The organism is Pseudomonas sp. MT92, from assembly GCF_058792515.1.
The window spans coordinates 408,243-461,316 of record NZ_JBXAFA010000005.1 but is presented as its reverse complement, the minus strand read 5'-3'; the positions used below and the strand labels follow the sequence as shown (position 1 = coordinate 461,316).

Annotated in this window: 54 protein-coding genes, 1 tRNA gene and 1 pseudogene (1 of these 56 running past the window's edge); 18 read left to right on the top strand and 38 right to left on the bottom strand. The window is 59.1% G+C overall.

Going from position 1 to position 53,074, the window contains the following annotated elements; genetic code table 11:
* Positions 1–172: 172 nt before the first annotated feature.
* From AC1Q6D_RS12590 to cysK, 6 genes are all read right to left on the bottom strand, one after another.
* Positions 173–1,006 (bottom strand): DUF4123 domain-containing protein, encoded by an 834-nt coding sequence (locus AC1Q6D_RS12590; RefSeq protein ID WP_103405216.1) that lies wholly within the window; start codon positions 1,004–1,006, stop codon positions 173–175.
* Complete coding sequence (locus tag AC1Q6D_RS12585) at positions 1,003–3,021, bottom strand: type VI secretion system Vgr family protein (RefSeq protein ID WP_103405215.1); 2,019 nt, start codon at positions 3,019–3,021, stop codon at positions 1,003–1,005. The genes AC1Q6D_RS12590 and AC1Q6D_RS12585 overlap by 4 nt, the downstream gene beginning before the upstream one ends.
* Positions 3,022–3,253: 232 nt before the next feature.
* Positions 3,254–4,117, bottom strand: coding sequence for a DMT family transporter (locus AC1Q6D_RS12580; RefSeq protein ID WP_103405214.1), 864 nt, complete (start codon positions 4,115–4,117; stop codon positions 3,254–3,256).
* Between the two features lie 100 nt (positions 4,118–4,217).
* The gene (locus AC1Q6D_RS12575) at positions 4,218–4,382 is read right to left on the bottom strand and encodes a hypothetical protein (protein WP_177329315.1); all 165 of its coding nucleotides are present in this window, start codon (positions 4,380–4,382) and stop codon (positions 4,218–4,220) included.
* Between the two features lie 206 nt (positions 4,383–4,588).
* On the bottom strand, positions 4,589–5,527 hold the full coding sequence (locus AC1Q6D_RS12570; protein WP_103405213.1) for an aspartyl/asparaginyl beta-hydroxylase domain-containing protein: 939 nt from the start codon (positions 5,525–5,527) through the stop codon (positions 4,589–4,591).
* Positions 5,528–5,760: 233 nt separating this feature from the next.
* The gene (cysK, locus tag AC1Q6D_RS12565; RefSeq protein ID WP_047526884.1) at positions 5,761–6,735 is read right to left on the bottom strand and encodes a cysteine synthase A; all 975 of its coding nucleotides are present in this window, start codon (positions 6,733–6,735) and stop codon (positions 5,761–5,763) included.
* 127 nt (positions 6,736–6,862) lie between these two features.
* Between cysK and AC1Q6D_RS12560 the strand changes: the two genes are divergently transcribed.
* The 3 genes from AC1Q6D_RS12560 (at position 6,863) to AC1Q6D_RS12550 (ending at position 10,165) form a co-directional block, all read left to right on the top strand.
* Positions 6,863–7,939: a DUF748 domain-containing protein gene (locus AC1Q6D_RS12560; protein WP_103405212.1), complete on the top strand. Its 1,077-nt coding sequence runs from the start codon at positions 6,863–6,865 to the stop codon at positions 7,937–7,939.
* 183 nt (positions 7,940–8,122) lie between these two features.
* Entirely contained in the window at positions 8,123–8,968 is an 846-nt protein-coding gene (locus AC1Q6D_RS12555; protein ID WP_047526880.1) for an AAA family ATPase, read from the top strand.
* An 18-nt stretch (positions 8,969–8,986) separates the two neighbouring features.
* On the top strand, positions 8,987–10,165 hold the full coding sequence (locus AC1Q6D_RS12550; RefSeq protein WP_047526877.1) for a vWA domain-containing protein: 1,179 nt from the start codon (positions 8,987–8,989) through the stop codon (positions 10,163–10,165).
* A gap of 43 nt (positions 10,166–10,208) precedes the next feature.
* On the opposite strand, the gene AC1Q6D_RS12545 is transcribed toward AC1Q6D_RS12550, so the two are convergent.
* The 4 genes from AC1Q6D_RS12545 to AC1Q6D_RS12530 form a co-directional block, all read right to left on the bottom strand.
* On the bottom strand, positions 10,209–11,129 hold the full coding sequence (locus AC1Q6D_RS12545) for a 5-oxoprolinase subunit C family protein (RefSeq protein ID WP_103405211.1): 921 nt from the start codon (positions 11,127–11,129) through the stop codon (positions 10,209–10,211).
* On the bottom strand, positions 11,126–11,830 hold the full coding sequence (gene pxpB, locus AC1Q6D_RS12540) for a 5-oxoprolinase subunit PxpB (protein ID WP_103405210.1): 705 nt from the start codon (positions 11,828–11,830) through the stop codon (positions 11,126–11,128). Before pxpB ends, AC1Q6D_RS12545 begins: the two co-directional genes overlap by 4 nt.
* A complete protein-coding gene (locus tag AC1Q6D_RS12535; RefSeq protein ID WP_103405209.1) occupies positions 11,827–12,579 on the bottom strand; it encodes a 5-oxoprolinase subunit PxpA in 753 nt (250 codons plus the stop codon). Before AC1Q6D_RS12535 ends, pxpB begins: the two co-directional genes overlap by 4 nt.
* A gap of 73 nt (positions 12,580–12,652) precedes the next feature.
* The gene (locus tag AC1Q6D_RS12530; protein ID WP_103405208.1) at positions 12,653–13,939 is read right to left on the bottom strand and encodes an MFS transporter; all 1,287 of its coding nucleotides are present in this window, start codon (positions 13,937–13,939) and stop codon (positions 12,653–12,655) included.
* Between the two features lie 161 nt (positions 13,940–14,100).
* Here AC1Q6D_RS12530 and AC1Q6D_RS12525 point away from each other — a divergent pair, with 161 nt between their 5' ends.
* Positions 14,101–15,015, top strand: a complete 915-nt coding sequence (locus AC1Q6D_RS12525; RefSeq protein WP_103405207.1) for a LysR family transcriptional regulator — start codon at positions 14,101–14,103, stop codon at positions 15,013–15,015.
* A gap of 47 nt (positions 15,016–15,062) precedes the next feature.
* Here the strand turns inward: AC1Q6D_RS12525 and AC1Q6D_RS12520 are convergent, their stop codons facing one another.
* From AC1Q6D_RS12520 to AC1Q6D_RS12510, 3 genes are read right to left on the bottom strand one after another with little or no spacing between them, the layout of a single operon-like run.
* Positions 15,063–15,605, bottom strand: a complete 543-nt coding sequence (locus tag AC1Q6D_RS12520; protein WP_103405206.1) for a DUF2937 family protein — start codon at positions 15,603–15,605, stop codon at positions 15,063–15,065.
* Positions 15,606–15,617: 12 nt separating this feature from the next.
* Complete coding sequence (locus AC1Q6D_RS12515; RefSeq protein ID WP_047526868.1) at positions 15,618–16,394, bottom strand: class II glutamine amidotransferase; 777 nt, start codon at positions 16,392–16,394, stop codon at positions 15,618–15,620.
* A 32-nt stretch (positions 16,395–16,426) separates the two neighbouring features.
* Positions 16,427–16,924, bottom strand: coding sequence for a hypothetical protein (locus AC1Q6D_RS12510; protein ID WP_047526866.1), 498 nt, complete (start codon positions 16,922–16,924; stop codon positions 16,427–16,429).
* Positions 16,925–17,151: 227 nt separating this feature from the next.
* Here AC1Q6D_RS12510 and AC1Q6D_RS12505 point away from each other — a divergent pair, with 227 nt between their 5' ends.
* Positions 17,152–19,206, top strand: coding sequence for a S9 family peptidase (locus tag AC1Q6D_RS12505; RefSeq protein ID WP_103405205.1), 2,055 nt, complete (start codon positions 17,152–17,154; stop codon positions 19,204–19,206).
* A 133-nt stretch (positions 19,207–19,339) separates the two neighbouring features.
* On the top strand, positions 19,340–19,813 hold the full coding sequence (locus tag AC1Q6D_RS12500) for a cyclic nucleotide-binding domain-containing protein (RefSeq protein WP_103405204.1): 474 nt from the start codon (positions 19,340–19,342) through the stop codon (positions 19,811–19,813).
* Here AC1Q6D_RS12500 and AC1Q6D_RS12495 read toward each other — a convergent pair.
* Entirely contained in the window at positions 19,810–20,100 is a 291-nt protein-coding gene (locus AC1Q6D_RS12495) for a hypothetical protein (protein ID WP_103405203.1), read from the bottom strand. The two genes, AC1Q6D_RS12500 and AC1Q6D_RS12495, sit on opposite strands and share 4 nt — an antisense overlap.
* Positions 20,101–20,194: 94 nt before the next feature.
* Here AC1Q6D_RS12495 and AC1Q6D_RS12490 point away from each other — a divergent pair, with 94 nt between their 5' ends.
* The 5 genes from AC1Q6D_RS12490 (at position 20,195) to AC1Q6D_RS12470 (ending at position 23,447) form a co-directional block, all read left to right on the top strand.
* Positions 20,195–20,881, top strand: coding sequence for a spermidine synthase (locus AC1Q6D_RS12490; protein ID WP_103405202.1), 687 nt, complete (start codon positions 20,195–20,197; stop codon positions 20,879–20,881).
* Positions 20,882–20,929: 48 nt separating this feature from the next.
* Positions 20,930–21,301, top strand: coding sequence for a YajD family HNH nuclease (locus AC1Q6D_RS12485; protein ID WP_007944009.1), 372 nt, complete (start codon positions 20,930–20,932; stop codon positions 21,299–21,301).
* Positions 21,302–21,584: 283 nt separating this feature from the next.
* Positions 21,585–22,448 carry a hypothetical protein gene (locus tag AC1Q6D_RS12480; protein WP_103405201.1) on the top strand — a complete coding sequence of 288 codons (864 nt, stop codon included), beginning with the start codon at positions 21,585–21,587 and terminating at the stop codon, positions 22,446–22,448.
* A gap of 73 nt (positions 22,449–22,521) precedes the next feature.
* Positions 22,522–22,992, top strand: coding sequence for an RNA methyltransferase (locus tag AC1Q6D_RS12475; protein ID WP_007911337.1), 471 nt, complete (start codon positions 22,522–22,524; stop codon positions 22,990–22,992).
* Positions 22,993–23,075: 83 nt separating this feature from the next.
* Entirely contained in the window at positions 23,076–23,447 is a 372-nt protein-coding gene (locus tag AC1Q6D_RS12470) for a YgaP family membrane protein (protein ID WP_103405200.1), read from the top strand.
* A 130-nt stretch (positions 23,448–23,577) separates the two neighbouring features.
* Here the strand turns inward: AC1Q6D_RS12470 and AC1Q6D_RS12465 are convergent, their stop codons facing one another.
* A complete protein-coding gene (locus AC1Q6D_RS12465) occupies positions 23,578–24,810 on the bottom strand; it encodes a hypothetical protein (RefSeq protein WP_103405199.1) in 1,233 nt (410 codons plus the stop codon).
* A gap of 125 nt (positions 24,811–24,935) precedes the next feature.
* Positions 24,936–25,385, bottom strand: a complete 450-nt coding sequence (locus AC1Q6D_RS12460) for a YcgN family cysteine cluster protein (RefSeq protein WP_047526821.1) — start codon at positions 25,383–25,385, stop codon at positions 24,936–24,938.
* A 165-nt stretch (positions 25,386–25,550) separates the two neighbouring features.
* Between AC1Q6D_RS12460 and AC1Q6D_RS12455 the strand changes: the two genes are divergently transcribed.
* Complete coding sequence (locus AC1Q6D_RS12455; protein WP_047526820.1) at positions 25,551–26,144, top strand: nitroreductase family protein; 594 nt, start codon at positions 25,551–25,553, stop codon at positions 26,142–26,144.
* Between the two features lie 73 nt (positions 26,145–26,217).
* Here AC1Q6D_RS12455 and AC1Q6D_RS12450 read toward each other — a convergent pair whose 3' ends face one another.
* The 5 genes from AC1Q6D_RS12450 to AC1Q6D_RS12430 all read right to left on the bottom strand — a co-directional run bounded on the left by AC1Q6D_RS12450 (position 26,218) and on the right by AC1Q6D_RS12430 (position 31,187).
* On the bottom strand, positions 26,218–27,150 hold the full coding sequence (locus tag AC1Q6D_RS12450; protein WP_103405198.1) for a D-2-hydroxyacid dehydrogenase: 933 nt from the start codon (positions 27,148–27,150) through the stop codon (positions 26,218–26,220).
* Between the two features lie 121 nt (positions 27,151–27,271).
* Positions 27,272–27,565 carry a YcgL domain-containing protein gene (locus AC1Q6D_RS12445; protein ID WP_103405197.1) on the bottom strand — a complete coding sequence of 98 codons (294 nt, stop codon included), beginning with the start codon at positions 27,563–27,565 and terminating at the stop codon, positions 27,272–27,274.
* Positions 27,562–28,695 (bottom strand): ribonuclease D, encoded by a 1,134-nt coding sequence (gene rnd, locus AC1Q6D_RS12440; protein ID WP_103405196.1) that lies wholly within the window; start codon positions 28,693–28,695, stop codon positions 27,562–27,564. The genes AC1Q6D_RS12445 and rnd overlap by 4 nt, the downstream gene beginning before the upstream one ends.
* A 123-nt stretch (positions 28,696–28,818) precedes the next feature.
* The gene (locus AC1Q6D_RS12435; protein WP_103405195.1) at positions 28,819–29,481 is read right to left on the bottom strand and encodes a class I SAM-dependent methyltransferase; all 663 of its coding nucleotides are present in this window, start codon (positions 29,479–29,481) and stop codon (positions 28,819–28,821) included.
* Positions 29,482–29,537: 56 nt separating this feature from the next.
* A complete protein-coding gene (locus tag AC1Q6D_RS12430; protein ID WP_103405194.1) occupies positions 29,538–31,187 on the bottom strand; it encodes a phosphoethanolamine transferase in 1,650 nt (549 codons plus the stop codon).
* A 390-nt stretch (positions 31,188–31,577) separates the two neighbouring features.
* Here AC1Q6D_RS12430 and AC1Q6D_RS12425 point away from each other — a divergent pair, with 390 nt between their 5' ends.
* The 3 genes from AC1Q6D_RS12425 to AC1Q6D_RS12415 all read left to right on the top strand — a co-directional run bounded on the left by AC1Q6D_RS12425 (position 31,578) and on the right by AC1Q6D_RS12415 (position 34,726).
* Entirely contained in the window at positions 31,578–32,762 is a 1,185-nt protein-coding gene (locus tag AC1Q6D_RS12425) for a cyanate transporter (RefSeq protein ID WP_103405193.1), read from the top strand.
* A 13-nt stretch (positions 32,763–32,775) separates the two neighbouring features.
* Positions 32,776–33,693 (top strand): DMT family transporter, encoded by a 918-nt coding sequence (locus AC1Q6D_RS12420; protein WP_103405192.1) that lies wholly within the window; start codon positions 32,776–32,778, stop codon positions 33,691–33,693.
* Between the two features lie 97 nt (positions 33,694–33,790).
* Positions 33,791–34,726: a LysR family transcriptional regulator gene (locus AC1Q6D_RS12415; protein ID WP_103405191.1), complete on the top strand. Its 936-nt coding sequence runs from the start codon at positions 33,791–33,793 to the stop codon at positions 34,724–34,726.
* Positions 34,727–34,729: 3 nt separating this feature from the next.
* Here AC1Q6D_RS12415 and AC1Q6D_RS12410 read toward each other — a convergent pair whose 3' ends face one another.
* From AC1Q6D_RS12410 to dapA, 14 genes and pseudogenes are all read right to left on the bottom strand, one after another.
* On the bottom strand, positions 34,730–35,095 hold the full coding sequence (locus AC1Q6D_RS12410; RefSeq protein ID WP_103405190.1) for a 5-carboxymethyl-2-hydroxymuconate Delta-isomerase: 366 nt from the start codon (positions 35,093–35,095) through the stop codon (positions 34,730–34,732).
* Between the two features lie 57 nt (positions 35,096–35,152).
* A complete protein-coding gene (locus AC1Q6D_RS12405; RefSeq protein WP_090467689.1) occupies positions 35,153–36,079 on the bottom strand; it encodes a LysR family transcriptional regulator in 927 nt (308 codons plus the stop codon).
* Positions 36,080–36,269: 190 nt separating this feature from the next.
* Entirely contained in the window at positions 36,270–36,461 is a 192-nt protein-coding gene (locus AC1Q6D_RS12400; RefSeq protein WP_103405189.1) for a YegP family protein, read from the bottom strand.
* Positions 36,462–36,704: 243 nt separating this feature from the next.
* On the bottom strand, positions 36,705–38,429 hold the full coding sequence (locus tag AC1Q6D_RS12395) for a diguanylate cyclase domain-containing protein (RefSeq protein WP_047526800.1): 1,725 nt from the start codon (positions 38,427–38,429) through the stop codon (positions 36,705–36,707).
* On the bottom strand, positions 38,426–39,463 hold the full coding sequence (locus AC1Q6D_RS12390; protein ID WP_103405188.1) for an ABC transporter substrate-binding protein: 1,038 nt from the start codon (positions 39,461–39,463) through the stop codon (positions 38,426–38,428). Before AC1Q6D_RS12390 ends, AC1Q6D_RS12395 begins: the two co-directional genes overlap by 4 nt.
* A 181-nt stretch (positions 39,464–39,644) precedes the next feature.
* On the bottom strand, positions 39,645–40,772 hold the full coding sequence (locus AC1Q6D_RS12385) for a methyl-accepting chemotaxis protein (RefSeq protein ID WP_371919925.1): 1,128 nt from the start codon (positions 40,770–40,772) through the stop codon (positions 39,645–39,647).
* 120 nt (positions 40,773–40,892) lie between these two features.
* A pseudogene (locus AC1Q6D_RS12380) lies at positions 40,893–41,222 on the bottom strand (PAS domain-containing protein); the annotation flags it as partial.
* Between the two features lie 45 nt (positions 41,223–41,267).
* Positions 41,268–43,487: an EAL domain-containing protein gene (locus AC1Q6D_RS12375; protein ID WP_103405186.1), complete on the bottom strand. Its 2,220-nt coding sequence runs from the start codon at positions 43,485–43,487 to the stop codon at positions 41,268–41,270.
* Between the two features lie 169 nt (positions 43,488–43,656).
* A complete protein-coding gene (locus tag AC1Q6D_RS12370) occupies positions 43,657–43,968 on the bottom strand; it encodes a hypothetical protein (RefSeq protein WP_103405217.1) in 312 nt (103 codons plus the stop codon).
* Positions 43,969–44,307: 339 nt separating this feature from the next.
* Positions 44,308–44,397, bottom strand: a tRNA-Ser gene (locus tag AC1Q6D_RS12365).
* 83 nt (positions 44,398–44,480) lie between these two features.
* Complete coding sequence (gene purC, locus AC1Q6D_RS12360; protein ID WP_047526793.1) at positions 44,481–45,194, bottom strand: phosphoribosylaminoimidazolesuccinocarboxamide synthase; 714 nt, start codon at positions 45,192–45,194, stop codon at positions 44,481–44,483.
* A gap of 28 nt (positions 45,195–45,222) precedes the next feature.
* On the bottom strand, positions 45,223–45,981 hold the full coding sequence (locus AC1Q6D_RS12355) for an MBL fold metallo-hydrolase (RefSeq protein ID WP_047526792.1): 759 nt from the start codon (positions 45,979–45,981) through the stop codon (positions 45,223–45,225).
* Between the two features lie 4 nt (positions 45,982–45,985).
* Positions 45,986–47,101 (bottom strand): NlpB/DapX family lipoprotein, encoded by a 1,116-nt coding sequence (gene bamC / locus AC1Q6D_RS12350; RefSeq protein WP_103405185.1) that lies wholly within the window; start codon positions 47,099–47,101, stop codon positions 45,986–45,988.
* A 17-nt stretch (positions 47,102–47,118) separates the two neighbouring features.
* Positions 47,119–47,997 (bottom strand): 4-hydroxy-tetrahydrodipicolinate synthase, encoded by an 879-nt coding sequence (dapA, locus tag AC1Q6D_RS12345; RefSeq protein WP_103405184.1) that lies wholly within the window; start codon positions 47,995–47,997, stop codon positions 47,119–47,121.
* A 327-nt stretch (positions 47,998–48,324) separates the two neighbouring features.
* On the opposite strand from dapA, the gene AC1Q6D_RS12340 reads away from it, so the two are divergent.
* Together AC1Q6D_RS12340 and AC1Q6D_RS12335 are read left to right on the top strand one after the other, a co-directional pair.
* A complete protein-coding gene (locus tag AC1Q6D_RS12340) occupies positions 48,325–48,885 on the top strand; it encodes a glycine cleavage system transcriptional repressor (protein ID WP_047526789.1) in 561 nt (186 codons plus the stop codon).
* A gap of 10 nt (positions 48,886–48,895) precedes the next feature.
* Positions 48,896–49,369, top strand: a complete 474-nt coding sequence (locus tag AC1Q6D_RS12335; protein ID WP_103405183.1) for a peroxiredoxin — start codon at positions 48,896–48,898, stop codon at positions 49,367–49,369.
* A gap of 75 nt (positions 49,370–49,444) precedes the next feature.
* Here the strand turns inward: AC1Q6D_RS12335 and AC1Q6D_RS12330 are convergent, their stop codons facing one another.
* Complete coding sequence (locus AC1Q6D_RS12330; protein WP_103405182.1) at positions 49,445–50,515, bottom strand: AI-2E family transporter; 1,071 nt, start codon at positions 50,513–50,515, stop codon at positions 49,445–49,447.
* Between the two features lie 31 nt (positions 50,516–50,546).
* Positions 50,547–50,786, bottom strand: coding sequence for a sulfurtransferase TusA family protein (locus AC1Q6D_RS12325; RefSeq protein ID WP_047526784.1), 240 nt, complete (start codon positions 50,784–50,786; stop codon positions 50,547–50,549).
* A gap of 98 nt (positions 50,787–50,884) precedes the next feature.
* On the opposite strand from AC1Q6D_RS12325, the gene AC1Q6D_RS12320 reads away from it, so the two are divergent.
* Positions 50,885–52,318 carry a M48 family metalloprotease gene (locus AC1Q6D_RS12320; protein WP_047526783.1) on the top strand — a complete coding sequence of 478 codons (1,434 nt, stop codon included), beginning with the start codon at positions 50,885–50,887 and terminating at the stop codon, positions 52,316–52,318.
* A 71-nt stretch (positions 52,319–52,389) separates the two neighbouring features.
* Here the strand turns inward: AC1Q6D_RS12320 and AC1Q6D_RS12315 are convergent, their stop codons facing one another.
* Positions 52,390–53,074, bottom strand: the 3' end of a protein-coding gene (locus AC1Q6D_RS12315; protein ID WP_047526781.1) for a DegQ family serine endoprotease. The gene runs 746 nt beyond the window's last position; the window shows 685 of its 1,431 coding nt (coding positions 747–1,431); its start codon lies beyond the right edge, outside the window; its stop codon occupies positions 52,390–52,392.

The following is a 53,074-nucleotide window of genomic DNA, read 5'->3' as shown; positions in this document are numbered from 1 at the left end:
CAAGGGTCAGTGGCCTTTTCCTCGGCCAGGGCATAACGCACGGGCACGACGAAAAGCTCCGCCTGGCTGGCGGGGCACGGCATCAGCGTACAGTTGATATCGATGTGAGGCTGCGCCTTGGCGGCGCGCTCGGCCTGGGCGGCTCGATCAATCCAGGCCAGTTGCTCTGCGCTCATAGGGAGAACTCCTTGTCGGTGACCTGCCGCCGCGTCAGTTCGGCGTTCAGGTTATCCAGCCGTTGCCTGGGCGACAGGCCGGGCTCGGTCAACATGTTTCGGTAACTGGCGTGAGCCGGCGCATCGGGAAAGTCGGTGCCCAGCAAAGCCTGGAAGCGAGCCCAGAGCAGGACCTCATCGATGGCGCTGTAACCGTGACGGCCGGCATGCTGCTGGCAGTGCGACGCCCACTGGTGCAATGCCTCGTCGTCCAGCCCTTGCAGGTACTCGGGAAAGTTACGCTGACCGTGTTCGATCAACTGCTGAGCGAAGTGCTGACGCTGGGCGCTGCCCAAGTGCTCCAGCTGATGCGCGGACAGCAACAGCCAGGGCTCATGCGCATAGAGTGCAGCGGGTTGATCGGGATTTTCCTGGTGGATCTCCAGTTCCGGGAGCCGGATCAGTCGCACAGGTCCCATCAAGCGATCACGTTCGAAAGCGGGCAGCGAGGTTAGCCACAAGGCCGCGATCCGGGGGTCGTGGTAACGGAACAAGACCGTGACATCCCCTTCGACACGCACGTGAATCAGGCTGCGTAAATGCCCAAGCACGACCTCTTCCTGCGCCTCTGACTCCAGCCAGATGCCGCAGGCCGTGCTCCACTCCTGGAAAAATCGCTGGGCCAGCGGGCTATCGGGAGAAACAGGCACCAGGACCGGCCCTACTTCCTCCAATGGGCCATAAGCGGTGTTGCGGTAGAGTGACCGGAACGTCGTGCTCCCTAGCTCAAACAGACGCTCGGGCAGACGTTCAATGCGGGTTCGATCCAGCAGCAGATACGCCTGACTCATCTCCGTTTCTCCGCCAGCTTTTGACACACGGCGCAAATCGGAGCGGCCATCTGAGCCGCCTGAGCCAATGCCCGTTTTTGCGCGGCCAGTGATAGCGCAAGCTGTTGCGACGCTACGGGGAGTAATGAGCCAGCCGCCTGCGGCACTATCCCGGGTACCGGCACCCCGCCTTCGACAAGGGCTACGCTGCTGAAAATCCCCGCGGAGTTGATGATCAAGTGATGGCCGCCAGCCGTGAGCGTCAGGCTGGCCCCCGCATCAATCACCACGTTGTTGGCGGTGACACGGGCCTGCGGCCCGGCCTGAATCACCCAGGCGCCTTCTGTGGTCGTGCTGCTGTTGCCGGTGATGTTGACCAGCTCATCGCCGCCGATCACCGTATTGCGCGCGCCTTGGGTGGTGCGCGACTCGTCGCCCTTGATCAGGCAGGTGCTGTGATTATCCACCTGCTCGAAACGGTCGTGGCCAATCCGGGTGTCGCTGTCATTGAGAACCCATTGCTCGAAGTCACGCTGCGCCCGCAGGTAGATTTTTTCCTGCCCGGCGCGGTCTTCGATCGACAACTCGTTGTACCCCCCGGTGTGCGGGGAGCTGTGGCTGCGCAATACGGTTTTGGTCTTGTGCTCGGGCAGCGGGTAAGGCGCCGAGTTGACCTTGTTCATCACGCAACCGGTAATGAGCGGATGGTCGGGATTGCCCTCCAGGAAGGTGACGACCACTTCCATGCCGACACGCGGAATGGTCACAGAGCCAAAATTTTCACCTGCCCAGTTACTGGATACCCGCAGCCAGCAACTGCTTCTTTCACTGTTGAGTCCGGCCCGGTCCCAATGGAACTCGACTTTGACCCGACCATACTCATCGCAATAGATCTCCTCGCTGGCAGGTCCGGTCACACGGGCGGTCTGACTCACCAGTGGCATTTTTCGCGTCCGCATTGGCGGTCGGTAAAACACATCCCATGGAATGACGCTGAAGCTGTTGCGATAGCCCTGGTTAAAGCCGTCCCCGGACTGGACGTCGCTGGTGATCGCCTCTTCCAGAGACTGTGGCTGTTTTCCAGCGTGTGTCACGCTGAGCAACAGCCACAGACCGTTGCAGCGTTCACGCGGATGCTCGGTCAGGGTAAAAAAGTGACCACTGCGCAGCGTCGCCTGATCGCTCTGGCCCTCGAACAACCGGTAATCAACACGGTGCCGCTCCAGGGCCTGGCGAGCGAGTTGATCACCATGCTTTTCATTCTTGATCAGTACCGGGTAGCAATAGTCTTCAAGCTTGGGGCTGAACTCGGCAGCGAAGCAGCTTTCCTGCATCACACTTGGGCGCTGGAAGTCATAGTGCCTGCGCGTGGTGGTGCTGGTGCGGGTGCGATACCTCATGGAGAACTGGTTGACCACGGGGTGATCCGCCACCATGCCGGAGTCTTGTCGATAGGATGTATCGGCCAGTGTCGGGAACCAGGTCTGATCGTCGGTGAACACCAGCAAATGACCGTCCGGCGAATGCTGGAAATGCCACGCGATACCGTCCTCGGCGCACAGCCGCTGAACAAATTCGTAATTATTTTCCCCGTATTGAGTGCAGTATTCGCGCTCCGGACTGGTGCTGACATGGAAGGCGAACGCATCGGCCTGAATGCCGTGTCCCTTGAGCACCTGAGCGATGATTTGCGGCACCGTCTGCTTCTGGAAAATTCGTTGATCGTGGCTGAACTGCAAGTAGTGCAGCGCCGGGACGAGGCACAGGTGGTAATGGGTCAGACGCTTGCCGGTTTCACCGACGACCACCTCTTCGATATGGCCATGAAGACCTTCGCCGTCGAGACCGAACTGAAGGAACGCGGGCTGACCGAGCAGACTCTCCGGATCGACATTCGGATTTTCGCTGACCAGTTCAACCTGGATCGCGTACAAGGCGCTGATGGCCTCTACACCGTCAAAGGAGAGGACTTTGAAATCATTACGAACAGCGGGAATGTGCAGCGCGAAATGCGCCGTATTGGCCGACCTGAACATACGCTTATCCCTTATCAAGCGCGATGTGCAAACCGTCCCTGGTTGTGCACGCAAAAAATTGGCGGGCACGTTAACAACGGGGCAAACAGATTGATGTAGGAAGGGTCTTGGAATGCGGTCAGACCGTTCCGTCTTGCTAGAGCCTGAGTCAATTCATGAGAGGGGGGAATGATCTGGACTGGCCAAGTCACGGCATGACAAGCCCGGCGCAACACGCCGGGCCTGTCCAGCTTTACGCCGTCTTACGGAAGACAAACACCAGACCAACAATGATCAGCAACATGCCGAGCAGGCTCAGCAGTGCCAGGCGGTTGCCGAAGAACAGATAGTCCATCACCGCGGTCACCGCCGGCACCAGGTAAAACAGACTGGTGACGTTCACCAGATTGCCCCGGGCGATCAAGCGGTAGAGCAACAATGTCGCCAATACCGAGACCACCAGACCCATCCACAACACCGGCACGAAAAAACCGCTGCCGTGCTCGAAGTGGAATGGCTGGAACGGCACGAATATCCCGCACAACAGTAGCCCGGCGAGGTACTGCACCGGCAACGTGCCGAGAGGGTTGTCGGTGATGCGTTTTTGCATGATCGAGCCAAACGTCATGCTCGCCAGCGCCAGCAGCCCGAAGAGCATGCCGGACAGCGACATGCCGGCCAGGCCGATGCCCTGATAGACCACCATGATCAACCCGGCCAGACCGAGCGACAGGCCGAACATCCGGCTGGCCGATCGCTGACGCTCCATGATCACCACGGTGAGAATGGGTTGCACGCCCATGATCGTCGCCATCACGCCCGGGGTGACTTTCAGGTCCAGGGCCAGCAGATAGAAAATCTGATAAGCCCCCAGCAACACCACCCCGGTGGCCATGGCATACAGCATCGGCTTGCCGCCCTTGGGCAGCTTCAGCTTGAGCAAGGGCACCAGCAGGATCAAGCCGCACAAGGCAATGACAAAGCGGATGAACAGAAAGGCAAAGGGCGACGCGTGAGCCAGCCCCCATTTGGAGAAGATCGCCCCACTGCTCCACAGCAGGACGAACAGACTCGTGGAAGCCGCCGCGAGCGCGGACTTTTTCGAAAGGACAAACATGAATACCACCTGTAGTCAGGCAAGAAGCCAACTCAGCCGTAGCTGAAATTCAGTCGTGTTTTTTTTCAGGCAGGCACCGGGGAGCAGCAGAAAACGCTGATCAGCCCGAAACGCCAACACCTGGCGGCGAGACCACCGCGCACACTGGCGTGCGACTGACAGGAGGAGGGTAATGACTGATCTGCCCCGGCTGCTGATTCCCGCACGGCACGACGCCAGCGTTGACCGCTGAATCGACTACCGCGTTGATGAGGGATGCAGGCATGGGCTGATCTTTTCTCGTGGGAGGAAAAAGTGAGTCCTGAAACTCACCGTGCGCCGACTATAACCAGCGTGAGACATGAATTGCAATAAGTTGCGTTAAAGGTCGACCCGTCGATGTTGTCGCCCGACTCTCTTGGATTTTCCACCAGGAACTGGCGAAACAAGCGATCTCTGCGGGAGCCGGCTTACCGGCTCCCGCAGGTTTATTCAACCAAACAACCAATACCCCAACAATGTCAGCACCACCACCGCCAACACCGGGCGCAGCACTCGGTAGGCCTTGGGGTTGCGACGCTTCCACTGCTTGATCCCACCGCTGAGTTTGTCACTGAAGTGCTTGCTCCAGGCGTAGGCCTGGTTGATCCCGCCGACGCGCTCGTCGTCGAGGTTCTGCGGCGCGGTTGCACGCCCCAGCAGGCCGCTGACCCAGCGATTGATACGGGTCATCAGACGGCTGCTCAGCGGTCGTTCGATGTCGCAGAACAGGATGACCCGTGTCTTCTCGGTTTCGTTCTTGACCCAGTGCACGTAGGTTTCATCGAACATCACGTCTTCACCGTCGCGCCAGGCGTACACCTGACCGTCAACGAAAATACGGCAATCGTCGGAGTTCGGCGTGGACAGGCCGAGGTGATAGCGCAGGGAACCGGCGAACGGGTCGCGATGCGGATTGAGGTGGCTGCCGCCCGGCAGCAGCGCAAACATCGCGCCCTTGACGTTGGGAATGCGGCTGACCAGCTCCACGGTTTTCGGACACAGGAGTTCGGCCGACGGCAAGGGTTTGTCGTACCACTTGAGGTAGAAACGCTTCCAGCCTTTCTTGAAAAACGAGCCGAAACCGGCGTCGTTGTTCTTCTCGGCGGCGCGAATGTAGCCCTCGTCGAACAGGTGCATCGCTTCGTCGCGAATGACTTCCCAATTGTCCTTGAGCACATCCAGTTCAGGGAACTTGCTGCGATCCAGGTAAGGTTTCGACGGTACGCCGGAGAACAGGTACATCAGGGCGTTGTAGGGTGCGAACAGCGCCGAATGATTGACGAACTGTCGCAGCACCGGCAACCGTGCCTTGCCACGCAAATGCACATAGAGGGTGCTGCCCAGAAAAAGCAGCAACAATGACGCTTTCGCGGCAAAGGAAAAGGTCATCAACAACTCCTTGGAAATAGACACTGTTGCACAACGCCATTCACCCGGCGCGGCAGTCGGCATGATAAACACTACCGACCTCAGTAAACACCCGCGGGATTCGACATTCAGTGTTGAGGATTGCGCAATAAATGCTTATTAACACAAGACTCTTGAACATTCGCTGACCTGAATCAGTCTCCCGCGGTGCAAGGGCACGCGTCCCTGCGGCAGCGCCATCCGGCGTCCGGGTGTTACTGCTGAGTCTCCTGCTCGGTGAACAGATCGCTGAACAGCATGCTCGACAGGTAACGCTCCCCGGAGTCCGGCAGGATCACCACAATGGTCTTGCCCTGCATTTCCGGGGTTTCGGCCAGCCGTACCGCCACCGCCATCGCGGCCCCGCAGGAAATGCCGCACAAAATCCCCTCTTCCTGCATCAAGCGCAGGGCCATGGCCTTGGACTCCTCGTCGCTGACCAGCTCCACCCGGTCGACGATCGACAGGTCCAGGTTCTTCGGCACAAAACCGGCACCGATGCCCTGGATCTTGTGGGGGCTCGGCTTGATCTCTTCACCGGCCATTGCCTGGCTGATCACCGGCGATACCGCGGGCTCCACCGCGACCGAGATGATCGGTTTGCCCTGGGTATTCTTGATATACCGCGAAACGCCGGTAATGGTTCCGCCCGTTCCGACGCCTGCCACCAACACATCGACAGCGCCGTCGGTGTCGTTCCAGATTTCCGGGCCGGTGGTTTTTTCGTGGATGGCCGGGTTGGCCGGGTTTTCGAATTGCGCCGGCATGAAATATTTCGACGGATCGCTGGCCACAATTTCGCCAGCCTTTTCGATCGCGCCTTTCATGCCCTTGGCTGGTTCAGTCAGTACCAGTTCGGCCCCCAGGGCCTTGAGCACCTTGCGTCGCTCGATACTCATGGACGCCGGCATGGTCAGCATCAATTTATAGCCACGTGCGGCGGCGACGAAGGCCAGGCCGATGCCTGTATTACCGGAGGTCGGTTCGACAATGGTCATGCCAGGTTTGAGTTTGCCGGTGCTTTCGGCGTCCCAGATCATGTTCGCGCCGATGCGGCACTTGACCGAATAACCGGGGTTGCGCCCTTCGATCTTGGCCAGGATGGTCACACCGCGCGGGGCGATACGGTTGATCTGTACCAGCGGCGTATTGCCGATGGAATGGGCGTTGTCAGCGAAAATGCGGCTCATGACTGGGTCCTTACTACAGCATTTGATAAGCGCACAAAGGTATGCCTGTTGGTCGTGGGCGTCCAGTCAGGCGAACGTCCGCGGGCCGGCGCAGTCAATCGCTATAGTTCGCCAGAGAATTGCCATCATGAAACGTCGATACAGCTGGCCCCTATGGACCTTCGCAGGCCTCGTCGTACTGTTGGTTGCCCTGCACATCGCCCTGCCCTACCTGGTGCGCAATTACCTTAACGACAAGTTGGCGGACATGGGCGAATACCGTGGGCAAGTCACTGACGTGGACCTCGCCTTATGGCGTGGCGCCTACAAGATCAACGGCCTGAAAATCGTCAAAGTCGACGGCAAGGTGCCAGTGCCGTTCGTCAATGCGCCGCTGATCGACCTCTCGGTCAGCTGGCACTCGCTCTGGTACGACCATGCAGTGGTGGCACAGGTGCAGTTCCTCAACCCGGAGGTGAACTTCGTCGATGGTGGTGCCAACAAGCAGAATTCCCAGACGGGTCGGGGCACCGACTGGCGCGCCCAACTGGGCAAACTGCTGCCGATCACGCTAAATGAAGTGCGAATCGATGACGGCAAGATCAGCTTCCGCAACTTCAATTCCAAACCCCCGGTGAACATGAACGCCACCAAGGTCAACGCCAGCATTTACAACCTGACCAACGTGGAGGATACCAAAGGCAAACGCGACGCCCGCTTCGAAGGGAAAGCCCTGTTGTTGGGGCATGCGCCACTGGAAACCACCGCGACCTTCGACCCGTTGAGCAATTTCGAAGACTTCGAGTTTCGCCTACGGGCCAAAGACATCGAACTCAAGCGTATGAACGACTTCGCTTCGGCCTACGGCAAGTTCGATTTCAATGGCGGCCATGGCGACGTGGTCATTGAAGCACAGGCCAAAAAGGCCAAATTGACGGGTTATATCAAACCGCTGCTCAGGGATGTCGACGTGTTCAACTGGCAGCAGGACGTCGAAAACAAAGACAAAGGGATGTTCCGCTCCATCTGGGAGGCCATTGTCGGTGGATCCGAGACCGTGCTGAAAAACCAGGGCAAGAACCAGTTTGCCACCCGGGTTGAACTCAGTGGCAACGTACATCAACAAGATGTCAGCGCGTTCCAGGCGTTTTTGCAGATTTTACGCAATGGATTCATTCAGGCATTCAATGCCCGCTACGAACGACCGAAGCCGGATGCCGGGTAATATCCAGATGGACATGCCCGGTAACCGCCGCGACCCAGTTAGGATGTGACGCTCCATTCAGAGACTGAATAAGCCGTCTGCGTTCACAGTAGACCGGGCACCGCGTTATAGTCGGGGTTGACCCATTTTATTGCGCCCCGCCCTGCCTCGTTCAGGTCGGCGTTACCGTTCGAGGATTAGCAGATGAAGTTCGAAGGCACCCAGGCCTACGTCGCCACCGATGACCTGAAGCTGGCGGTCAATGCCGCCATCACCCTGGAGCGGCCGTTGCTGGTCAAGGGCGAACCGGGCACCGGCAAGACCATGCTCGCCGAGCAACTGGCCGAATCCTTTGGCGCCAAGCTGATCACCTGGCACATCAAGTCCACCACCAAGGCCCATCAAGGCCTGTACGAGTACGACGCGGTCAGCCGCCTGCGTGATTCGCAACTGGGCAACGAAAAAGTCCACGACGTACGCAACTACCTGAAAAAGGGCAAGCTCTGGGAAGCCTTCGAATCCGAAGAGCGGGTGATCCTGCTGATCGACGAAATCGACAAGGCCGACATCGAGTTCCCTAACGACCTGCTGCAAGAACTCGACAAGATGGAGTTCTACGTTTACGAAATCGACGAGACGATCAAGGCCAAGAAACGCCCGATCATCATCATTACCTCCAACAACGAAAAAGAACTGCCGGACGCCTTCCTGCGCCGCTGCTTCTTCCACTACATCGCGTTCCCCGACCGCGTCACACTGCAGAAAATCGTCGACGTGCACTACCCGGACATCAAGAAAGACCTGGTCAGCGAAGCCCTCGACGTGTTCTTCGACGTGCGCAAGGTGCCGGGCTTGAAGAAGAAGCCATCGACCTCCGAACTGGTGGACTGGCTGAAACTGCTGATGGCCGACAACATTGGTGAAGCCGTGCTGCGCGAACGCGATCCGACCAAGGCCATCCCGCCGCTGGCCGGCGCCTTGGTGAAAAACGAACAGGACGTGCAACTGCTTGAGCGCCTGGCGTTCATGAGCCGTCGCGGCAGTCGTTGATCATCTGGGGCAAATGCCATGCTGCTCAATCTGTTCAATGAAATGCGCGCAGCCAAGGTCCCGGTCTCGGTGCGCGAGCTGCTGGACCTGATCAACGCACTGAAACAGCGCGTGACCTTCGCCGACATGGACGAGTTCTATTACTTGTCTCGGGCGATCCTGGTAAAGGACGAAAAGCATTTCGACAAGTTCGACCGGGCCTTCGGCGCGTACTTCAACGGTCTGGAAAAACTCGACGACCATTTGCAGGCCCTGATCCCCGAAGACTGGCTGCGCAAGGAATTCGAACGTTCCCTGACCGATGAAGAGCGGGCGGCGATTCAGTCCCTTGGCGGTCTGGACAAGCTGATCGAAGAGTTCAAGAAGCGCCTGGAAGAGCAAAAGGAACGCCATGCCGGCGGCAACAAGTGGATCGGCACCGGCGGCACCAGCCCGTTCGGCTCCGGCGGGTTCAACCCGGAAGGCATTCGGGTCGGTGATGCCGGCAAGCGCCAGGGCAAAGCGGTCAAGGTCTGGGACCAGCGCGAATACAAGAACCTCGACGATTCGGTGGAACTGGGCACACGCAACATCAAGGTCGCCCTGCGCCGCCTGCGCAAGTTTGCCCGCCAGGGGGCAGCCGAAGAACTGGACATCGACGGCACCATCGATCACACCGCCAAGGACGCCGGCCTGCTGAACATCCAGATGCGACCCGAGCGACGCAACACGGTGAAGTTGTTGCTGCTGTTCGACATCGGCGGTTCGATGGACGCCCATGTGAAGATCTGCGAAGAACTGTTCTCGGCCTGCAAGACCGAGTTCAAGCATCTGGAGTATTACTATTTCCACAACTTCATTTATGAATCGGTGTGGAAGAACAACATGCGCCGCACTTCCGAGCGTACGTCGACCCAGGACGTGCTGCACAAGTACGGTGCCGACTACAAAGTGATCTTCATCGGTGACGCCGCCATGGCGCCCTACGAAATCACCCAGCCCGGCGGCAGCGTCGAGCACTGGAACGAAGAAGCCGGCTACGTGTGGATGCAGCGGTTCAAGGAGAAGTACAAAAAGCTCATCTGGATCAACCCGTATCCGAAAGACACCTGGGGCTACACCTCCTCGACCAACATTGTGCGGGACTTGATCGAGGACCAGATGTATCCACTGACCCTTCGCGGGTTAGAGGAAGGAATGCGGTTTCTGTCCAAGTAATCCCGTTGCCCTGTAGGAGCTGGCTTGCCAGCTCCTACCTGGGTCAACTGAACCGGCGCAGGTAATTGATGTGCTCGCGGTGCGCCACGTCCTGCACCACTGGCCGCAACCGCACCTGTGCCCCCGGCAAACACTGCGCCAGCCGCGCCAGCGCCAATGGCGTCAACGCCCCCAATCGTGGATAGCCGCCAATGGTCTGCCGATCATTGAGCAGCACGATCGGCTGCCCGTCCGGTGGCACCTGAACGGCGCCCAGCGGGATGCCTTCGGAAATCATCGGTTTGCCCTGGTACTGCAACGCCGTGCCCAGCAGGCGAATGCCCATCCGGTCGGCGCGACTGTCGAGGTGCCATGGGTTGTTGAACGCATCGAACAGGCTCTGGCCACTGAACTCGCCGATTTGCGCTCCCAGCACCAGGTCCAGCGGAGCCTCCAGCTGCAGATCTGGTCGCAAGTCCCCCGGCAACTCCCGCAGCAGCATCACCGAGTTACCCGAATAACCGAGCGAGTCATCCTTGCCCAACGGGCGCCCCATGCCATCCAGGCCACCGAGTGCTTCGCGTACCACCGTCGCGCTGCTACCCAACACCTTCGGCGCATCAAACCCACTCGGCGCGGCCAGATAGGCCCGGGCACCGAGTAACGGTTGGGTGAATTGCAGTCGTTGACCTTTGTGCAATCTGAAACTGCGCCACGGCGCCAGCGCCTCACCGTCCACCTGTGCGCCAAGATCGGCCCCGGCCAGCGCCAGCACGCAATCATCCTCGGCCACCACGGTGAACCCGCCGAGGGTGATTTCGATCACCGGTGCATCCAGCCGGTTGCCCAGCAGCCAGTTGGCCCAGGACAACGAACGCCAATCCAGCCCACCGCCCTGAGTCACGCCCAGGTGCCGCACGCCAAAGCGCCCGGCGTCCTGCAACAGGCACAGCGGCGTACTGGCTTCAATCGTCAAACGGCTCATGCCTGGCCCTCCAATGGCGTGTCATCACCGCCCAGGTTAATGAACTCAGCGTGATCCACCGCTTCGAAACGCACGGTGTCGCCCGGCTGCATCAGGCTGTAGCCGTCGCGGTGACGGTCGAACAGCTTGGCCGGCGTGCGACCGATCAGGTTCCAGCCCCCCGGCGACACCACCGGGTAGGCGGCGGTCTGCCGTTCAGCGATGCCGACACTGCCAGCGGCAACTTTCTTGCGCGGGGTGTCCAGGCGCGGCGCGGCCAGCACCTCTTCCACCAGCCCCATGAAAGCGAAGCCCGGCGCGAAACCCAGGGCGAACACCTGATACTCACGCTGGCTGTGCCGACGGATCACCTCTGCCACCGTCAACCCGCTGCGCTGTGCCAACAGGGTCAGCTCCGGGCCGACGCTCAAGTCGTACCAGACTGGCAGCACGTGGCAGGAGCCACGCGTACGGGCGTTGGGCGACAAATCGATCAAGGCTTCGGCAATCACCTCCCGTGCCTGGGCCGGACTCAACGCGACAAGGTCGTAATGCACCATCAGCGTGGTGTAGGACGGCACCAGATCGATCAGATGTTCACCGAACGCGCTGCGCAGACTTTCGCTGGCGGCGAGCATCCACGGCATGTTGGCTTCAGCGATTTCATCGAACAGACGCACCATCAGACAATCCAGCGCGACCACTTCCACCCGCAGTTTCATGACGCGCTCTGCTGATTCAAGGCTTCGCGGATGCGCCGCACGGCGGCCACCGAACTGGCGTTGTCGCCGTGTACGCACAGGGTATTGGCCTGCAAGTGCAAGGCGCTGCCGTCGCTGGCGGTGAGGGGGTCGCCACGGGCAATGATCAGCGCCTGCTCGATGATTCTCTCCGGATCATGATGCACGGCGCCCGGCAGTTGCCGTGATACCAGCATACCGGCGCTGTCGTAGGCGCGATCGGCAAAGGCTTCGAACCACAGGGTCACGCCATATTCATCGCCCATCTGCTGCGCGGCGCTGTTGTCGCGGGTGGCCATCAACATCAACGGCAAGCGGCGGTCATAACTGGCCACGGCCTGCAACACTGCACGCAATTGCGCCGGGTTGGCCATCATGTCGTTGTACATCGCGCCGTGGGGTTTGACGTAACTGACCCGACCACCCTGGGCCCGGCAAATGCCATCGAGGGCGCCGATCTGGTAATGCAGGATGTCCTGGAGTTCCTGGGCCGCGTAAGCCATGGAGCGGCGGCCGAAGCCCACCAGATCCTGATAGGCCGGATGGGCGCCAATCTGTACGCCATGGCTGAGGGCCAGGCTGACGGTCTTGCGCATGATGCTCGGGTCACCGGCGTGGAAGCCGCAGGCGATGTTGGCGCAATCGATAAAGGGCATGACCTCGGCGTCGAGACCCATGGTCCAGTTGCCGAAACTCTCGCCGATGTCGCAGTTCAATAGCAGGCGGCTCACGGTGAACACTCCTGTAGGCATTATTCTTTTTAGCTGCGGGATATATCTGTAAGACAGGCCCGCAGATTATCAGTTACCGGGCGTCGAGTTGCTTGCCGCGGGTTTCCGGCAGACTCAGGGCCGCGAGGATCACCACGCCGTAGGAAACCGCCGCAAAGGCACCGATTCCCACACTCAGCGGCACTTTCTGGCTGAGCAAACCGATCAGCAGCGGGAACAACGCCGCCAGCGCCCGGCCGATGTTGTAGCAGAACCCCTGACCCGAACCGCGAATTCGCGTCGGAAACAACTCGGTCAGGAACGCGCCCATGCCGCTGAAGATGCCTGAGGCGAAGAAACCCAGCGGAAAGCCCAGCCAGAGCATCACACCATTGCTGACTGGCAGTTGGGTGTAGAGCAGCACAATGGTGAACGAGCCGACCGCGAAGAGGATGAAGTTCTTTTTGCGGCCGAGGATGTCGGTCAAGTAGGCACTGATGACGTACCCCACGTAGGACCCGACGATCACCATCGCCAGATAACCGCTCGTATTGAGCACGCTCAAACCGCGTTCGTTCTTCAGGAAGGTCGGCAACCAGGACGTGATCGCGTAGTAGCCACCCAACGCGCCGGTGGTCAGCAGTGAAGCGCGAAACGTGGTGAAGAGCATGCCGGGCGCGAAGATCTCGTAGAACTTCGACGGGTTGCTCGGCTCCTGCCTGGCTTTGGCCTCGCGGTAGATTTCCGGGTCCTTGACCAGGCGACGGACGAAGATCACGAAAATCGCCGGCACGATGCCGAGAATGAACAGTGCGCGCCAGGCATCATCTGCTGGCAACACCGAGAACAACAGCGCATAGAGAATGGCCGTCAGCCCCCACCCCAGCGCCCAGCCGGATTGCACCATGCCAACGGCCTTGCCGCGATCCTGGGCGCGGATCACTTCACCCATCAGGACTGCGCCAGCCGTCCACTCGCCACCGAAACCGAAGCCCATCAGGGTGCGGGCGATCAACAGCTGTTCGTAGTTCTGGGCGAAACCGCAGAGAAAGGTGAAGAAGGCAAACCACAACACCGTCAGCTGCAAGGTACGCACGCGGCCGATGCGGTCGGAGAGAATGCCGGCCACCCAACCGCCGATGGCCGAAGCGATCAGCGTGCTGGTGTGAATCAGCCCGGCCTGCCCGGTGGTGATGCCCCACATGGCAATCAGGGTCGGCACGACGAAGCTGAGCATCTGGGTGTCCATGCCGTCCAGGCCATAGCCGATCTTGCAGCTCCAGAAGGTGCGACGTTCTTGCTGATTGATGTTGCGATACCAGTCGAAAGGTCCCGGACGAGCCACGGCTTTCGGGGTGAAGGGGGTGTCGGGCGCACTCATGGCGAATCTCCGCGCTGATTTTATTGGTATTGTTCTGAGCCCCGACGACGCCTATCGTGGGAACCGGATGCATCGATTTTTGGGCGGCTTGCCCTGTGGCGTCCAACTAATAAAAACCCGCCTTAGACATAAGAAATCTTTATCCCCCCCGAGCCAATCCCATGAACCTGAAGTTTCTCGAGACCTTCGTCTGGGTCGCCCGCCTCAAGAGCTTTCGCCTGACCGCCGACAAACTCTTCACCACCCAGGCGTCGATCTCCAGCCGCATCGCCGTGCTCGAAAGTGAGCTTGGGGTGAAGCTGTTTCTGCGCGATTCCCGTGGTGTGAGCCTGACGCCCGAAGGCTTGAAGGTGCTCGATTATGCCGAGCAGATGATGGACACCATGCAGGCGCTGCGGCAGTCGATCGAGAACCGTTCGAGCAAGGCCGGACGCGTGCGCATCGGCGTGATGGACACGGTCATCCACACCTGGCTCAGCCCGTTGGTGGCACAGATGACCGATCACTATCCGCTGGTGGAAATCGAGCTGGTGGCCGATACCTCGCTGAACCTCTGCGATCAGCTGCAAACAGGTTTTCTCGATGTAATCCTGCAAACCGATCTGTTGCGCCAGGAAAGCGTCCGCAGCCTGGAACTGGCCAGCCATCCCATGGGCTGGATCGTTGCCAGCAATTCCCTCTACAACCGTGAGTATTCAGGCGTCGCCGATCTGGCGAATGAACGGATCATCACCTACTCGAAAAACTCTCATCCACACCAGGAAGTGCTCGCGCTGATGCAGGCCAACGGCGTCATGGCGCCGCGCCTCAATTGTGTGAACTCGGTATCGGCGATCACCCGATTGTTGCGCGATGGCTTCGGGATTGGTGCGTTGCCACCAGTGCTGGTGGCCGAGGAACTGGCGCGCGGGGAATTGACCTTGCTGGCCATCGAGCAACGGCCACCGAATCTGCAAGTGGTGGTGTCGTGGCGGGTGGGCGCGGAGTGGGTCGAGGAGATTGTGGCGTTGTGTCAGCAGGTGCTGGAGGGGTATGCGCGCAGGGTGGGAGAAAGCTACATCGTACTGGCGGACTAGCGAACCGTGTGGCGAGGGAGCAAGCGCCCTCGCCACAAGGGCCTTGTTCACAAGCCACGCAGGTCCCGCTCTTCGATCGGCCGGCTCTGGCGCAGGCGCTTGCCGCCCAGCACCACCCAGTCAATCAGTCGGAACAGGCACTCCAGGCCGAACGACAGCATCATCGCGCCGCTCATGCCCCAGATCATCGCTTCCGGCGTCAACAGGATCTGGTAGCTGTAGCCATTCCAGGTTTCCTTGCGAATGTCCGGATCGGCGGCCAGCACCACCTGCAGCAAACGGATGTACCAAGGCCCCTGCATCGCCTGGAACTGCTTGTCCAGCGCCAGTTGGCGGGTCAGCAGGTTGCTCAGGCTGTCGGCGTCACTGCGGAAAATCGGGTCTTCGCTGGCCCGATAATGGGCCACCAGGGCCTGCATATCGCCTTTGAAGAACTGATTGGCCGTCCCCTGAAAGCCGCTCAGGCTGGCCTGCGCTTCGATCAGATGGGCCTCGACCCGTTTGGCGTAATCATTGATGAACCCCGGCACCTGGACACCGATCAACAGGCCCGCCGCGAACAACACCAGCCGTAGGTAACTGAGCAACATGGGGAAGAATCCTTATTCGGTCCTGCCCTGGCTGACGCATTCGCCGCGTCGCCACAGGCTCCATTGGCCCGGTTCGTAGCGGGTCCAGGTTTCGTTTTCGGTCAAAGGTTCGGTGGCGATCACCGTCACCACGTCGTTGGGGGTGGTTTCGGCCTGAAAGTCGACGATGACATCGACGTCCTTCAGGCGCGCCGGGCCGAACGGGGCTCGGCGGGTGATCTGCGCCAGCTTGGTGGAGCAATAGCAGAACAGCCAGTCGCCGTCGCTGAGCAGGCAGTTGAACACGCCTTTGCTGCGATATTCGGCACACGCGGCCACCAGGTCGGGCAGCAGTTCCTCGACTTCAACCGGCTCGGGGAATGCCGCACGCACGCGGTTGAGCAAATCGCAGAACGCCGCTTCGCTGTCGGTATCGCCCACCGGACGATAGAAACTGGCGCCGGGATTAAAGTCCGCCAGTTGACCGTTATGGGCGAAACACCAGTTACGGCCCCACAACTCGCGTACGAAAGGGTGGGTATTGGAGAGGCAGACCTTGCCGACGTTGGCCTGGCGGATATGCCCGATCACGACCTCGCTCTTGATCGGGTAGCGCTGAACCAGGTTCGCGACTTCCGACTCGCAGCTCGCCGCCGGGTCCTGGAACAAACGCAAGCCCCGGCCTTCATAGAAGGCGATGCCCCAGCCGTCGCGATGCGGACCGGTACGGCCGCCACGCTGCATCAACCCGGTGAAGCTGAACACAATATCGGTCGGCACATTGGCGCTCATGCCCAATAATTCACACATGCTCGGACTCTCGCTTCAAGCCAGGGGCGACGTTACAGGCGGGGTTCGACCCGCATACGCTGGGGATTGCTCGGAACAGGGGGACGACCATAGCGATCGTCGCCAGCGCCGCCGAAGGCACGCTCCTCTTCCGGTTCTTCGGCAAGCGCGGCCGCTTTGGCGGCGGCGGCCCTTTCCTTGCGCGCATTGGAGGCGCGCTCGATCGGGAAGCGAATCGCCACGAACACCAGGTAAATGCCAAACGCGATCATGCCGTACATGAACAGATCGGAGATCGCCCGCCACGCGTTATTGCCGACCTTGAACAACAGATCAAGGGCCGTAATGGCGATGGCCGGGGCGACCTTTTCCTTCACGGGGTCGATGATGGTCGGGGAAAACAGCAGCACCGCCACCAGCAACCGCAGCGGCTCACGCAGCCAACGCCACATCCAGCGGGTGATGCGCATCCACACCAACAGGCAGCCCAAAGCGGCAAAGGCGTAGAGGCCCCAAGCGATCAGATAGTCGTTCTCGGTCATGGTGTCCATGGCAAGGCAGGCAAAGAGGCGCTTATGATAACGGCTTTTCGTCCTTGAGGCTGCATCAATGGCAGCCGGTCGGGACACAGGACCTGTGGGAGCGAGCTTGCTCGCGATGAGGCCAGCACATCCAGCATCCATACTGACTGTCAGAACGCTATCGTCGGAACGCCGCCCGGAGCAAACTCGCTCCCACAGGTTCAAAACCTATTCCGTTTACTGTTCGAGAGTCCTCCATGCCGCTATCCGCCACCCTTTGCGACGCTCCGGTTGCCCACAAGGCCGAAGGTTCCGACCCGTATGCCTGGCTGCAAGAGCGCGACACCGATGCCGTACTCGACTACCTCAAGGCTGAAAACAGCTATCAGGAGGCGCAAACCGCCGATCAGGCCGGGCTGCGTGAATCCCTGTTCGAGGAAATCAAGGGCCGGATTCTCGAAACCGACCTGTCCCTGCCCTCCCCGTGGGGACCTTACCTGTATTACACGCGCACCACGGCGGGTGACGAATATTCCCGCCACTATCGCTGCCCGCGCCCGGCCGACGACAGCCTGCAACTCGATGAAAGCCGGGAACAACTGCTGCTTGACCCGAACCTGTTGGCCAATGGCGGCTTTTTCTCCCTTGGCGCGTTCAGCATCAGCCCGGACCACCAGCGCCTGGCCTACAGCGTCGACTCAACGGGCGATGAGATTTACACGCTGTTCGTGAAGGAATTGTCCGACGGCCGCGTCAGCGAACTGGAGTTCCAGGACTGCGACGGCAGCATGACCTGGGCCAACGACAGCCTGACCCTGTTTTTCGGCGAACTGGACGACACCCATCGTCCGCACAAGCTGTACCGCTATCGCCTAGACGGCACAGCGGCCGAAGAAGTGTTTCATGAGCCGGACGGCCGCTTCTTCATGCACTGCTACCGCTCGAGTTCCGAGCAGCAATTGCTGCTGTCCCTGGGCAGCAAGACCACCAGCGAAGTCTGGGTGCTGGATGCCAACCAGCCGCAGCAAGCCTTTGCCTGCATCGCACCACGGGTCGAGGATCACGAGTACGACGTCGACCACGGCGCGCGCGACGGCCAATGGACCTGGTTCATCCGCAGCAACCGCGACGGCATCAACTTCGCCTTGTACACCGTGGTTGACAGCGGCACGGCACCGAGCGAAGCCGATTGGCAGAACCTGATCCCCCACAGCGACTCCGTGATGATCGACGGCATGAGCCTGAATGCCGGGGCCATGACGCTCAGCCTGCGCGAAGGCGGCTTGCCGATCATCGAAGTGCACCCGCAAGACCTGCCGAGCTACCGGGTGCGACTGCCGGACGCGGCCTACAGCCTGCATGTGCAAAACAGCCTGGAGTTCGTCAGCGAGCGGATTCGGCTGCGCTACGAAGCGTTGAATCGTCCGGCGCAAATCCGCCAGTTGGAATTGAACACGGGCGAACAACAAGTTCTCAAGCAAACCCCGGTGCTCGGCGCGTTCGACGCCGACGCCTATGTCAGCCAGCGCCTGTGGGCCACCGCGCCTGACGGTACGCAGGTGCCGATCAGCCTGGTGGTCAAACGCGAAGCGCTCGGCCAACCGGTGCCGTTGTATCTGTACGGCTACGGCGCCTATGGCGAAAGCCTCGACCCGTGGTTCTCCCACGCCCGCCTGAGCCTGCTCGATCGCGGCATGGCGTTTGCCATCGCACACGTGCGCGGCGGCGGCGAACTGGGCGAAGCCTGGTATCGCGCCGGCAAGCAGGAACACAAACACAACACGTTCAGTGACTTCATCGCCTGCGCCGAACACTTGATCGCCAATGGCTTCACCAGTGCCGCGCAACTGGCGATCAGCGGTGGCAGCGCCGGTGGCCTGCTGATCGGCGCGGTGCTCAACCAGCGTCCGGAGTTGTTCGGCGCGGCGATCGCCGAAGTGCCGTTCGTCGACGTACTCAACACCATGCTCGACCCGGACCTGCCGCTGACCGTCACTGAATACGACGAATGGGGCAACCCTGAAGAACCGGACGTCTATGATCGGATCAAGGCCTACGCCCCGTACGAAAACGTCTCTGCGCAAGCGTATCCGGCGACCCTGGTGATTGCCGGCTACAACGATAGCCGTGTGCAGTACTGGGAAGCGGCCAAGTGGGTGGCCAAATTGCGCGCGACCAAAACCGATACAAACCCCCTGCTACTCAAGACCGAACTGGGCGCCGGGCACGGTGGGATGAGTGGTCGATATCAGGGATTGCGTGACGCAGCACTCGAATACGCATTTTTGTTTAAGGTTTTGGGGATCGCCTGAGGAACTTGGCCCGACGAACCGGTCTCAAGACCAGCACACCGGACCCGATACAACGAAGATCCCCTATGGGAGCTCGCTCCCACAGGGGATGGGTGAAATCTGAACCTGGACACAACAAAAAAGACCGCACGACATGTCAGAACCGACCTTGCTCAACAACGAAATCCGCGACTGGCTGATGGACTGCGGCCTGTTCAACCAACTGCTACCAGCGGACTTCGCCGCCGCCTCGGGCTACTTCAGCATCAGTACCATTGCCCAGGGCGAAGAGATTTTCCATGAGGGCGACGCCGGCAGCTTCATGTGCATCATCCATACCGGGCAAGTGGCGGTGCAAAAGACCACCGGCGACGGGCAACTGGTGACCATCGCGACCCTGCGCAGCGGACGCTCCTTCGGCGAAATGGCGGTGCTTGACGGCGAACGTCGCTCGGCCAGTTGCGTGGCCGCGAGCAACTGTCAGTTGCTCAACCTGGGCAAGGACTCCCTGGAAAAGATGCTCAACGACGCGCCAAAAATCGCCGCCAAGATCATCCGGGCCCTCGCCGTTTCGCTCTCCAAACGCTTGCGCATGGCCGACGGGCAGCTGCTTTTACAGCAAGTCTAACCCCCGGGCGACTTGGTTTTCGGCGGGTTTGGCTCAATCCCGGGCACCGGTTGATCCTTGGTCGGCGGGCTGGGCATCTCGATTGGTACCAATGGCGGACCACCGCTGCCGGGGCCGACTTTCGGCATGGGCGCCGGGCTGATTTGCGGATAGGGCGTGGGCGTCGCGGTACCCGGCGAGCCGGGCAGCGGCGCGGGAGTGACGGGAGTGGTTTGCAGCGGTTGGGCCTGCACTGCAGTAATCGAGAGCGCGGCCAGGGCAATGACCGTTAGAATGGTGCGCTTCATCAATGGCTCCGTTGGCCTTGTTGTCATGTGCAGGCTACTCCCAACTACGGGTGTTTGCCCTCCCCGTCTCGCCAATTCTTCTCAAGAGAGCCCTATGAAACGTTTCGTTCTGCTCGACACCGCGCCAATCCCTGAAAATGGCGGAGCCCTGTGCCTGTTCGAGTACGGCGAGGATTTCGTCATCAAGATCCAGGGGGGTGACGGCGGGCAGTTGATGAACACGCGCATGCACGGCTCCGAGGATGCGCTGGCGGAAATCCCCTGCCGCAAGGTCGCCGGCCGCCCGAACTCACGGGTGCTGATCGGCGGCTTGGGCATGGGTTTTACCCTCGCCTCGGCGCTCAAGCATCTGGGTAAGGCCGCTGAAGTGGTGGTCGCTGAACTGGTGCCCGGTGTGGTCGAATGGAATCGCGGGCCGTTGGGCGAAAAGTCCGGCAACCCGCTGCTCGACCCGCGCACGGTCATCCGCCTGGAAGACGTGGCCAAAGTGCTGCAAGCCGAGCCGCAGGGCTTCGATGCGATCATGCTCGATGTCGACAACGGCCCCGAAGGCCTGACTCAGAGGGCCAACAGCTGGCTGTACTCCGCTGGCGGCTTGAGCGCCTGCGCCAAGGCCCTGCGGCCCAAGGGTGTGCTGGCGGTGTGGTCGGCCAGCGCGGACCGGCAATTTTCCGACAAGCTGAAAAAGGCCGGTTTCAAGGCCGAGGAAGTGCAAGTCTTCGCCCATGGCAACAAGGGCACCCGGCACACCATCTGGATTGCCGAGAAGCTCAAGGGCTGAGCTAAACTTACGTCATAACCGTCATTAGTCTTTTACAAAGGTGAACCCATGAGTTCGTCCACCCCGACCAATACCTCGAAGCTGGATCGCATCCTCGCCGACAACCAGCGCGACAAGGAAATGGGTTACCGCGACAAGGCCCTGAAGATGTACCCGCACGTATGCGGCCGCTGCGCCCGTGAATTCTCCGGCAAGCGCTTGAGCGAGCTGACCGTGCACCACCGCGACCATAACCACGACAACAACCCGCAGGACGGTTCGAACTGGGAATTGTTGTGCCTGTATTGCCACGACAATGAACACTCACGCTACACCGATCAGCAGTATTTCGGCGAAGGCTCGCTGAGCACGCCGAAAATCGCCAAGGCCACCCATAACCCGTTTGCCGCTTTGGCGGGCTTGATGAAAAAAGAAGACTGAAACTCCCTGCAGGAGCGAGCGGGCTCGCTCCTGCAGTTATCGTGTCAATAACCCGGCAAAATCTGACAGCAGCCGGCGACAACCTGCCGCTAACGGCAAAAAAATTCCCGCGCCTTCCCAAGCTGCAATGTGTCCAGTCCGTTACAAAGCGCCCATCACATGGCCACCACCCCATGATGGCACTGTTCTTGCCATGTATCAGGTTCAATACATTGAGCGCCAACAAAGCCCCTGAGCGCTCACGTTGCCTCTGAACCGCGTCATACATGGACAGGCCCGTTTTATGAACGTCACTTCTACCTTCAACAGCGCCGCTATCTTGGCCTACAACAACACGTCCGAGGCGAAGACCCGATCCGTCGCCCCTGACAGTGAGCAGACGGCCAGCAAAACAAGGAATGAAGATTCGCTGAGCCTCTCTAAAACAGCCGCCGATTACAGCGGCTCGATTGCCAACAATGCACCGTTTTTTCCGGTGCGTGCTGGCATGAACGCTGATGCCCTGGTGCTGGGTGTCACCCGACCGGGCGCGGTTTCCAGCTCAGCGGGCAAGACATTCGAAGAAGTGGCCACCGATGCGCGCAAACGCATGGATCAGAAATACGCGCAGATGAACGCCGGCGACAAGCCCTACAGCGGCAGCGTCGAAGACCGCAATGCGCTGATGGGTGACCTGGATCGCCGTTCACTCAATGCCGTCGCGACGAATGAAGGCGGACAGTTTTCGAAGGACGAACAGGAGACGGCCAGAGGGCTGATGCAACAGCAGGCTCAACTGGCTTCTGGCCACTACAGCGGCCCCGATGATCAGAAGAAAAACTGGAAAGACCCTTACGCCAATGACCCGGTCGGTCGGGCCAAGGCGGCGCTGAACTTCCTCGAAAACATGAGCCCAGAAGAGAAAAACACACCGCAGTGGCTGTCGCAGCACATGACGTTGGCAGACGCATTGAACCAGTATGCCAGTGGCAGCAAGGACTCCACGGACGATGGCAAGAAAACCGGCCACTTCCATAACCTTGCTGAAATTCTCGCCGGCGTCGATAGCGACCCGGGAGCCAGCAAAAACCCGCAGAACGAACAGATCAACAATGCCGGGAATGCCATGATGGACAGGATCAAGGCGCTGACGCCGGCGACACAGTGAGCCTGTCGCCGAATCAGCGGCCCGCCCGCAAACCCCGTATAATCGCGCTTTTTTCCTGAAAGGCGCTTCGCTCGTGGCAGACAAACGGTACAGCTGCATTGGTTTGTATAACCCCAAATCACCGGAGAACGTCGGTTCGGTGATGCGCGCCGCTGGCTGCTACGGCGTGGCGTCGGTGTTCTACACAGGCAAGCGCTACGAGCGGGCCGCCGATTTCGTCACCGACACCAAGCGCGTGCATTACGACATCCCGCTGATCGGCATCGACGACCTGAAAAAAATCCTGCCCCTTAATTGTGTTCCCGTCGCCGTGGAACTGGTTGAAGGCGCCCGCCCGCTGCCCGAATACACCCACCCGGACCGCGCGCTGTACATCTTCGGCCCGGAAGACGGCTCGCTGGATAAAGAGATTCGCGACTGGTGCGAAGACGTGGTCTACATCCCGACCACCGGTTGCATGAACCTGGCCGCTACGGTCAACGTTGTGCTTTACGACCGCATGGCCAAGGGGCTCAATACCCGTTCGGGGCCGAAATTCCGCTGAATCGCCGCACGTCCGATGGAACGAGCTGACCGCCCTGGCAGTCAGCTTAACTATCCATTACCGATCCTGCCTGGAGACAGATCATGAGCGAACTCAAACGCGTTGAGCGTATCGAATCCACCCCGTTACAGACGCACACCGAGCAGAATGTGCAGGGCTGGGAGCGCATCGGTTCCCTGGCCGGTGGTGTGGTGATGGTCGGCAAGGGCCTGCGACGTGGCGGCATCTTCGGCTTGATTCAAGTGGCCATCGGCGGCGTCGCCCTGGCCCGCGGCATCACCGGCCACAGCTCGGCGAAAAGCCTGCTGGAGAAAAGCCGCCAGGACATGGACAACGTGCGAGCGAAGATTCAGCGTGCCGGTGAGGACTTGAGTCGGCTGAAGGCGAATGCCGAAGCGGCGACGAAAACGGCGACTGGAAATGACGCCTTGAAGTCGCCGAAAACCGGGGTTTAAGCCGAGATAGGCGGTGAGGCTTATGGCCTCTTCGCTGGCAAGCCAGCTCCCACAGTTGATCGGTTTCGCTCACTACAGGTGTGACTGACAAGAATCCGCTGTAGTCGCTGGTTTACCAGCGAGGGCGGATTTACTGGATCAGCGCGGTATCCAGCACTTTGGAAGACTCGCCCAGCACGCTCTCGCTGAGCTGCACGAACGCCTTGGTGTCAACGCTCTCCAAGCGCATCGCCCCACGCAATACGTCATCCAGCGACCGCTTGTTGCGTGTCTTCAGGCGAATTTCGCGATCCAGTTCCTGCATCAACACCACCGCTTTTGAAACCTGCGCCGGGCTGACCTGCTCACCCCGCAAGGTCGTGACGTTCTGGCTGTCCTTGCTCAACCGCTCCTGCAGGCTCTGATAACGCTCGTCACTCATACCACCGGCACGGCGTACCAGTTCGATGGCGTAGTACTCGGCAAACCCTTCGCCGATCCAGTCACTGCGCTGCGTATCGTTGATCCGTCCGAACACCTGGGCCAATTCACGTACCAAGGCACTGGAGCCGCTCTCGCTGACCAATGGCAAACGGCTGTTCAGGTAGATCGACTCGTGCGCCGCCGAGCCACCGCGCCACATCGGATCGTTGGCGCCGACAATCAGCAGTTTGGTGGGATGACGTGGGTACACGGCTTGCACTTGCGGCCAGACAAACGTCAGCAACGTCAGCACATCCATGCGGCGCATGCCCTGGCCTCGGGGTGAGGCCACGGTGACTTCGGTTTCCCCGAGTCGAGTGCGACGGCTGCCGAGGTGCCCGGCAAGCATCCAGCCGGTAGGCCGGTCGAACAGTCGGGAAACATTGTCGATGCGGAACTTGTTCTTGCCGATCCGTGGCCAGGCGGTTTCGACGCTTTTCCAACCGCTGGGCAACTCGAACTCCAGGCGTGAAATCAGCTCGATGCCATCCTGTTGATCGAGTTTGGCAGCGGGCACCAAGTCGTCGCCGCGCATCAGCGCCCAGGACGGGGTCATGCGCGTATCAAAACTGCCGTTCTTGCGCCCGTGGCTGATGCGTACGCGATAGGTCAGGCTGGCCTTGTAGGCCGCGGGGCGCCAAACGCCACGGGTTTGATTGCCCGGCGCCAGCTGCCATTGGCCGTCGGCCTTGAAATCGCTGTAAAGGCTGCCGTCGCCGAGATCGAAATCCAGACTGCGAACCGCCGAGCCCTGGGCCAGGGTCAGTCTCACCTCAGCCTGATCACTTTGGGGCAACAGGCGCACGTGGTAATCCAGATCGACTTTCTTGCCTGCCGCCCACGCTGGCGAGCTCAGGGTCAGTAACCCAATGATCAACGCCCGCCGCCATCGCACAGCCATACAGTCCCCTAGTGTGGCGAGCGAGCCTGCTCGCGCCGGGCTGCGAAACAGCCCCGTTTTATTGTTATCACTGCCCATGTTGTGAGCGCTACGCACTCAAGCGGGAGCAAGCTCCCTCGCCACGATCAACCGGCACGGAAAATCAGGTGATCTTCCCAATCCTCTTCGGCCACGCTGCCTTCGGCAAGCATGCGCCCGGACTGGGAAATGCGTTCGTGATGCACCGCGTCGCGATCCCCGCACACCAGGTGATGCCACAGCGGCAGGTCCTTGCCTTCGCTGACCAGCCGGTAACCGCAGGTCGGCGGCAGCCATTTGAACTCGTCCGCCTTGCCCGGCGTGAGCTGGATGCAGTCCGGCACGAAGTCACGGCGGTTGGGATAGTCAGTGCACTGGCAGGTTTTCAGGTCCAGCAGTTTGCAGGCGATGCGCGTGTAATAGACGCTATTGTCGTCTTCATCTTCGAGCTTTTGCAGGCAGCACAGGCCGCAGCCGTCGCACAGCGATTCCCATTCCTCGTGATCCAGTTGATCGAGGGTTTTGCGTATCCAGAACGGTTCGACTTTGGCGGCCATGGCTCAAGCATCAACATCAGGTGGTGAAAAGGCCGCCAGTCTAGTGCCGCAAGGCCCGTCGGCCAAGCGTTGGCGACTGTCGGTAGAACGCGCTTGTCAGTTTTTGCGCCGCCAAGTAGGGTTTTGCCTCGCCCCACACTTTAAAACCTAGCAAGGAATCTGTTGATGAGTGCCAACCCACGCGTAGCCGACTATGCCATCCACCCTCAATTCACCCATCGCTGGTCGCCGCGCGCCTTCACCGGCGAAGCCATTCCCGAAGAAACCCTGCTGAGCTTTTTCGAAGCGGCGCGCTGGGCACCGTCGGCGTACAACTCGCAGCCTTGGCGCTTTCTCTACGCACGCCGGGATACGCCGAACTGGGAGCGTTATCTGGGTCTGCTGAACGAATTCAACCGCAGTTGGGCGCAACATGCCTCGGCCCTGGTGATCGTGGTATCGAAAACCACCTTCGCCGTGCCCGGCGCCACCGAAGAAACCCCGGCCCTGTGGCACACCTTTGACACCGGTGCGGCCTGGGGTCATCTGGCGCTGCAGGCAAGCATCAGCGGCTGGCATACCCACGGCATGGCCGGCTTCGATCAAGCGCTGACGCGCAAAGAGTTGAAGATTCCTGAAGGCTACGCCCTGCACGCCGCCGTGGCGATCGGCAAACTGGGCGACAAGTCGACACTGGCCGACTACCTGCAAGCCCGCGAAGAGCCGAGCCCGCGCCGGCCATTGAGCGAACTGGCGGCAGAAGGTGATTTCACCCTCTAAGCAATAGCGAAACGCCCTGTGGGAACGAATGTGCTCCCACAGGTTTTGCCCAATACTCAAGTCCGCGGCGGACTCAATACCCGCGATTGAAATCCACTTCCCCGCGTAACGCCTCACCGGCCTGATAAGCCCGCAAGTTCTCGACAAACAGCTTCACCATCAACGATGGCGAGGTCGGTGCCGAGCTGTGACCGGTCAGCAGCAAGCCCCAGGCCGTCCAGAAAGGATGACGTTGCGGCAAAGGTTCCTGACGGCAGACGTCGATCACGGCGCCCACCAGATGCCCTTCTTTCAAGGCTTCCACCAGGTCCGCATCGACCACTGCCACACCGCGCCCGACGTTGATGAACAAACCGGTCGGTTTGAACTGTTTGAACAACGCGGCGTTGTAAATATCGTGGGTATTCGGTGTATTGGGCAGCAGATTGACCACGTAATCGACTTTACCGACCAGACGCGGCAAATCGTCGAGCGAGCCGATTTCGACAAACGGCGCCTGCTCGCGGGCCGAACTGGCGATACCGTACAGTTCGACGCCAAAGGGTTGAAGAAACTGCGCCACGGTCTGGCCGATGTCACCGGTGCCGACAATCAATACCTTGCGTCCCGCCAGGCTTTGCCCATGGCGACTGTCCCACTTGCGCTCGACCTGGCTGACCAACCGCGCCAGCACTTCCCGTTCGTGCCCAAGCATGTAGGTGAGTACGTATTCAGCCATGACCTGACCAAAAATCCCCACCGCACGTGTCAGACGATAGTGCCTTGGCAAACCGTCGGCCAACAGCGGCGTGATGCCGGCCCAGGTCGATTGCAGCCATTGCGGCTGATGGCCCTGACGCAGCAGCGTCGCCAGCAGGTCGGGCTGTCCGAGCCAGACCGGGCAGTCGGCCGCCTGGCGGGCCAGCTCGGCGGAGTCACCGCTGGTCAGCACTTCCAGGTCGGGCGCTGCTTCACGCAACAGTTGGGCGTACACAGGGTGGTCGTGTTCAGCAATCAGAACGCGCATGCTTCAACCTTTCAAAAAAACGCTGCAGACGACCGCCGACAGCGTCTCGCTCCGTCGGCATGGCCATCGCCAAAATCATTCCAGTGGGTCACAAAGGCTCTGAACAGAGCCTGTCCGCCGATTACACAGGGTCGTTGCGGCGCAACAACTCTTCCGGCAAGTGCTCGATGTACTCATCCTCGGCCGGCGGCATTTGCAGGTGATAGCCTTGTTTTTCGAGGTTTTCAAGCACAACGGTGATGTCCTCGCGCGACAGTTTGCGCTCCGGGCTCAGCACCAGGTCGAAGGCATGGATGGCTTTGCCGAAGGCAACCATCAAGGACTCGGGCACGCGCTCCAGAGCATCGCTCTTGAGCACATACAGGTACATTTCGTTTCTTTTCGAACTGCGGTAGATGGAGCAAATACGTTTCAAGGCTGTTCTCCGGCGGTGGCCAGGCTGTCGAGCAGCGCCTGGCCCATCAATTCGCGGCGCCAGCCACGCAACGAATCAGGCAATTGGTAGGGACCATTGGGGAAGCCGCTTTTCAGCAGCGCTTCCAGGGTTTTCTTGCGCAGCATCAGTTCCGGCGCGATGTTCAGGCGTTCGCCCTCGGCCTGGCCGATGGCTTTCATTTGCTTGAGCAACACGGCGGCGTCCACCGGCAACGGCTCCGGCACGGCGGGCGGCCATTGATCCGGCGACACACTGCCAGAGCGCTTGATCAGATCAAGCAGAAATTCGCCGTCCTGACGCACGGTACGCGGGTGCATGTCTTCGATTTTCGCCAACGCGCCGAGGTTGTCCGGCTGCGTCCGGGCCAGTGGCCACAGCGAATGCTCGCGGATGATCCGGTTACGCGGCAGGTCACGGGCGCGGGCTTCTTTCTCCCGCCAGGCGCAGAGCTCGCGCAGTACGGCAAGTTGGGCGCGGGACAGTTTCCAGGCCAGCTTGGCGTCACGATAGACCTCGTACGGGTCGATTTCGCGGCGCAGGTTGGCCACCAGTTCGGCACCGTCTTCCAGGACCCAGGCGTATTTGTCGTCGGAAAGCTTCGGCCGAAGCTTCACGAACACTTCGGCCAGGTGCACGGCATCTTCGGCGGCGTAGCTGATCTGGGTTTCGGAAAGCGGACGTTGCAACCAGTCGGAACGGGTCTCGCCCTTGGGCAGGTCGATACCGAGCACTTCCTGCACCAGACGCGAATACCCCATGGAGAAACCCAGGTTCAGGTAAGCGGCAGCCAGCTGGGTATCGAACAATGGCGTTGGCAGGCTACCCGTCAGGCGCAGCAAGACCTCGAGGTCTTCGCTGCAGGCATGGACGACCTTGACCACCGCCGGGTTCTCCAGCAGTGAGGCCAAGGGCTGCCAGTTGTCGATGGTCAGCGGGTCGATCAGGTAAGCACGTACGCCATCGCCCACCTGCAACAGGCCCGCGATGGGATAGAAGGTGTCGACCCGCATGAATTCGGTGTCGAGGGCAACGTATGGCAACTGCTGCCACTCGGTACAAAACCGACCGAGGCTATCGTTGTCGCGAATCCAGTGAATATCGATGGCCACACGGCTCTCCCTTGAAGAATGGCGCGCAGTATATATCGCCCCCGGCGATTTCCGCGCATCCACTGAACAAGAGCCTTGGCGAAAACACCTGACGGATAGAAAGAATAGTCCGACAGCGAGGGGCTAGCCGGCCTTGCGCAGTACATAAACCCGCATCGGCGCGAAGCCTGGCAGGAAGTCCTGATGGCTGAGTACGCAGAAACCCGCTTGCTTGAACTCGGCTTCCAGTTCGGTCTTGTTGACCAGCGGACGGGCTGCATGCCCCTCCTCGTCTGAACGTCGCCCCTTGAACCGTCCACTGAGCCGTACGGCGACAATCACGGTATCGCGACCGACCCGGTGAAACTCGTGCAGCAGCGCCAAACGATGCTCAGAGCAGGCAATGTGCTGAAACAGATGCATGCAGGAAATGCAGTCGACCGCATTTTCCGACAAGCCGATGTTGAACGCTGAGCTTTGAAAGGTCCTGATCCGTTTCAACAGACTCTGCGGATGGTGGGTCCGGGCATGATCGAGAATGTCCTGGGACGGATCGGAAGCAAGGATCACCCGATTCCCATGCTCGGCCAGCACTTTCCAGAAGCGTCCGACGCCACAGGCCACGTCGAGGATCAGGCCTGGCTCGCCAGCGACCTTGAGCGCATTGCGTACCAGTCGCTCTTCACGCCAGAACGCCAGACGCTCGACCAAGCCCTGCGCCCGCGGCTGCAGACAGACGCGGGCGTGTTCCTGATCGTAGCGCCGGGCGAACTCGAGTTCGATGGCGGATGGGGGCTGAGCGGACATGTGCAATGACTCTTGATCGTAGTTTTAGCGGTCGCTAAATGAAAAAAAAGATCCAGTTACTCTTTGGCCAACACTCCGTCTTTCATCACACCACGGCATCCGGCAAACATATCCAGACCCTGGTCATAGGTCTTGCTGTTGACCTGTAGCAGACCCAACATCGAATGGAACAGGTTGTCCTGGCTCAGGGGTTTTTCACGACCCTGTTGCAGGCAATGGGTGTCTACCGAGAACGACTTCTGGTAGCTGTCGGAGAACCAGGCCAGCATCGCAACATGCTTCTGTTGTTCCGGCGCCAACATGTAAGGCGTGCCGTGGAGGAACAAATTGTATTCGCCCAGGGATTCGCCGTGATCCGACAAATAGAGCATTGCGGTATCGACTTTTTGCTGATTGCTGCGCAGCAGATCAATCAAGGTCGACAACACATGGTCGGTATACACCAGCGTGTTGTCATAGCCATTGACGATACTTTCACGGCTGCAGTTGTTCAGTGCATTGCTTTCACAGACGGGTGTGAAGCGTTCGAATTCTTTCGGGTAACGCTTGTAGTATTCCGGACCGTGGCTACCCATCTGGTGCAGAACCAATACCGTGTCTTTGCTCAAGGTATCGATGAAGTGCTGCAAACCTTGCAGCAGGATTTCATCCCGGCATTCGCTGTTGGCGCACAACACCGGGTCTTTCAGGTTACTGACATCATCGAGCGTGACCCGATCGCAAGTGCCTTTACAACCGGATTGGTTGTCGCGCCAGATCACATCCAGCCCCGCATGCTTGAGTACGTCCAGCAGGCCTTCTTCATTCTTCGCCTTGCTGGCTTTGTAATCATCGCGCCCCATGTTGGAGAACATGCACGGCACCGAGACTGCGGTTTCAGTCCCGCAGGAATGCACATTGGTAAATGCAATCAGACCCGCTTCTTTATTAAGCTTGGGGGTCGTGTCGCGGTTGTACCCAAGAATGCCGAAGTTCTCCGCCCGGGCACTTTCGCCCACCACCAGAACCGTCAGGGATTTACGGTTGTGGGTTTGCCAGGCCGGATTTCGCTGGGCATCTTCACCGATTTTGACAAAGGGTTGCCGGGCGGACACGACCTGCTCACGCAAGTAACCGAACGAAGCACCGATGTAGTTGCTCGGCACCACCATCAGGCGCAACTCATGGTGATTGCGAAACAACGACGACAGGCCTTGATAGTTGACCAGCGCAACACCACCGATAACCGCGACCGAGGCCACACTCACCAACACCTTACTGAGCAGTTCGCGGTGCCAGCGGCGGTAGCTGATGGGGGTTTTCCACAAAAGGACCGAGGGCAAAACACCCAGCAGCACTATATAAACGAGTAACTTTATCGACAGTAAGTCACGCACTTCCGTGACATTCGTCTCAGCGAAATTGCGGAACATGCCGGCGTCAATCAAGACACCATACTGACTCATGAAATAAGCGACGCCTGCACTGACCATGAACAGCAGGGTCAGAATCGGCTTAAGGACAGGGCGGAAAGCCAGCAAGGTCAGGATAATATTGAAGGCCGCGAGAATCATCGCCCCGAAGGCAACTCGCATGACGATGCCCTTGCCGTCAGCCGCGGTAATGTCGAACAGGTGCTGCCACAAAACAAAATTGAAGGCGACCAACAAAAAGGCACTGGCTATCAATGTCACCCACTCAGGGCGCACGGCTTTTATCTTCAACATGGGGGGTCGGCTGTTCCTGAAAAGAAAGGCCTCGGCAAATGAGAAAATGTTCCGTTTGCCGCGACGGCCTGAACTGTAGGCCGTCGACCATCAATTTTTTGTGAAAAAGAAGCCAATTAATGGTTGGCTTCAGGTGACAGACAGAAACTTTCGGACTATTTGAGAATTGTTCAGCTTTCATTCAGCCCCGTTCAGGCCGGGGTCAACCGCCATCGCCTGTCACCTTCGCCGGTTGCGCCGATGAACCGTCGATATCGACGGCCGCTCGCCCCCATGGGTTCAACGTCGCCGCCAGTATTATTTAACTTCTAAATACACCTCCGGACTTTCTGATTTGCGGCCTGCAGATCGCACGCGCCTAATCGGCCCACTGCCAATCAAGGTCCACTCATGGAAAACGTTCGCTCAACCTCCCGTCCCGCCCTGTGGCTGATGCTCAGCATCATGTTCATCGCCCTCAATCTGCGCCCCTCCATGGCCGCTGTGGGCCCGCTGTTGACGGCCATTCGCGGCGACATCCCGCTGAGCTTCACGCTGGCGTCGTTGCTGACCATGCTGCCGGTGATGGCCATGGGGCTGGCCATGTTTGTCGGGCTCGGTGTCAGTCAGCGCCTCGGCGAACAACGCACCGTGGTGCTGTCATTGTTGATTATCGGCCTGGCCACGGTGTCGCGTTTGTTCGTCGATTCGGCAGCCGAACTGATTCTCAGCGCGGTACTCGCCGGCATCGGTATCGCGCTGATCCAGGCACTGATGCCGGTGCTGATCAAATCCCGCTTCAGCGACAATGCTGCCTTGTGCATGGGACTCTACGTCACGTCGATCATGGGCGGCGCCGCCCTCGCCGCCTCTTTCGCGCCATTGCTGATGACCCGCACCAGCAGTTGGCGCCTGGGCCTCGCCGGTTGGGCGTTGCTGACCGTGCCGGCACTGCTGTTCTGGTGCACCCAACGCGCCGGGATGCCGACACAGTCCGCCCGGTCATCGAGCAACAGGTCCTTTTTCAGAAACCCTCGCGCCTGGTTACTCGCCATTTTCTTTGGCCTGGGCACGGCGTCCTACACCTGTGTCCTGGCCTGGCTGGCGCCTTACTACGTAGAAACAGGCTGGAGCGAACAGGACGCCGGTTTACTGCTGGGATTTCTAACCGCCATGGAGGTGTTGTCCGGCCTGCTGACGCCCGCCCTCGCCAGCCGCAGCCGTGACCGACGGTGGGTATTGGGGGTGTTACTGGTGCTGATCATGGCCGGTTTCTGCGGGCTGATACTCAGTCCGCATCACTTGAGCCTTCTGTGGCCGTGCCTGCTGGGGCTGGGTATTGGCGGATTGTTTCCGATGAGCCTGATCGTGTCGCTGGATCATCTGGATGATCCTCGGCGCGCCGGTGGCCTGACTGCGTTCGTGCAAGGCATCGGTTATTTGATCGCCGGGCTCTCGCCGCTGGTGGCCGGGATGATTCGAGATCAGTTCGCAGGCTTCGACTGGGCCTGGTGGACGCTCACCGCCGTCATGGCGCTGATGCTGCTGATGGTCTGGCGCTTCAATCCACTGCACTACGGTCGACACTTTGATTGACTCGGAGGCCACCATGAAACACACCGGATTCGCTGCTGCTCACGCTGGCATGCTGCTTTGGGCGGTGTTGATCGCCGCGTCGTTTTCCGCAGCGGCGCAGGTCAGCCAGGCCATAGACCCGATCCTGCTCACCGGTTTGCGCCTGTTGTTTTGTGCACTGGCATTTCTCCCCCTACTGCTGTTCAAGGGCGATAGCGTCATGACCGCTCGCGGGTTGTTTGGCCACTGCGTACTCGGCTTGTTGCTGGCGGTGTATTTCGGTTCGCTGTTCGAGGCGCTGCGTTATACCTCGGCCGTCAACACCGGAACGATGTTTACCCTGGTGCCGCTGCTGACCTTGGGTTTCGAAGCAATGCTCATGCCCGACAGCCACTTCAAACAACGACTGTGGCCAATGCTGATCGCCGCTTCCGGTGCCGCGCTCCTGGTGATGAAAGGCACTGGCCCCGGCGAGTTGCCTTCGCTGTACGCGCTGTCGGTGTATGGCGTCGGTTGCCTGGCAATGGCGCTCTACTCGCCCCTCAGCCAGCAACTCAAAACCCGTAGCCTCAAGGGGCGCGGCCCCGTGGCCATGACGTTCTGGAACATGCTGTTCGGCGCGCTGTTCCTGTTGACGCTCTGTGGGTTCAGCGGCGGCTGGCGTTCAACGTCATTGCTGACGACGACGGATGTCTACTGGCTGATGTACCTGGCACTGTTTGCCACCCTGGCGACATTCTGGTTATTGCATCGAGCCATTGGCGTGATCGCTCCGTCCTCGGTCATTGCCTACATTTATCTGAGCACGCTGTTCATTACCCTGTTTCACTGGCTCTGGGGGCGTCAGTCACCGTTGCCCCTGGAAACACTGGGCGCAGTGATGGTCGGGGCAGGCATGCTTGCCTTATTAAGGTCCAGCCGACGCACGACACCTGTAAGCGCTGGACGTTGAATACTTGCCGGACGTTCTCCTTGCTCGTTCGTTGCGCTAGGATCGCTCGCACCGGTTTGCGCACCCGCAGCGCCCGACGAGCCGCGAGAGACAAGGAATGCTCAACAGTAACGTGCTAAGAAAGCTCGACATGCAGGACCTCATGGTGTTCGTCGCCGTATACGAGCAAAACAGCGTCACCGGGGTGTCCGAGGCCTTGTGTGTCAGCCAGTCCACTGTCAGCTATTGCCTGAAAAAACTGCGCGCCGGGTTCGCCGACGAGCTGTTCATCAATACCCGAAGCGGCATGCACCCCACATTCAAGGCCAGCCACATGTACCCTCATGTGCTGAAGATCCTCGAAAGCATCAATCTGTGTCACGCCGGGGCACCCGCGTTCAATCCAGCCTTGCAACCGGTGATGTTCAACATTTGCGCGCCGGAGTACTTCGAGCAGTTGATCCTGCCGCGCCTGTTGAAGAACTTCGCTTTCGCCGACCTTCCGGTGATGATCAACATGCACAAGTTCGAAACCGATATCCCGGCCGAGGCACTGCGCGATGGCAGCCTTGATCTGGTGATTGGTTTCGGCCCGAACTTTCATCGCAGCCACGGCGACTTGAATGCGCGCACGCTACTGGAAGATGATCTGGTCTGCGTCTTCGACGCCTGCGCCACACCAGTGGAACCGCGCCTGAGCCTGCAAGCGTTCGTCCAGCGTCGCCATGTGTTCCCGACACCATGGACGTCCACCACCAATATGGTCGATGGCTGGCTGGCACAGCAGGCGCGGAAACGACACATTGTGGCGCGGGCCAATAGCTACAGCGCGGCACTGAAAATGATCACAGGCACTGACCTCATCCTGACTTTGCCCCGGCGCATCCAGCGACTGCTGGCCGATGAAGCAGCCTTCAATCACCGTGAAGCGCCGGAGGGTCTACCGGGCTTCACGCTCGACATGCAGTGGAGCCGAAGGGTCGATCAGGACAGCGCCAACGCCTGGTTGCGCGAACAAGTGATCAGGGCCTGCACCGATCCGCAAGGGGCCTGAAACTCAGACGCCAATGGCGGTCTTCGCGTAGGACTCGCGGTCGATGTCGAGGATTTCCACACATAACTGGACTTCAACGCCCGCCGGCCATTCGCATAGATCTTTCACGACGGCGAGCAGACTTTCGGACAGTTGCTGCTTGATCTGCGGCGAGCGCCCACTCAGCAGTGCCAGCTTCACATGCACGAACGCCCGATCGGCCATGGCAGTACCGACCTTGAATGTCTCGACCTTCACCGCGCGACTCTTGATGTCGAACTCGGCACCGAACTGACCGGACGCCACCAGCGCATTGTTAAGCCGAATCAATGCCACATCGGCGTTCAGCTCGGGCAGGTTGGCGGTGTATTCCAGGTGCAGATGGGGCATGACGTTACTCCTGTAGGTCGGCGAAAAGGACGTAGATATAACACAGAGCGGTCTTGCTCACTGCGGTAGCGACAACAAATTGCGTTCGCCCATGAACGACTCCAGGCGCGAGCGCAACCAGCGTTCGGCGGGGTCGGTGTCGGCATGACTGAGCCAAACCATGGACAGCTCCAGGGTTGGTGTGTTGAACGGAAAGGGTTCCATGAACAACTGCCCGGTCGCTGCCATGGCCTGCGCTGCGTAATCGGGCAGACTGGTAATCAGATCGGTCCCGGCGAGCAATGCAGGCAAGGAGCTGTACTGCGGCACCGAAAGCACCACTTGGCGCGTGCGACCGATTTGCGCCAGCCACTCATCGGCGAAGCCACTGACATTGGCGACGGGGGACACCAGCACATGGGGACGCGAGCAGTATTCATCGAGGGTCAGAGGCGTATCGGAGGCATCGGCACGCAACACGCAGGGTTGAATGTGCCGCAGCAGCTTGCGTTTGGCATTGGCCGGCAGGCCACGCGTTTGAGTGATACCGACCGTGACATCGCCGGACGCCAGCAAATCGGGAATTCGCCAGGAATCGACATTCTGCACCACGAACACCACTTTCGGCGCTTCCTGGCGCAATGCGCGCAGAAGCGACGGCAGCAGACCGAACTCGACATCGTCCGACATGCCGATCCGAAAGGTCATGGTGCTGCTACCGGGGTCAAAATCGTGGGTCAGACTCAACGCCACCGACAACGAATCCAGCGCTGGCGACAGGTATCGAAAGATCTCTTCAGCCCGCGCGGTCGGTTCCATGCGATGACCGACACGGATGAACAACGGATCGTTGAACATTGCACGCAAGCGGTTGAGCGCCGAACTGATGGTTGGCTGGCCGAGAAACAGCTTCTTCGCCACCTTGGTGACATTGCGCTCGATCATCAGCGTTTCAAACACCACCATCAGATTGATGTCGGCCTTGCGTAGTTCGTTGCGATTCATCCATTGCCCCTGCGCCCATACACTGTCGACAGTTTAGGGAGATGTCACAATCGGCGTCTATGCGACTAGAGAGAATCACCTGACTACTTGCGTTAAATGTAAAGGCCTTCACGGTTTTGTCTTACAGTCCGGGGTTAAGTCGCCCGGCTGAAACGAAGCTGCCCTGCATGGGCAGCTTCATATTTGACGCCTAGATCACCTTGACCGGCGTCTGTTCGCAGGTGCCTTTGATCAAACCGATGGCATGCAGACAATCGGACTTGTTGATGTAAGCCTCCCCGCTGGCAATCGTTTCATGATTACCCGCCTTCAAACGCCAGCGCCATTGGCCTTTGCCAGTCAGAACGGTGCCACGGGTTTGCCTGTAAATCTCAAAATACATACTCGCTCCTTGCGGTTATTAATGACGACAGGAAACTGACCTGCGCCGACAGAGTAGAGGAGCGATCCGGGATATAAAGGCAAACAAAAGCCAGTAAATATTGCGAAGAAACGTGTGACCTTCTATCGGTAAAAATCACACGGATACGGGGAATAACAACGACCAGGCTCGGTAAACTTTCAGACGTCTAAATGGCTTATTCATACAGAAAAACAGCGACCCTGCCAGGCACCCACTTCTCTGTCAGTTTTCAACCATCACTTCGAAGGAGTACCTGTTTTTGCCCGCACTCTTTGCTTTATACATTGCATGATCGGCATGCTGGATCAGAGTCCCAATGTCGTTGCCGTCGCGTGGAAACATGCTCACGCCCATGCTGGCATGGACGTTCACCCCTTTTCCATCGATCAAAAGCGGCAGTTGAAAGCAGACATGCAGCTTTTCCAGTAACGCGACTATTTTCCGAGGATCCTGGACATCCTCAAAGAACATCACGAATTCGTCTCCTCCCAAGCGTGCGACGTTGTCGCGGGCCTCACTGACTGAACCGAGCAGCTTGGCCACCGCCTGCAGGACCTGATCGCCAAAGCGGTGACCCCACTGATCATTCACCTCCTTGAAATGATCCAGATCGACAAACAGCAAAGCCATTTTCTGACCGCTCTGTCGCGCACTGATCAAGGCCTGTTCCAGACGTTCGAAGCACATCCGCCGATTGGGCAGCCCCGTCAGCGAATCATGGCGGGCCAGGTGTTCGAACGCTGCGCGGCTGTGGGTGAGGTCTTCGAGCTGGGTGAGAATTTCCTGTTTCATCGCACGGAAACTGCGCGCCAATACACCCAACTCGTCTTGTCGAGGCGGCAGCTCGCTGATCTTTCGTTCCCGGGAAAACAACTCGACCGCTTCGGTCATGTTACGCAGCGGTCGAATCAGCGCCCGGGACACAATGAACGCCACCAGCAGTGCCAGCAGACTGAAAAACACGGCAATTTGAGCGATATAGCCACCGGCACGCGAGGCTTGCGCCAGCACATGACTCTGCAGTTGCCCCAGGCCAAGAATAATAAAAGGTTCAGATGTTTTGCTGTTGTTGGCAAGCCGCACAAAAGCCGCAACCAAACCATCTTGTTGATTTTGTTCGACGCTACGACTGATCAAGCTATTCGGGCCGCTCGTATCGAGAAGCCGGGACACCTCAGAGAACTCATCTTGCAGAAACAGGCGGCGGCCCTGGTCGAAACCGAACGTCCGCCGATGATCGGGATGAATCAATAAATCGCCCCAACGATTACTGAGATAGACCTGATATTCATCCGGCAAATCACTTTGCAGTTGGCTGAACAGCTGGTCGAGATCGACATTGATGACCAGCAGTGCGAACACTTTCCCGTCGGCGTCCGCCACAGGCGTCGAAACGTGCAACGTCGGTTTGCCCAACCCGGAATGCGCGCCTTGCTCGCGATTGATGACAATAGGCGAAATGCGTACATCGCCCGGAGCCAACTTCAACGCCTCGAACACATAGGCAAAATGCCCCTTCTCTTGCAGATCGGCACCACTGACCCTGACGATATGATTGCCGTCCCGATCCTGGCGAACCCATTCCAGTCCATGGTCGGAGGCGCTGATCAAACGAATCTGCATGTAGTCAGGATGCGCCAGCAACATCGCGCGGAACAATGCGGCCAGATCATCCTGCACGTGACTACGTTGCGCGGGGTCGTTGATACTCGCCAACTGACGAACCTGCGGACCATGAGTCAACACAGCGGCATCCAGAGAGATATTGTGCAAACTGCTCTGAAGATTACGCCCGAGCACTTGAACCGCGGTTTGCAAATCGCGCTCGGCAGCCTGAAGCAGTAACTCGCGACTGCTGTTATAGATGTAGTACCCCGCGAGAGCCGTGGGCAACATGCCAAAAACAGCCATCAGGCAGCCAAGTTTAAAGGCGATGCCGAACCTCATCGCGACTCCAACGGCGGACGCTCGCCCGACACGATACGTTGCCAAAGTTCGGCGCGGCGCTTGTCGTTCTCAACGGGACGCAGCCAGATCAAGCGGTATGTGGAGCCGCCCTCGTTCGGCTCCTGCAGTGTATTAGGGAGCCCCTGACGTTCAGTGAGGAGGTGACTGACCTCAGGCTCGAGCATGTAGTTGATCCAGACGCTGGCCAGTACCGGATCGCGCGCACCACGACTGATTGCCCAGCAGTCGAGCCAGGCCAGCGCGCCTTCACGCGGAATCGCATAACCCACATCGATCCCCGCGTCTCGTAGCTGCTTGAGTTGCTGACGCCCGTAGTTGGCAAACAAAAGTGCCACGTTATGCGAACGAAAAAGCTCGGCAGCCTCCTCCGGTAGCGAATAGAACGTCAGGACATTGCGGCGCAGAGCAACCAAATGCTCGGACACACGGGCAAAATCGGCAGCCTTTATCCGAAACGGATCGCCGCCCAAAGACAGGCTGGCCAGGGAAAAATTATGGTTGCTTGTATTGAATGCCAGCACACTGCCCTGATACTTCGGGTCCCACATGCTGGTGATCGAGTCGGGTGGCTGACTGAACTGCTTTCGATCATAGATCAAGCCCATGTCTGACCAGACATAGGGAATGGCGTAGATGCGACCGTCGACCACTACATCGGGGATTCTTGAATAATCGCGAAACCGCGGGAGCTGACGAGAAGTATTGGCAATCCGCTCCGGGCGAAGCGGTTGAAGTAAGCCTTGGTCGGCGTAGTAGTGGACCTCCGCCGTATTGGCGGCAATCACATCGAAATCACCGCCCCGGTTTTCCGTCATCTTGCTTCGAAGCACTTCATCGCTACCCACCATGGTGACTTCGACTTTAACGCCATGGCGTTTTTCGAAGGCAGCAACGATGTCACCGTCGGCATACCCAGGCCAGGCAAGCACACGCAATGTCGGCGTATCAGCCTTGACCTGCAGTGATAGCAAAAAGATGAAAGGTATTACCCACAATGGGCACCGGTAACTCATGAAGACTGCCCAGAAGATGCAATATGGCCACTATACATAGGGCAATGTGCCGATGCTTGGCAACCTATTCGAACAGGCCGCGCCTTCGGTCGGAAACGCCGGGCTGATCACGACTGCCTTTTCAGCTTGAAACCGGATTGCGCTGGACGGGTCAGCCAACTCGAACCCGTCATTCATTACGTTAACGCCCCCAGAATTGCGCCGCCAGCAATTGAAGGCGCTCGGCCAGTTGGGCGACATGGGCAGCAGTCGTGCGACTCTGGTTACCGGCAAGCACATTGCTCTGAGTGGCTTGACTGATACCTGTCAGGTTGCACTGGATACTGTCACCCACCGAGCTCTGCTCTTCCACGGCGGCGGCTATTTGCACGCTCATGTCGCTGATTTCACCGACTCGCTGGGTGATTCCATCCAGCGCCCGGGCGGCAAACTGTGCCTGTTCAACACTGGTCTCGGCCTTGCTGTGGCTGCGTTGCATCGCGACCACGGCGTCACCCGTGGAGCGCCGCAAGGTATCGATGGTTCCCTGGATTTCCGCGGTGGATTGCTGGGTGCGCGAAGCCAGCCCGCGCACTTCGTCGGCGACCACGGCGAAACCGCGCCCGGCCTCGCCGGCGCGAGCGGCCTCGATAGCGGCGTTGAGGGCGAGCAGGTTTGTCTGTTCGGCGATGCTTTGGATGACCTCGAGGACGCGGTTGATTTCCTGGCTATGTTGTTCCAGTTGGTAAATCACCGCGCTGGTCTGCTGCACCTCGCTGGCGAGGCTATCGATGTGTTGGCAGGTTTGCTCGACCAGCTCTCGACCTCGGTCGGTTTCTTGATTGGCCAGGCTCGCTGCGTTGGCGGTGAGCTGAGCGTTGCGCGCCACTTCCTGCACACTGCTGGCCATCTGGGTTATGGCGCTGGCCACCTGGGCAGTTTCCCCTTGCTGCAGTAAGGTCACGCTGTTGTTATTGTCCACTGCGGCGACGAGTTCTTCGGCTTCTTTGTTCAACTGATGGGCCGAATCGGCAATGCGCCCGACGACTGCCCGCGTCTCGGCCTCGAGCATTTGCAAGGTGAAATCGATCTGTCCGAATTGGTCGCGACGGCCGGTGTACAGCATCTGGCTTAGTGGATTATTGGCGATATTTGTGGCTTTTCGGGCAAGGACGTCGAGGGGACGCAGGCTATAGCGCAGCATGCCGCCGATCAGCAAGCTCAATAGCGGCGCTGCGATAGCTGCATGGTTCCAGGATAGGGCGCCCACCCAGCCTAAAACGATAAAACCGAGCAGATTCAGCGCAGTGCCAGCAAGTGCCAAGCGCATGCCGACGGACAGTCGTGACGGAGACAGGCAGTGTGTTTTTTTACCGCTGCGCAACTGTGCATAGAGATGTTCGGCGGCCTCTACCAGTGCTTTCGGTGGGCGCGTACGAACCGATTGGTACTCCACTGTTTCACCATTGCGCTGCATCGGCGTGGCGTAGGCGCTGACCCAGTAGTGATCACCATTCTTACAACGATTTTTTACAAGGCCCATCCACGAGCGTCCGGCCTTGAGGGTTTGCCAAAGATGTTCAAAAGCTTCTGGCGGCATATCCGGGTGACGCACGATGTTGTGATTGACGCCGAGCAACTCGGCCTCACTGAAACCGCTGATGTTGATGAAATCCGGATTGACGTATGTGATGGCGCCCTTCGGGTTGGTTGTTGAAAGAATGTTCGCATTGACGCTGAACTCGACAGCACGACCACTGACCGGAAGATTGATTTTCATTATTTGCCTCCTTAGCTGATGGATAACGCTGGGTGCCTGCCGTGCTTACAGCAATGGACATCCGAGCCCCTCGAAACAGTCTTCTCCGCTGAACAACCGTTGCATCTGCGCAGCAGGTCGTGGTCGGCTAAACCAGTAGCCTTGGGCGTAGTGGCAGCCTTCACCCACCACAAAGTCGAGTTGTGCCGGGCTCTCGATGCCCTCGGCCACGACTTCCAGGCCAAGACTACGGCCGAGGCCGATGATCGCCTGGCTGATCGAGCTCTGTTTGTTGTCGTACGGGATGCCGCCGATGAAACTTTTATCCAGCTTGAGGATGTGCAGTGGAAAGCGTGTGAGATAACCGAGCGAGGAGTAACCGGTGCCAAAATCGTCCAGCGCCAACAACACGCCAAGACTGGCCAATTCGTTCAGACAGGCCAATGTGTCCAGATCGTCATGCATCAGTTGGCTTTCAGTAATCTCCAGGATCAGGCTGGCAGGTGGCAGGCCGCTTTCACGCAGGATGTCGATCACCCGGAGGATGAAGTCGGCCTGTTGCAACTGGAGGCTGGAAATGTTCACCGAACAGCGCAGATGGCCATGTCCGGCCAGTTGCCACAGGCGGGTCTGTTGGCAGGCCTGGCGCAGTACCCATTCGCCAACGCGGATGATTTCCCCCGACTCCTCCAGCGCCGGGATGAACTCCAGGGGCGATATTAAACGTTCGCCATGTCGCCACCGTACCAGCGCTTCGACCCCGGACATGAGGGGCGCCCCCTGCTCAAGACGATAGATCGGTTGGTAATGCAGTTCGAATTCATTGTGTTGCAGCGCCTGGCCCAGAGCGGACTCCAGTTCCAGATGGTGTTGCGCGGTGTCTTGCAACGCTTCGCTGTAGTGGGCGAACCGCGCCTTGCCGGCAGACTTGGCTCTGTAGAGGGCAAGGTCGGCGGCCTGCAAGACATCCAGCGCTTTGCCGTGATCATGCAATGGGGCGATGCCGATACTGGCGCTGACCACCAGGACACGATCGTCCATGTGCAGCGGTTGATGTAAGTTGTCGAGAATGCGTTGGGATATTTGCTCGGCGTCGCGTTCGCAGGAGAGTTCATGAAGCAATACGATGAACTCATCTCCGCCGAAGCGGAACAGCTGATCGCTGGGGCGCAGAGCGTCTCTCAAGCGCTGTGCCACTTCTACCAGCACGCGATCACCGACGTTGTGACCGAGGCTATCGTTGATCAACTTGAAGCGGTCGAGGTCGATGAACAACAACGCCTCGTGAGCACCTCCCTTGCGCCGCTTCATGAAGGTTTTCTGCATTTGCTCATCAAGACGCATACGGTTGGCCAGGCCGGTCAGCGGATCATGGTGAGCGGCATGATTGAGCCGCTGCTCAGCGTCCTTGCGTGCACTGATATCCGACTGTGAACCAGCCATGCGTAGCTGGCCTGCTGTCGTGACTTCGGCGACCCCTCGCACCAGTACCCAAATATAGCCACCGTTGTTTTGGCGGATGCGGTACTCGTGATGGACAGAAGGTGTCTGCCCTTTTATGTGGGCATCGATGGCCTGGCGAAATTCCGGCAGGTCGTCCGGATGCACGCGACCGAACCAACTGGCACTGCTCTCGCCGATGCTGTCGCGGTTGAGGTCGAGCATGCTGGCCCAGCGCTCTGAAACGTACAGACGATCCTGATCGACATGCCAATCCCAGATTCCATCGTTGGCACCGCGTAGCGCACGGGCGAAGCGAGCCTCACTGTCCTCCAGAGCCTTGTGCTGAGCCGCGCTGTACGTGTCGATGGCCAAGGTCATGTCGAAGAACACCGCCTTCAACAGACTCGAATAGAGCGTGGCGTTTTGACTGTCGCCAAACACGCTTTTAAGCATGTCGTCCAGGTAAAGACGGTAGCTACCGAGGTACCACTTCAACTCCAGGCCGACTTGTTGGTGAATCACGCCGATGCGCAGACGGCCGTTGACGTAGGTGTCATCGTAGGGCCCGCCCCACAAACACTGGTAATACTCGACCTGGCTGAGCTTCAAACGTGCGGTGACCTCCGGCGCACGAAGTAACGCAGACGGCGTAGAGAAGTTCGCCAGGTGACGGTACAAATGATCGACGAAAGCTTGCTGAGCCGGGGCCATGTGCTGAGCTGCTGCTCCGAGTCGCTCGGCATCTTCGGCCGTCCAGTCGAGAAAGCGAAAGCGTTCGACAACTTCCTCGTGATCGAGACGAATACGCCTGAGCAACTCCTCCAGATCTTTTGTCACCTTCATTCGCAGACCCCTGTGTTGTAGAGATTCCTTTCTGTTAACAAAAAAAAACGCCGCGACACCGAGTTCTGGTCAAGAACTGGTGTCACGGCGCTTCGTCTTTCAGGCCCGTTGTCCTGCTCGGCAAAGCCGGTTCCCGCATTAGGCGGAACCTACTAATGGCATATTTACATCACTCTGGATTGTCTGACAGTTTATCCAGCAATGCAACCAAGCGCCGCCGTAGCAGCCCCAGCTCGCGAGATTTGAAGGCGTGCCGAGTCTGCTCCAAAACCTCGGTAGCATCCAACAAAGCAGCCTGCACCAGGCCAGGTGACGCCAATTGCGCCTCACCGAGCCAGCGGCAAAACGGCACGGCACTGCAATCACTCGGAGCGCTCAGCACCTCGCAATCTGGTGCTATATGAACCAGCAATTGGCGCAATTGATCGGCGAGTTCGAGGTCGTTGCAGATAATTCGGGTTGTCTGGCTGGAATCGTTCATCAACTGCATCCCCAAAAGGTTGATGCGCTGTTTACAACACAGTCCTTGGCGTTTTATTGATTCAAATCAATGGCGAAACCGATCCCATGGATTTTCCACCTGCCATGAAACTCATCGCTATTCCTTCCAGTCTCGGATGCCTGGAGGGGAGACTGCAGAATTCGTAAAAATAGGACAGGGTCAGTGGCATCTCGGTGACTGGATCAATTCGGCGTAGGCGGCAACAGACATCAGCCCCTGATCGAAAAACACTGCGCCATCCAGGGTCATGGGCCGAGATTTTTTCAGAAACACAGAAACGAAAAAGCCCTGAATAATCAGGGCTTTTTCGTAAAGGTATGGCGGAGAGATAGGGATTCGAACCCTAGGTACCGGTGAAGGTACAACGGATTTCGAATCCGTCCCATTCGGCCACTCTGGCATCTCTCCAACGGCGCGCATCATAACAACACTTTCGCCGGAAGCGAACCCCCTAAGCGAAATTTTTCCGTGCTATCAGATGCTTGCGTCGATTAAAGCGGTACACCCAGACGATTGGCGACTTCTTCGTAGGCTTCGATGACGTCACCGAGGCCCTGACGGAAGCGGTCCTTGTCCATTTTCTTGCCGGTCGCCTTGTCCCACAGACGGCAGCCGTCCGGGCTGAATTCGTCGCCCAAGACGATGGTGCCGTCGTGGAACACGCCGAATTCGAGTTTGAAGTCGACCAGCAGCAGGCCTGCGTCGTCGAACAACTTGCTCAGCACTTCGTTGACCTTGAGCGACAGTTCTTTCATCCGAACCAGTTGCTCAGCCGTCCCCCAACCGAACGCCACGACGTGGGATTCGTTGATGAACGGGTCGCCCTTGGCGTCGTCCTTCAGGAACAGTTCGAAGGTGTAAGGGTTGAGCTTCATACCCTCTTCCACGCCCAGACGCTTGACCAGGCTGCCAGCGGCGTAGTTACGCACGACGCACTCGACCGGGATCATGTCCAGCTTCTTGACCAGGCACTCGTTGTCGCCCAGCAGTTTGTCGAACTGGGTCGGCACGCCGGCTGCTTCGAGTTTCTGCATGATGAAGGCGTTGAACTTGTTGTTCACCATGCCTTTGCGGTCGAGCTGTTCGATGCGCTTGCCGTCGAACGCCGAAGTGTCGTTGCGAAACAGCAGGATCAAACGGTTAGCGTCGTCGGTCTTGTAAACCGACTTGGCTTTGCCGCGGTAGAGTTCTTCACGTTTTTCCATGATGGGCTCCGCTTGGTAAGTAGATGGGCTAGGCGATGTGTCGCCAGTCGAGCCCTGAATCTTGATCGGCCAGTTGCAGCCAGTCCGGGTCGCACCCAAGGGTGTCGACAAAACATTGCCGGGCCAGCTGCGGCAAGTTGTTCTTGCTGCTCAGGTGGGCCAGGACCAGGTGTTGCAGGTCTTTCCAGCCCAACTCGGCCACCAGAAATGCCGCCTGATGGTTGTTCAAATGTCCCAGTTCGCCGCCTACCCGCTGCTTAAGAAAGTACGGATAGTGACCGCGAGCCAGCATGTCACGGCAGTGGTTGGCCTCGATCATCAATGCATCGAGATCCCGATAGCCGTCCAGCACCTTGTTGCAGTACGAGCCCAGGTCGGTCAACAGGCCAAAGCGTCGCTGACCGTCGCTAAACACGTATTGCGTCGGTTCCTGCGCATCATGGGCCACGGCAATGACACCGATGCTCAAGTCGCCGACTTGCAGTTGTTCGCCATCCGCCAGGAAACCCGCGGGTTCAATCGGCTTGCGCATCCCGCGCAAGGTCCCGCGACTGAGGTAGACAGGCAGATTGTAGCGCCGAGACAGCAAACCCACGCCATGCACGTGGTCGGCATGTTCGTGGGTCACGAGTATCGCGCTCAGCTGCGCAGGGTTCACACCCAGGCGCAGCAGGCGTTTTTCGGTTTCCCGCAGGGAGAAACCACAATCCACCAGCACGTACGTATCAGCACTGGCTATCAGCGTGCCGTTCCCCTGGCTACCGCTGCCGAGAACGGCAAAACGCATGTGATCAGCCCAGGTTGTCCTGAATCACGCTCAACACTTTGCGCGCTACATCAGCAGGCGCCACAGTATTGATGTTTTTCTCGACGGTGACCTGAACACTGTCGCCCACCTTGCTCAGGCGAACCTGATAACGCTCGGCACGGGCTTCAAGCTGTTCCTTGTCTGGCTTGCTGCCGAACAGACCACTGAAGAAACCTGGCTTGTCATCCTTCTTCTCGGCTTTTTCCGCCAGGTTGATGTAGTACAGGCCCAGGCTGCGGTTAATGTCTTCAACGCGCCATTCGCCCTGTTCCAATGCACGACCGACACTCGCCCAGGCACGATCCAGGTCCGAACCGACGTTCAGGACAGGGTTGCCGCTGCCATCAACGCTCAGGCTGACACGGCTTGGCGTTTCGAAGTCACGGGAGGCCAGCATGGAGACCGAACCGCCCTTCTCCGAGATGCGGCTCATGCTCGCGAGCATGTCGTCGACCAGTGCCGCGTCCAGGCCAGTATTGACCGAACGGTTGGTGAAGGCGACATCGGCGGTGCTGCCGGCAGGACGCTCGGCAGTGACCACATAGACTTCACTGGTGTTACGTTGCACGCCCGGTTCGATACGCACACGGGCACGGATTTCGCTGTCAGTGCCGACACCGGCTGCGCTCAGGCGCTTGGCCATGGCGGCGGACAGTTCGTCAGAGTGTTGCCAGGTCGTGGTGAACTCGCCGGTCTGCGGGCGCTGCTCGTCCAGACGGAAACCGTTGTCCTGGAAGAACTGCACGGCCACTGGCCAGGCTTCGGCCGGCGGATTTTGTGCCAGGATCCAGTGCGAGTCACCGCTCTTCTGCAGGGAGTAGGCGCTGGCATCGGCAATGGCCGACAACGGTTGCGGCCGGGGCACGATGTATTCGCCCTTGACGGTTTCGTCCGCTACGTTACGCGGGATCGGCAACAGCGGATCCAGACGCTTGGCGGTGCGAACATCCGGCGGCAGTTGCATCGGTGCAGTCTGTTGCGCTTGCAGGTAATCGCTACCACGGTCACGGAAATAACCTTCCGGGCCCCAGACCCATCCACAGCCACTGGTGCTGGAGATGATCAAGGCAAGTGCGGAAAGTCCGGCCAATCGCTTCATGCGTAATGCTTCCTCAATTAAACCAGAACGCCGGACTGGCGCATGGCCTGCCGCAGCGGTTCGTGACATTCGGCGCTGAGCCAGGTGAGCGGCAGACGGATGCCTTCCGGCATCAGGCCCATCTCATGCAGCGCCCATTTCACAGGGATAGGGTTGGATTCGATAAACAGGGTTTTATTGAGCGGCATCAGCTTTTCATGGATGGCGCGCGCCTTGTCGGCCTCGCCATTCAGCGCAGCGATGCACAGGTCGGCCATTTCGCGCGGTGCAACGTTGGCAGTGACCGAAATATTGCCCTTGCCGCCCAGCAGGATCAGCTCGACTGCGGTGGCATCGTCACCGGAGAGCACCAGGAAATCGCTGCTGACACCGTCGATAATGGCTTTGGCACGCTTGAGGTCGCCGGTGGCTTCCTTGATGCCGATGATGTTCTTGACGGTCGACAGACGGATCACGGTTTCAGCCTGCATGTCGCAAGCGGTACGTCCGGGCACGTTATAGAGGATCTGCGGGATATCGACGGCTTCGGCGATCGCCTTGAAGTGCTGGTACAAGCCTTCCTGGGTCGGCTTGTTGTAGTAGGGAGTGACCAGCAGGCAGGCATCGGCGCCGGCGGTCTTCGCGTTGGTGGTCAGCTCGATGGCTTCACGGGTCGAGTTGGCGCCGGTACCGGCGATCACCGGAATGCGGCCATTGACCTGCTTCACTATGCGACGGATGACTTCGATGTGTTCGCTCACATCAAGAGTGGCCGACTCACCTGTTGTGCCGACCGCCACGATGGCGTGGGTGCCGTTTTGCAGGTGAAAGTCCACCAGTTTGCTCAGACTGTCCCAGTCGAGACGACCCTGTGCATCCATGGGTGTGACCAGTGCCACCATACTGCCCGCAATCATGCAACCGCTCCTGCCGGAAAAAGAGAGCGGTAATGGTACTGGCGCCAAGATGCTTGTACAAGCGAAGTACTGCGCTGCCGCCATTCCCCTGAGCGTCGCTTTTCGCTACCCTTCAGACTTTGATCGATACTGACAAGCTCGTACGTCGGGTTTAAGCCTCCATTTTCGGCATCACAAGCCCCAATCCAGCGTTGCGGCCCCTCGCTCTTGCCATTGTGGAGCACGTTGCAACCTGTGCCTCGGGCTTTCTGAATTCGCATCCGCTGGCTCGCCCTGCTAAAACAAGCCGACAGAAGTATTGACCGCTCATCGCTTTAGGAATGCTGCATGTCCACCCCCACAGTTCGCGAACAATTCCTTGTCATCAGTGCCCTTGGCGCCAACCCCATGGAGCTGACTAACGTCCTGTGCCGCGCCAGCCATGAAAATCGCTGCGCCGTGGTTACCTCACGCCTGACACGCCACGGCGAGTGCAGTGCGCTTATCCTCGAAGTCTCTGGCAGTTGGGACGCCCTGGCACGCCTGGAAGGCAGCCTGCCCGTGCTGGCGAAACGGCACGCGTTCACCGTCAATGTAGTGCGCAGCGCAGCCCTGGAGAATCGTCCACAGGCTCTGCCTTACGTTGCATACGTCAGCTCGGCCTACCGATCGGACATCGTCAACGAGTTGTGCCAGTTCTTCATGGACCACAACGTCGAGCTGGAAAACCTGACTTGCGATACCTATCAGGCTCCGCAGACCGGCGGCACCATGCTTAACGCCACGTTTACCGTGACCTTGCCGGCCGGTGTGCAGATCAGTTGGTTGCGCGATCAATTCCTCGACTTCGCCGACGCGCTGAACCTGGATGCCCTGATTGAACCGTGGCGCCCACAAAACCCAATGTAAGGAAGCTTTCATGGCCGTTGCTATCGACCAACCGGTTGCCGATTTCGAAGCACCCGCCACCGGCGGACAGACCGTCAGCCTCGCGGCCCTCAAAGGCAAGCAGGTGGTGATCTACTTCTATCCGAAGGACAGCACACCAGGCTGCACCACTCAGGGCCAGGGCTTTCGCGATCAGCTCGAAGCCTTCAAAGCCGCCAACACCGAGGTGTTCGGCGTGTCGCGCGACAGCCTGAAATCCCACGAAAACTTCAAGGCCAAGCAAGCATTCACCTTCGAGCTGATCAGCGACAAGGAAGAAGCGCTTTGCCAGCAGTTCGACGTGATCAAGCTGAAAAAGCTCTACGGCAAGGAATACATGGGCGTGGATCGCAGCACGTTCCTGATCGACAAGAACGGTGTGTTGCGTCAGGAATGGCGTGGCGTGAAGGTGCCGGGGCATGTTGATGCGGTTTTAGCCGCTGCCCAGGCGCTGAACAAGGCTTGATTGTTTGACGCCTGCGCCGGCGCTCTCACTGGTCAGCCAGCGAAAGCGCCTTGGCGCTAACAGTCCATTCGGTCATTAAAGCAGAGGCGCCACCACAGGCTCCTTGCGGGGCCAGGCATCCAGCACAGCCTTGAACAGGGTCGCCAGGGGAATCGCAAAGAACACCCCCCAGAAGCCCCACAGGCCACCAAACAACAGCACCGCGCAAATGATCGCCACCGGGTGCAGGTTGACCGCCTCCGAAAACAGCAAAGGCACCAGCACGTTTCCGTCCAGGACCTGGATGATGCCGTAGACCGCCATCAAATAGATGAACTGATCGCTCCAGCCCCACTGGAACAGCGCAATCAGCAGCACCGGCACAGTGACCACCACGGCCCCGACATAGGGCACCACCACCGAGATCCCCACTAACAGCGCCAGCAGCGCCGCGTAGTTGAGCCCCAGTACAACGAAACCGATGTAGGTCGCGCCACCGCAGATGACGATTTCGATGACCTTGCCGCGAATGTAGTTGGCGATTTGCCGGTTCATCTCGTGGGCAACACGGGTGATCAACGCGCGCTCACGAGGCAAGTAACCGCGCACCCACAAACCAATCATCTCCCGGTCCTTGAGAAAGAAAAACACCAGAATCGGCACCAACACCAGATAGATCATGATATTGACCAGCAGCGGCAGGCTCGACAGCGAGAACGTCAGCGCCCACTGGCCGAACTTGCCGATCTCGCCCCGCGCCACTTCAATCGCCTGCAGCACCTGTTCGTCAGATACCAGATGCGGATAGCGTTCCGGTAGCAGCAACAACAGTGACTGCCACTTGGCGAGCATTCCCGGTAACTCGTTGAACAGCGTGATCAACTGATGCCAGAGCAACGGCACCACGACCACGATGAACACCAGCAGCACTCCCATGAACAACGCAAAGACCAACCCCACCGCAACCCCACCAGGTATACGAAGGCGTTCGAGGGTCACCACCAGGCCCTGCATCAAGTAGGCCAGCACCATCCCGGCCAGCACTGGCGCAAGCATGCCGCCCAGCGTGAGCACGGCGGTGAACGCCAGGAACAACAGGACGGCTAGAACCACGGCTTCTTCATCGGAGAAGTAGCGCTGAATCCAGTCGCGTAACACCTTGAACATTAGAAATCCTTAAGAACAAACACAGCAGGTTTCAGGCTTTTTTCAACCAGTACCGGTAAACGCCCGCTTCATCCTCTTCGCGAAGCAACGTATGACCGGCCAATCGGACAAAGGTGCGGAAGTCGCGCTGTGAACCCGCATCAGTGGCAATCACCTTGAGCACTGCGCCACTGGCCATCCGGTTGAGTTCCATCTTGGCTTTGAGCAACGGCAACGGGCAATTCAAGCCACTGGCGTCCAGTTCAACGTCATGGGCTACAGCGTCGGTCATTGCATCACTCCTGGTCAGGTGGTTGAGCTGCCTAGAATATCTGGTCGCGGCGCTGGTGTCCGGCTACAGTAAGGTCTTTGTCGACTAAGGCTTTGTGCATGACTTTTTTGCGCCCTACCCTGCTGACGCTTGCTTGCCTGCTTGCCTCGCCAGGCTTCGCCGACGACCTGCCGTCACTCGGCGACGCCAGCTCTGCCATTGTCTCGCCGCAGCAGGAATACCAGTTGGGCCGTGCATGGCTGGCACTGTTGCGCAGCCAGGTGTCGCAGCTCAACGACCCGCAGCTCAAGGACTATGTGGAATCCAGCGTTTACCGACTGGTCGAGACCAGCCAGGTCAATGACCGGCGCCTGGAGTTCATCCTGATCAACAGCCCCCAGCTCAACGCCTTCGCCGCCCCGGGCGGGATTGTCGGGGTGAACGGTGGCCTGTTCCTCAACGCCCAGACCGAAGGTGAATACGCCTCGGTACTGGCTCACGAATTGGCTCACTTGTCACAACGTCACTTTGCCCGTGGCGTCGAAGCCCAGCAGCGCATGCAAGTCCCCATGATGGCCGCCCTGCTGGCGGGTATCGTGATTGCTGCGGCCGGTGCCGGCGACGCCGGTATCGCGGCCATTGCGGGTACGCAGGCGGCAGCGATTCAGGAACAGCGCCGGTTTTCGCGCCAGAACGAGCAGGAAGCCGACCGTATCGGCATCCTCAATCTGGAAAAAGCCGGCTACGACCCGCGCTCGATGCCGACCATGTTCGAGCGCTTGGGGCGTCAGTACCGTTATGACGCCAAGCCACCGGAATTCCTGCTGACTCACCCGGTCACCGAATCACGGATCGCCGACACCCGCAACCGCGCCGAACAAGCGCCAAAGGGGGGTATCGAAGACAGCCTTCGCTATCAACTGATTCGCGCACGGGTCCAGTTGTTCTATGAAGAAACCCCGGGCTTGGGTGCCAAGCGTTTCCGCGCCGAGCTGGATGAAAATCCGAAAAGCGATGTCGCTCGCTACGGCCTGGCCATCGCCCAGATCAAGGGCGGCCAATTGAACGAAGCACGGGAAAATCTCAAGCCACTGCTGGCCAAGTCGCCGAACGAGCTCATCTATAACCTCGCTCAGGTCGATCTGGACATCACCAACAACCGCCTGCCGGACGCTCAATCCCGAGTTGACCGCATGCTGACGCAGTACCCAGGCAATTACCCGCTGAATCAGGTGCGCGTCGACCTGTTGCTGAAACAGAACCGTGCCGCCGATGCCGAAAAGGCACTCGAAGGCCTGCTCAAGTCGCGGCCGGATGATCCGGACGTGTGGTATCAGGTTGCCGAAACGCGCGGCCTGTCAGGCAACATCATCGGTCTGCATCAGGCACGTGCCGAGTATTTCGCGCTTGTAGGCGACTATAAACAGGCCATCCAGCAACTGGATTTCGCCAAGCGCAAGGCTGGCAGCAACTTCCCGCTGTCGTCACGCATCGATGCGCGCCAGCGTGAGCTGATGGAGCAGGAACGCATGATCAAGGACATGATGGGCTGAGTGCCCGAAAAACTTCAGGCATAAAAAAACCGCCTCTTTCGAGGCGGTTTTTCATTCAGCTTACAACCGGATTATTCAGCCAGTTTGAAGGTGATGAAGCTGGCGCGACCTTGACGCAGAACCCGCATCGACACCGAACGGTTCTTCGGCAACGACTTGGCGATCTCCGTGAATTGCTTGGTCGATTCAATGGCCTGATTGTTCAGGTGAGTAATGACGTCTCCTGGCTGCAAGCCAATCATCGAAGCAGGACCATCCTGGACTTCCTTGATCACCACGCCGCCTTTGAGGTCGAAGGTTTTTTTCTGCTCATCCGTCAGCTCAACCACGGAAACACCCAGGCGATTACTGCTGCGCTCGATGCTCGATTTGGGCAGGCTGTCCAGCTCTTTGCCTTCCTCAGGAATGGCGCCGACAGTCAGCTCGACGTTCTGGCGCTTACCGTCGCGGATCACCTCCAGCTTAGCCTTGGAGCCAGCTTTCAATGCGCCCACAAGGTGCGGCAGATCGGCAGACATGACGATCGGTTGACCGTTCATGCTCAGGATAACGTCACCGACTTGCAGACCACCCTTGGCAGCCGGGCCGTCGTCCTGGATCTGAGCAACCAGCGCACCGGCCGGTTTCTCCAGACCGAACGACTCGGCCAGATCCTTGTTCACTTCCTGAATCACGACACCCAACCAGCCGCGGCTCACTTTGCCGCCGCTTTTCAGCTGATTGGAAACGTCCATGGCCACATCGATAGGGATTGCG

Coding starts and splice junctions, on each gene's coding strand:
- AC1Q6D_RS12590 (WP_103405216.1), bottom strand. CDS start 1,006: ATGAGTCAGGCGTATCTGCTGCTGGATCGAACCCGCATTGAACGTCTG.
- AC1Q6D_RS12585 (WP_103405215.1), bottom strand. CDS start 3,021: ATGTTCAGGTCGGCCAATACGGCGCATTTCGCGCTGCACATTCCCGCT.
- AC1Q6D_RS12580 (WP_103405214.1), bottom strand. CDS start 4,117: ATGTTTGTCCTTTCGAAAAAGTCCGCGCTCGCGGCGGCTTCCACGAGT.
- AC1Q6D_RS12575 (WP_177329315.1), bottom strand. CDS start 4,382: ATGCCTGCATCCCTCATCAACGCGGTAGTCGATTCAGCGGTCAACGCT.
- AC1Q6D_RS12570 (WP_103405213.1), bottom strand. CDS start 5,527: ATGACCTTTTCCTTTGCCGCGAAAGCGTCATTGTTGCTGCTTTTTCTG.
- cysK (WP_047526884.1), bottom strand. CDS start 6,735: ATGAGCCGCATTTTCGCTGACAACGCCCATTCCATCGGCAATACGCCG.
- AC1Q6D_RS12560 (WP_103405212.1), top strand. CDS start 6,863: ATGAAACGTCGATACAGCTGGCCCCTATGGACCTTCGCAGGCCTCGTC.
- AC1Q6D_RS12555 (WP_047526880.1), top strand. CDS start 8,123: ATGAAGTTCGAAGGCACCCAGGCCTACGTCGCCACCGATGACCTGAAG.
- AC1Q6D_RS12550 (WP_047526877.1), top strand. CDS start 8,987: ATGCTGCTCAATCTGTTCAATGAAATGCGCGCAGCCAAGGTCCCGGTC.
- AC1Q6D_RS12545 (WP_103405211.1), bottom strand. CDS start 11,129: ATGAGCCGTTTGACGATTGAAGCCAGTACGCCGCTGTGCCTGTTGCAG.
- pxpB (WP_103405210.1), bottom strand. CDS start 11,830: ATGAAACTGCGGGTGGAAGTGGTCGCGCTGGATTGTCTGATGGTGCGT.
- AC1Q6D_RS12530 (WP_103405208.1), bottom strand. CDS start 13,939: ATGAGTGCGCCCGACACCCCCTTCACCCCGAAAGCCGTGGCTCGTCCG.
- AC1Q6D_RS12525 (WP_103405207.1), top strand. CDS start 14,101: ATGAACCTGAAGTTTCTCGAGACCTTCGTCTGGGTCGCCCGCCTCAAG.
- AC1Q6D_RS12520 (WP_103405206.1), bottom strand. CDS start 15,605: ATGTTGCTCAGTTACCTACGGCTGGTGTTGTTCGCGGCGGGCCTGTTG.
- AC1Q6D_RS12515 (WP_047526868.1), bottom strand. CDS start 16,394: ATGTGTGAATTATTGGGCATGAGCGCCAATGTGCCGACCGATATTGTG.
- AC1Q6D_RS12510 (WP_047526866.1), bottom strand. CDS start 16,924: ATGGACACCATGACCGAGAACGACTATCTGATCGCTTGGGGCCTCTAC.
- AC1Q6D_RS12505 (WP_103405205.1), top strand. CDS start 17,152: ATGCCGCTATCCGCCACCCTTTGCGACGCTCCGGTTGCCCACAAGGCC.
- AC1Q6D_RS12500 (WP_103405204.1), top strand. CDS start 19,340: ATGTCAGAACCGACCTTGCTCAACAACGAAATCCGCGACTGGCTGATG.
- AC1Q6D_RS12495 (WP_103405203.1), bottom strand. CDS start 20,100: ATGAAGCGCACCATTCTAACGGTCATTGCCCTGGCCGCGCTCTCGATT.
- AC1Q6D_RS12490 (WP_103405202.1), top strand. CDS start 20,195: ATGAAACGTTTCGTTCTGCTCGACACCGCGCCAATCCCTGAAAATGGC.
- AC1Q6D_RS12485 (WP_007944009.1), top strand. CDS start 20,930: ATGAGTTCGTCCACCCCGACCAATACCTCGAAGCTGGATCGCATCCTC.
- AC1Q6D_RS12480 (WP_103405201.1), top strand. CDS start 21,585: ATGAACGTCACTTCTACCTTCAACAGCGCCGCTATCTTGGCCTACAAC.
- AC1Q6D_RS12470 (WP_103405200.1), top strand. CDS start 23,076: ATGAGCGAACTCAAACGCGTTGAGCGTATCGAATCCACCCCGTTACAG.
- AC1Q6D_RS12465 (WP_103405199.1), bottom strand. CDS start 24,810: ATGGCTGTGCGATGGCGGCGGGCGTTGATCATTGGGTTACTGACCCTG.
- AC1Q6D_RS12460 (WP_047526821.1), bottom strand. CDS start 25,385: ATGGCCGCCAAAGTCGAACCGTTCTGGATACGCAAAACCCTCGATCAA.
- AC1Q6D_RS12455 (WP_047526820.1), top strand. CDS start 25,551: ATGAGTGCCAACCCACGCGTAGCCGACTATGCCATCCACCCTCAATTC.
- AC1Q6D_RS12450 (WP_103405198.1), bottom strand. CDS start 27,150: ATGCGCGTTCTGATTGCTGAACACGACCACCCTGTGTACGCCCAACTG.
- AC1Q6D_RS12435 (WP_103405195.1), bottom strand. CDS start 29,481: ATGTCCGCTCAGCCCCCATCCGCCATCGAACTCGAGTTCGCCCGGCGC.
- AC1Q6D_RS12430 (WP_103405194.1), bottom strand. CDS start 31,187: ATGTTGAAGATAAAAGCCGTGCGCCCTGAGTGGGTGACATTGATAGCC.
- AC1Q6D_RS12425 (WP_103405193.1), top strand. CDS start 31,578: ATGGAAAACGTTCGCTCAACCTCCCGTCCCGCCCTGTGGCTGATGCTC.
- AC1Q6D_RS12420 (WP_103405192.1), top strand. CDS start 32,776: ATGAAACACACCGGATTCGCTGCTGCTCACGCTGGCATGCTGCTTTGG.
- AC1Q6D_RS12415 (WP_103405191.1), top strand. CDS start 33,791: ATGCTCAACAGTAACGTGCTAAGAAAGCTCGACATGCAGGACCTCATG.
- AC1Q6D_RS12410 (WP_103405190.1), bottom strand. CDS start 35,095: ATGCCCCATCTGCACCTGGAATACACCGCCAACCTGCCCGAGCTGAAC.
- AC1Q6D_RS12405 (WP_090467689.1), bottom strand. CDS start 36,079: ATGAATCGCAACGAACTACGCAAGGCCGACATCAATCTGATGGTGGTG.
- AC1Q6D_RS12400 (WP_103405189.1), bottom strand. CDS start 36,461: ATGTATTTTGAGATTTACAGGCAAACCCGTGGCACCGTTCTGACTGGC.
- AC1Q6D_RS12395 (WP_047526800.1), bottom strand. CDS start 38,429: ATGAGGTTCGGCATCGCCTTTAAACTTGGCTGCCTGATGGCTGTTTTT.
- AC1Q6D_RS12390 (WP_103405188.1), bottom strand. CDS start 39,463: ATGAGTTACCGGTGCCCATTGTGGGTAATACCTTTCATCTTTTTGCTA.
- AC1Q6D_RS12385 (WP_371919925.1), bottom strand. CDS start 40,772: ATGCGCTTGGCACTTGCTGGCACTGCGCTGAATCTGCTCGGTTTTATC.
- AC1Q6D_RS12375 (WP_103405186.1), bottom strand. CDS start 43,487: ATGAAGGTGACAAAAGATCTGGAGGAGTTGCTCAGGCGTATTCGTCTC.
- AC1Q6D_RS12370 (WP_103405217.1), bottom strand. CDS start 43,968: ATGAACGATTCCAGCCAGACAACCCGAATTATCTGCAACGACCTCGAA.
- purC (WP_047526793.1), bottom strand. CDS start 45,194: ATGGAAAAACGTGAAGAACTCTACCGCGGCAAAGCCAAGTCGGTTTAC.
- AC1Q6D_RS12355 (WP_047526792.1), bottom strand. CDS start 45,981: ATGCGTTTTGCCGTTCTCGGCAGCGGTAGCCAGGGGAACGGCACGCTG.
- bamC (WP_103405185.1), bottom strand. CDS start 47,101: ATGAAGCGATTGGCCGGACTTTCCGCACTTGCCTTGATCATCTCCAGC.
- dapA (WP_103405184.1), bottom strand. CDS start 47,997: ATGATTGCGGGCAGTATGGTGGCACTGGTCACACCCATGGATGCACAG.
- AC1Q6D_RS12340 (WP_047526789.1), top strand. CDS start 48,325: ATGTCCACCCCCACAGTTCGCGAACAATTCCTTGTCATCAGTGCCCTT.
- AC1Q6D_RS12335 (WP_103405183.1), top strand. CDS start 48,896: ATGGCCGTTGCTATCGACCAACCGGTTGCCGATTTCGAAGCACCCGCC.
- AC1Q6D_RS12330 (WP_103405182.1), bottom strand. CDS start 50,515: ATGTTCAAGGTGTTACGCGACTGGATTCAGCGCTACTTCTCCGATGAA.
- AC1Q6D_RS12325 (WP_047526784.1), bottom strand. CDS start 50,786: ATGACCGACGCTGTAGCCCATGACGTTGAACTGGACGCCAGTGGCTTG.
- AC1Q6D_RS12320 (WP_047526783.1), top strand. CDS start 50,885: ATGACTTTTTTGCGCCCTACCCTGCTGACGCTTGCTTGCCTGCTTGCC.